52 protein-coding genes and 1 other RNA gene (2 of these 53 cut by a window edge) are annotated in these 56,713 nt (G+C 69.9%); 23 read left to right on the top strand and 30 right to left on the bottom strand.

What is annotated here, in order from left to right; translation table 11 throughout:
- A protein-coding gene (locus tag HDA39_RS03535) for a family 78 glycoside hydrolase catalytic domain (RefSeq protein WP_184793806.1) crosses the window boundary here: on the top strand, positions 1-2,197 show its 3' portion. The gene continues 446 nt to the left of window position 1, outside the view; only the last 2,197 of its 2,643 coding nucleotides appear in the window; its start codon lies beyond the left edge, outside the window; the stop codon is at positions 2,195-2,197.
- Here the strand turns inward: HDA39_RS03535 and trmB are convergent.
- Both trmB and HDA39_RS03525 read right to left on the bottom strand, forming a co-directional pair.
- Entirely contained in the window at positions 2,178-2,894 is a 717-nt protein-coding gene (gene trmB / locus HDA39_RS03530; RefSeq protein ID WP_184805479.1) for a tRNA (guanosine(46)-N7)-methyltransferase TrmB, read from the bottom strand. The two genes, HDA39_RS03535 and trmB, sit on opposite strands and share 20 nt — an antisense overlap.
- A 30-nt stretch (positions 2,895-2,924) precedes the next feature.
- Positions 2,925-3,443 (bottom strand): SigE family RNA polymerase sigma factor, encoded by a 519-nt coding sequence (locus tag HDA39_RS03525; RefSeq protein ID WP_184793805.1) that lies wholly within the window; start codon positions 3,441-3,443, stop codon positions 2,925-2,927.
- Positions 3,444-3,662: 219 nt separating this feature from the next.
- Here HDA39_RS03525 and HDA39_RS03520 point away from each other — a divergent pair, with 219 nt between their 5' ends.
- Entirely contained in the window at positions 3,663-4,592 is a 930-nt protein-coding gene (locus HDA39_RS03520; RefSeq protein ID WP_184793804.1) for a ferritin-like domain-containing protein, read from the top strand.
- Between the two features lie 191 nt (positions 4,593-4,783).
- On the opposite strand, the gene HDA39_RS03515 is transcribed toward HDA39_RS03520, so the two are convergent.
- Positions 4,784-7,768 carry a bifunctional [glutamine synthetase] adenylyltransferase/[glutamine synthetase]-adenylyl-L-tyrosine phosphorylase gene (locus HDA39_RS03515; protein WP_337925609.1) on the bottom strand — a complete coding sequence of 995 codons (2,985 nt, stop codon included), beginning with the start codon at positions 7,766-7,768 and terminating at the stop codon, positions 4,784-4,786.
- A gap of 105 nt (positions 7,769-7,873) precedes the next feature.
- Here HDA39_RS03515 and HDA39_RS03510 point away from each other — a divergent pair, with 105 nt between their 5' ends.
- Positions 7,874-8,332: a hypothetical protein gene (locus HDA39_RS03510; protein ID WP_184793803.1), complete on the top strand. Its 459-nt coding sequence runs from the start codon at positions 7,874-7,876 to the stop codon at positions 8,330-8,332.
- Positions 8,333-8,436: 104 nt separating this feature from the next.
- Positions 8,437-8,820, top strand: coding sequence for a hypothetical protein (locus HDA39_RS03505; RefSeq protein WP_184793802.1), 384 nt, complete (start codon positions 8,437-8,439; stop codon positions 8,818-8,820).
- A gap of 46 nt (positions 8,821-8,866) precedes the next feature.
- Here the strand turns inward: HDA39_RS03505 and HDA39_RS03500 are convergent, their stop codons facing one another.
- Positions 8,867-12,508, bottom strand: coding sequence for an outer membrane protein assembly factor BamB family protein (locus HDA39_RS03500; protein ID WP_184793801.1), 3,642 nt, complete (start codon positions 12,506-12,508; stop codon positions 8,867-8,869).
- A complete protein-coding gene (locus tag HDA39_RS03495; protein ID WP_184793800.1) occupies positions 12,505-13,584 on the bottom strand; it encodes a HupE/UreJ family protein in 1,080 nt (359 codons plus the stop codon). Before HDA39_RS03495 ends, HDA39_RS03500 begins: the two co-directional genes overlap by 4 nt.
- 130 nt (positions 13,585-13,714) lie before the next feature.
- Here HDA39_RS03495 and HDA39_RS03490 point away from each other — a divergent pair, with 130 nt between their 5' ends.
- The gene (locus HDA39_RS03490; RefSeq protein ID WP_184793799.1) at positions 13,715-14,299 is read left to right on the top strand and encodes a peptidylprolyl isomerase; all 585 of its coding nucleotides are present in this window, start codon (positions 13,715-13,717) and stop codon (positions 14,297-14,299) included.
- On the opposite strand, the gene glnA is transcribed toward HDA39_RS03490, so the two are convergent.
- A complete protein-coding gene (gene glnA, locus HDA39_RS03485; protein WP_184793798.1) occupies positions 14,296-15,636 on the bottom strand; it encodes a type I glutamate--ammonia ligase in 1,341 nt (446 codons plus the stop codon). The two genes, HDA39_RS03490 and glnA, sit on opposite strands and share 4 nt — an antisense overlap.
- Positions 15,637-15,774: 138 nt before the next feature.
- Between glnA and HDA39_RS03480 the strand changes: the two genes are divergently transcribed.
- Entirely contained in the window at positions 15,775-16,179 is a 405-nt protein-coding gene (locus HDA39_RS03480; protein ID WP_184793797.1) for a hypothetical protein, read from the top strand.
- Here HDA39_RS03480 and HDA39_RS03475 read toward each other — a convergent pair.
- Together HDA39_RS03475 and HDA39_RS03470 are read right to left on the bottom strand one after the other, a co-directional pair.
- Positions 16,105-17,028 (bottom strand): HTTM domain-containing protein, encoded by a 924-nt coding sequence (locus HDA39_RS03475; protein WP_184793796.1) that lies wholly within the window; start codon positions 17,026-17,028, stop codon positions 16,105-16,107. The two genes, HDA39_RS03480 and HDA39_RS03475, sit on opposite strands and share 75 nt — an antisense overlap.
- Positions 17,025-17,495 carry a hypothetical protein gene (locus HDA39_RS03470; RefSeq protein ID WP_184793795.1) on the bottom strand — a complete coding sequence of 157 codons (471 nt, stop codon included), beginning with the start codon at positions 17,493-17,495 and terminating at the stop codon, positions 17,025-17,027. Before HDA39_RS03470 ends, HDA39_RS03475 begins: the two co-directional genes overlap by 4 nt.
- A gap of 79 nt (positions 17,496-17,574) precedes the next feature.
- Between HDA39_RS03470 and HDA39_RS03465 the strand changes: the two genes are divergently transcribed.
- Entirely contained in the window at positions 17,575-18,201 is a 627-nt protein-coding gene (locus HDA39_RS03465; RefSeq protein ID WP_184793794.1) for a hypothetical protein, read from the top strand.
- A gap of 12 nt (positions 18,202-18,213) precedes the next feature.
- Positions 18,214-18,576 (top strand): nuclear transport factor 2 family protein, encoded by a 363-nt coding sequence (locus HDA39_RS03460; protein ID WP_184793793.1) that lies wholly within the window; start codon positions 18,214-18,216, stop codon positions 18,574-18,576.
- Between the two features lie 25 nt (positions 18,577-18,601).
- Here HDA39_RS03460 and HDA39_RS03455 read toward each other — a convergent pair whose 3' ends face one another.
- Together HDA39_RS03455 and HDA39_RS03450 are read right to left on the bottom strand one after the other, a co-directional pair.
- On the bottom strand, positions 18,602-18,979 hold the full coding sequence (locus tag HDA39_RS03455) for a hypothetical protein (RefSeq protein ID WP_184793792.1): 378 nt from the start codon (positions 18,977-18,979) through the stop codon (positions 18,602-18,604).
- A 45-nt stretch (positions 18,980-19,024) separates the two neighbouring features.
- Positions 19,025-20,185, bottom strand: a complete 1,161-nt coding sequence (locus tag HDA39_RS03450) for a DUF418 domain-containing protein (protein WP_337925608.1) — start codon at positions 20,183-20,185, stop codon at positions 19,025-19,027.
- A 128-nt stretch (positions 20,186-20,313) separates the two neighbouring features.
- Between HDA39_RS03450 and HDA39_RS03445 the strand changes: the two genes are divergently transcribed.
- The 4 genes from HDA39_RS03445 to pdxR all read left to right on the top strand — a co-directional run bounded on the left by HDA39_RS03445 (position 20,314) and on the right by pdxR (position 26,931).
- Positions 20,314-22,086 (top strand): NAD+ synthase, encoded by a 1,773-nt coding sequence (locus tag HDA39_RS03445; RefSeq protein WP_184793791.1) that lies wholly within the window; start codon positions 20,314-20,316, stop codon positions 22,084-22,086.
- A 155-nt stretch (positions 22,087-22,241) separates the two neighbouring features.
- Complete coding sequence (gene panB, locus HDA39_RS44065) at positions 22,242-24,974, top strand: 3-methyl-2-oxobutanoate hydroxymethyltransferase (protein ID WP_420488708.1); 2,733 nt, start codon at positions 22,242-22,244, stop codon at positions 24,972-24,974.
- Between the two features lie 44 nt (positions 24,975-25,018).
- Positions 25,019-25,390, top strand: a complete 372-nt coding sequence (locus HDA39_RS44060) for an HAD family hydrolase (RefSeq protein WP_184793790.1) — start codon at positions 25,019-25,021, stop codon at positions 25,388-25,390.
- 119 nt (positions 25,391-25,509) lie between these two features.
- Complete coding sequence (pdxR, locus tag HDA39_RS03430) at positions 25,510-26,931, top strand: MocR-like pyridoxine biosynthesis transcription factor PdxR (protein WP_184793789.1); 1,422 nt, start codon at positions 25,510-25,512, stop codon at positions 26,929-26,931.
- Here the strand turns inward: pdxR and HDA39_RS03425 are convergent.
- Complete coding sequence (locus tag HDA39_RS03425; RefSeq protein WP_184793788.1) at positions 26,911-27,819, bottom strand: aldo/keto reductase; 909 nt, start codon at positions 27,817-27,819, stop codon at positions 26,911-26,913. The two genes, pdxR and HDA39_RS03425, sit on opposite strands and share 21 nt — an antisense overlap.
- A 130-nt stretch (positions 27,820-27,949) precedes the next feature.
- Here HDA39_RS03425 and HDA39_RS03420 point away from each other — a divergent pair, with 130 nt between their 5' ends.
- Positions 27,950-28,447 carry an NUDIX domain-containing protein gene (locus HDA39_RS03420; protein ID WP_184793787.1) on the top strand — a complete coding sequence of 166 codons (498 nt, stop codon included), beginning with the start codon at positions 27,950-27,952 and terminating at the stop codon, positions 28,445-28,447.
- Positions 28,448-28,462: 15 nt separating this feature from the next.
- Here the strand turns inward: HDA39_RS03420 and HDA39_RS03415 are convergent, their stop codons facing one another.
- A complete protein-coding gene (locus tag HDA39_RS03415; protein WP_184807057.1) occupies positions 28,463-28,639 on the bottom strand; it encodes a hypothetical protein in 177 nt (58 codons plus the stop codon).
- A gap of 63 nt (positions 28,640-28,702) precedes the next feature.
- Positions 28,703-29,449 carry a helical backbone metal receptor gene (locus tag HDA39_RS03410; RefSeq protein ID WP_337925607.1) on the bottom strand — a complete coding sequence of 249 codons (747 nt, stop codon included), beginning with the start codon at positions 29,447-29,449 and terminating at the stop codon, positions 28,703-28,705.
- Between the two features lie 294 nt (positions 29,450-29,743).
- Here HDA39_RS03410 and HDA39_RS03405 point away from each other — a divergent pair, with 294 nt between their 5' ends.
- Positions 29,744-30,403: a histone H1-like repetitive region-containing protein gene (locus tag HDA39_RS03405; RefSeq protein WP_184793786.1), complete on the top strand. Its 660-nt coding sequence runs from the start codon at positions 29,744-29,746 to the stop codon at positions 30,401-30,403.
- A 69-nt stretch (positions 30,404-30,472) separates the two neighbouring features.
- Here the strand turns inward: HDA39_RS03405 and HDA39_RS03400 are convergent, their stop codons facing one another.
- A complete protein-coding gene (locus HDA39_RS03400; RefSeq protein ID WP_184793785.1) occupies positions 30,473-30,664 on the bottom strand; it encodes a hypothetical protein in 192 nt (63 codons plus the stop codon).
- A 55-nt stretch (positions 30,665-30,719) separates the two neighbouring features.
- On the opposite strand from HDA39_RS03400, the gene map reads away from it, so the two are divergent.
- Together map and HDA39_RS03390 are read left to right on the top strand one after the other, a co-directional pair.
- Positions 30,720-31,568 (top strand): type I methionyl aminopeptidase, encoded by an 849-nt coding sequence (gene map / locus HDA39_RS03395; RefSeq protein ID WP_184793784.1) that lies wholly within the window; start codon positions 30,720-30,722, stop codon positions 31,566-31,568.
- 191 nt (positions 31,569-31,759) lie between these two features.
- Positions 31,760-32,134 carry a GNAT family N-acetyltransferase gene (locus tag HDA39_RS03390; RefSeq protein ID WP_184793783.1) on the top strand — a complete coding sequence of 125 codons (375 nt, stop codon included), beginning with the start codon at positions 31,760-31,762 and terminating at the stop codon, positions 32,132-32,134.
- Positions 32,135-32,878: 744 nt separating this feature from the next.
- Here HDA39_RS03390 and HDA39_RS03385 read toward each other — a convergent pair.
- The 7 genes from HDA39_RS03385 to HDA39_RS03355 all read right to left on the bottom strand — a co-directional run bounded on the left by HDA39_RS03385 (position 32,879) and on the right by HDA39_RS03355 (position 41,830).
- A complete protein-coding gene (locus tag HDA39_RS03385; RefSeq protein ID WP_184793782.1) occupies positions 32,879-33,409 on the bottom strand; it encodes a GNAT family N-acetyltransferase in 531 nt (176 codons plus the stop codon).
- Positions 33,410-33,425: 16 nt separating this feature from the next.
- Positions 33,426-34,919: a S10 family peptidase gene (locus tag HDA39_RS03380; RefSeq protein ID WP_184793781.1), complete on the bottom strand. Its 1,494-nt coding sequence runs from the start codon at positions 34,917-34,919 to the stop codon at positions 33,426-33,428.
- Between the two features lie 63 nt (positions 34,920-34,982).
- A complete protein-coding gene (locus HDA39_RS03375; protein WP_184793780.1) occupies positions 34,983-36,563 on the bottom strand; it encodes an alkaline phosphatase D family protein in 1,581 nt (526 codons plus the stop codon).
- A gap of 157 nt (positions 36,564-36,720) precedes the next feature.
- A complete protein-coding gene (locus HDA39_RS03370) occupies positions 36,721-37,473 on the bottom strand; it encodes a ThuA domain-containing protein (RefSeq protein ID WP_184793779.1) in 753 nt (250 codons plus the stop codon).
- 9 nt (positions 37,474-37,482) lie between these two features.
- The gene (locus HDA39_RS03365; RefSeq protein WP_184793778.1) at positions 37,483-39,942 is read right to left on the bottom strand and encodes a PQQ-dependent sugar dehydrogenase; all 2,460 of its coding nucleotides are present in this window, start codon (positions 39,940-39,942) and stop codon (positions 37,483-37,485) included.
- Positions 39,942-40,742 (bottom strand): hypothetical protein, encoded by an 801-nt coding sequence (locus HDA39_RS03360; protein ID WP_184793777.1) that lies wholly within the window; start codon positions 40,740-40,742, stop codon positions 39,942-39,944. The genes HDA39_RS03365 and HDA39_RS03360 overlap by 1 nt, the downstream gene beginning before the upstream one ends.
- The gene (locus HDA39_RS03355) at positions 40,739-41,830 is read right to left on the bottom strand and encodes a hypothetical protein (protein ID WP_184793776.1); all 1,092 of its coding nucleotides are present in this window, start codon (positions 41,828-41,830) and stop codon (positions 40,739-40,741) included. Before HDA39_RS03355 ends, HDA39_RS03360 begins: the two co-directional genes overlap by 4 nt.
- Before the next feature lie 173 nt (positions 41,831-42,003).
- Between HDA39_RS03355 and HDA39_RS03350 the strand changes: the two genes are divergently transcribed.
- From HDA39_RS03350 to HDA39_RS03340, 3 genes are all read left to right on the top strand, one after another.
- Positions 42,004-42,372, top strand: a complete 369-nt coding sequence (locus tag HDA39_RS03350) for a DUF952 domain-containing protein (protein ID WP_184793775.1) — start codon at positions 42,004-42,006, stop codon at positions 42,370-42,372.
- 9 nt (positions 42,373-42,381) lie between these two features.
- Positions 42,382-42,781, top strand: an RNA gene (rnpB, locus tag HDA39_RS03345) — RNase P RNA component class A.
- Between the two features lie 31 nt (positions 42,782-42,812).
- Positions 42,813-43,229 (top strand): hypothetical protein, encoded by a 417-nt coding sequence (locus HDA39_RS03340; protein ID WP_184793774.1) that lies wholly within the window; start codon positions 42,813-42,815, stop codon positions 43,227-43,229.
- A gap of 20 nt (positions 43,230-43,249) precedes the next feature.
- Here the strand turns inward: HDA39_RS03340 and HDA39_RS03335 are convergent, their stop codons facing one another.
- Complete coding sequence (locus HDA39_RS03335; RefSeq protein WP_337925606.1) at positions 43,250-44,374, bottom strand: MFS transporter; 1,125 nt, start codon at positions 44,372-44,374, stop codon at positions 43,250-43,252.
- 55 nt (positions 44,375-44,429) lie between these two features.
- Here HDA39_RS03335 and HDA39_RS03330 point away from each other — a divergent pair, with 55 nt between their 5' ends.
- Positions 44,430-45,170, top strand: a complete 741-nt coding sequence (locus tag HDA39_RS03330) for an AraC family transcriptional regulator (RefSeq protein WP_184793772.1) — start codon at positions 44,430-44,432, stop codon at positions 45,168-45,170.
- 20 nt (positions 45,171-45,190) lie between these two features.
- Positions 45,191-45,844, top strand: coding sequence for a VOC family protein (locus tag HDA39_RS03325; protein WP_184793771.1), 654 nt, complete (start codon positions 45,191-45,193; stop codon positions 45,842-45,844).
- Here the strand turns inward: HDA39_RS03325 and HDA39_RS03320 are convergent.
- Complete coding sequence (locus HDA39_RS03320; RefSeq protein ID WP_184793770.1) at positions 45,837-46,328, bottom strand: GNAT family N-acetyltransferase; 492 nt, start codon at positions 46,326-46,328, stop codon at positions 45,837-45,839. The two genes, HDA39_RS03325 and HDA39_RS03320, sit on opposite strands and share 8 nt — an antisense overlap.
- Positions 46,329-46,380: 52 nt before the next feature.
- On the opposite strand from HDA39_RS03320, the gene HDA39_RS03315 reads away from it, so the two are divergent.
- Entirely contained in the window at positions 46,381-46,941 is a 561-nt protein-coding gene (locus tag HDA39_RS03315) for a TetR/AcrR family transcriptional regulator (RefSeq protein ID WP_184793769.1), read from the top strand.
- Positions 46,942-46,949: 8 nt separating this feature from the next.
- Here the strand turns inward: HDA39_RS03315 and HDA39_RS03310 are convergent, their stop codons facing one another.
- The 5 genes from HDA39_RS03310 to HDA39_RS03290 all read right to left on the bottom strand — a co-directional run bounded on the left by HDA39_RS03310 (position 46,950) and on the right by HDA39_RS03290 (position 53,888).
- Complete coding sequence (locus HDA39_RS03310) at positions 46,950-48,383, bottom strand: RNB domain-containing ribonuclease (RefSeq protein WP_184793768.1); 1,434 nt, start codon at positions 48,381-48,383, stop codon at positions 46,950-46,952.
- A 50-nt stretch (positions 48,384-48,433) separates the two neighbouring features.
- A complete protein-coding gene (locus tag HDA39_RS03305) occupies positions 48,434-49,597 on the bottom strand; it encodes a bifunctional RNase H/acid phosphatase (RefSeq protein WP_184793767.1) in 1,164 nt (387 codons plus the stop codon).
- Positions 49,594-50,307 (bottom strand): zinc ribbon domain-containing protein, encoded by a 714-nt coding sequence (locus HDA39_RS03300; protein WP_202892855.1) that lies wholly within the window; start codon positions 50,305-50,307, stop codon positions 49,594-49,596. Before HDA39_RS03300 ends, HDA39_RS03305 begins: the two co-directional genes overlap by 4 nt.
- Positions 50,308-50,360: 53 nt before the next feature.
- Positions 50,361-51,512, bottom strand: a complete 1,152-nt coding sequence (locus tag HDA39_RS03295) for a Nif3-like dinuclear metal center hexameric protein (protein ID WP_184793766.1) — start codon at positions 51,510-51,512, stop codon at positions 50,361-50,363.
- Between the two features lie 741 nt (positions 51,513-52,253).
- Positions 52,254-53,888: a glycoside hydrolase family 13 protein gene (locus tag HDA39_RS03290; RefSeq protein ID WP_184793765.1), complete on the bottom strand. Its 1,635-nt coding sequence runs from the start codon at positions 53,886-53,888 to the stop codon at positions 52,254-52,256.
- A gap of 95 nt (positions 53,889-53,983) precedes the next feature.
- On the opposite strand from HDA39_RS03290, the gene HDA39_RS03285 reads away from it, so the two are divergent.
- A complete protein-coding gene (locus tag HDA39_RS03285) occupies positions 53,984-55,186 on the top strand; it encodes an ROK family protein (RefSeq protein WP_184793764.1) in 1,203 nt (400 codons plus the stop codon).
- Here HDA39_RS03285 and HDA39_RS03280 read toward each other — a convergent pair.
- Entirely contained in the window at positions 55,183-56,457 is a 1,275-nt protein-coding gene (locus tag HDA39_RS03280; RefSeq protein WP_184793763.1) for an alpha-L-fucosidase, read from the bottom strand. The genes HDA39_RS03285 and HDA39_RS03280 overlap by 4 nt on opposite strands.
- A gap of 56 nt (positions 56,458-56,513) precedes the next feature.
- Positions 56,514-56,713, bottom strand: the 3' end of a protein-coding gene (nagZ, locus tag HDA39_RS03275) for a beta-N-acetylhexosaminidase (protein WP_184793762.1). The gene runs 1,258 nt beyond the window's last position; the window shows 200 of its 1,458 coding nt (coding positions 1,259-1,458); its start codon lies off the right edge, out of view — the gene reads right to left on this strand; its stop codon occupies positions 56,514-56,516.

Below are 56,713 nucleotides of genomic sequence, written 5' to 3'. Positions count from 1 at the left end.
GTTCGACCTGCCCGGCCCGATCGCCAAGGCCCGCCTCTACGTCAGCGGCCTCGCGTACGCCGACCTGCACCTCAACGGCCGACGAGTCGGCGACGCCGTCCTCGACCCCGGCTTCACCGACTACGACAAGACGGTCCTCTACGTCACCCACGACGTCACCGATCTCCTCCAGCCCGGCGACAACGTCCTCGGCGCCGAGCTCGGCCGCGGCTTCTTCGGCCTGACCACACCGAACGTCTGGCGCTGGCACCAGACCCCCTGGACCGCCGACCCTCGCCTGATCGCCCGCCTGGTCGTCGACCACGAGGACGGCACCACCACCGAACTCCACTCCGACGCCACGTGGCAGGCCACCAGCGGCCCGACCGTCTCCGACAGCCTCTTCGCCGGCGAGACCTACGACGCCCGCCTCGCGCAGCCCGGCTGGGACAGCCCTGGCTTCGACGCCTCGACCTGGTCCCCCGCCCTCGAACTCGATCCGCCCAAGGGCCGGCTCCGCGCCCAGCAGCACGAACCGATCCGCGTCGTCGAAGAAGTGGCACCGGTCGAGATCACCACCCCGCGGGCCGGCCTCCAGGTGGTCGACTTCGGCCGCACCACGGCAGGCTGGGTCCAGCTCCGGACCGAGGCTCCGGCCGGTCGCACGATCAGTCTCCAGTACGGCGAGACGCTGGGCGCCGACGGCCAGGTCGTGGCCGAGAGCGACCACGTCGAAGGGCGCTTCCAGCAGGACGAGTACGTTGCCGCAGGCAACGGAGTCGAGACCTGGGCGCCGCGCTTCTCGTACAAGGGTTTCCGCTACGTCCAGGTCACCGGCGCCGACCACGCCGAGCTGACTCTCCAGGTCGTTCACTCCGACGTCCGTCCGGCGGCGCGGTTCAGCTCCGACGTCCAGCTGTACGAGTGGCTCGAGGACGCGATGCGGCAGACGGTGCTGAACAACCTGCACGGCATCCCGACCGACACCCCGATGTTCGAGAAGAACGGCTGGACCGGCGACGCCCAGGTCGGCGCACCGACCATGCTGTCGCTGCTCGACCTGTCCCGGTTCTTCACCAAGTGGCTCGGCGACCTCCGCGACAGCCAGGCCGCCGACGGACAGCTCCCGGTGATCGTGCCGACCGGCGACTGGGGTTTCACCGAGTTGTCCCCGGCGACCGAGTGGTCGACGGTCTACCCCTTCCTGCTGCGGGAGATGCACCGCTGGTACGGCGACACCCGCCTGCTCCGCGAGCACTGGGACGCGGTCGTGCGCTACGTCGAGTGGGAGCTGGGCCGCGTCGAGGACGGGTTGTCGGTCAGCGTCCTCGGCGACTGGCTGCCGCCGGGCTACCCGGACGGACCGGCGCCGGAGGATCGGCGGCTGACCGCGACGGCGTACCTGCACCGCGCGGTCACGGCGGTGATCGAGATCGGCGAGCTGATCGGCGAGACCGGCCCCCTGGATCGGTTGCGCAAGGCAACCGTCGAGCTGGCCGACGGGCTCAACCGCGCGTTCCTCGACCGCGAGGCCGGGATCTACCGGAGCGCGCAGGACCCCGACTACCGCCAGACCTCCAACGCGGTTCCGCTCGCGTTCGGCCTGGTTCCCGACGAGCTGGTCGAGCAGGTCGTCGCCAACCTGGTCAGCGACCTCGAGGCGCGCGACTTCCACCTGAACACCGGCTGCCTCGGCGTCGGCGTACTGCTGCCCGTTCTGGCGCAGTACGGGCATGCAGACGTCGCCGCGAAGGTCGCCCAGCAACGGACGTACCCGAGCTGGGGCTACTGGTACGACGAGGGCGCCGACACCATGTGGGAGCGCTGGGAGGCCGACAGCCGGTCGCGCAACCACTACTTCCAGGGCACCGTCGTGCAGTGGCTGCTGGAGAACGTCACCGGACTCCGCAACGCGGGCAACGGCTGGGAACGGCTCGTCGTCCGTCCGGACGCGCGAGCGGACACGGCCCAGGCCTCGGTGCGGACCGACACCGTTCGCGGCCGGGTGTCCGCGACCTGGCGACAGGTCGGACGCGTGCTGCACGTCGAGGTGCAGGTCCCGGTCGGCAGCACCGCCGAGGTGCACGTGCCGTCGGAGCAGCCGACCGACGTCACCGCCGTACCAGCTCCGTACGCCGGGGAGCCGGTCTGGACGGACGGCTACGCGATCTACACGGTCCCGTCAGGGCACTGGTCGTTCACCAGCCGGACGGCGTGACCTTGGTGCTCTGTGATTTTGTGAGGAGCAGGTCGCGGCACACGCGGCCTTCGACCTGCGCACGCGACTCGAACTTGGTCAGCGGACGCCACGACGGCCGTGGCGCCCAGCTGTCGTACTGGTTGGCGAGCAGCGGCTCGGCCGTGCAGACCTCGAGCATCTCGTCGGCGTAGTCGGCCCAGTCCGTGGCCAGGTGCAACGTCCCGCCGGGCCGCAGCCGGGACGCGACCAGGCTGACGAACGGCGACTTCACCAGTCGCCGCTTGTTGTGCCGCTTCTTCTGCCACGGATCCGGGAAGTAGATCCGTACGCCGTCCAGCGTGTCCGGCGCGACGTGGTCGCGGAGGAAGTCGAGCGCGTCGCCGTGCAGTAGGCGGACGTTGCCCAGGTCGCTCTTCTCGACCGCGAGCATCAGCTGCCCGAGCCCGGCCGGGTAGACCTCGGCGGCCAGGTGGTTGACCCCGGGCGCCGCCTCCGCGAGCTGCGCGGTCGCCTCGCCCATACCCGACCCGATCTCCAGCACCACCGGCGCCGTCCGGCCGAACCAGGCGTCCAGGTCGAGCGTCCCGGCCGGCAACTCCTCCAGCTTGCGACCGAGCTCGGACCAGTGCGTCTCCCACACCCGCTGCTGCCCGACCGTCATCCGCACGCTGCGCCGGACGTGACTGAACACGCCCGGCTGCCGTACCTGATCCATCGTTTCCACCGGTACAACTTACAGCGTCCGTCAGGCGCTCTTGCGGTAGTCGAGCAGCAGCGGATCCCCACGCAACCGGGCCAGCGCCCGGCTGGTCTGGCTCTTGATCGTGCCGACCGCGCACCCGACCTCCTCCGCGGTCTCGGCCTCGCTCAGATCGACCAGGTACCGCAGGACGACGACCGCCCGCATCCGTCCCGGCAGCCGTTCCAGCGCGGCGACCAGCACGGAGTCCCGCTCGATCCGGTCGTAGTAGTCGATCAGCACCGGCCGGGTCGGCAGCTCCTCGGTCGGGAACTCCAGCTTGCCCTTCTTCACCCGCCAGTAGGCGCGACAGGTGTTGACGAGCACCTGCCGCACGTACGCGTACGGGTCCTCGGCGCGGATGGTGTCCCACCGCCGCCAGCACTTGGCCAGCGTGGTCTGCACCAGGTCCTCGGCCAGGCCGTGGTCCTGCGTCAGCAGGTACGCCGTACCCAGCAGTGCGCCGTACCGCTGTGTCACGAACTGCGTGAAGCTCGTGGCACCGTCCCCCGACAGTTCCGCCATGGTGAATCGCCCCCAGCGTGTCCTTTCGAAGAGGTCAGCGTCCCGCGATCGGCTTACACGACGCTTTCACGCTTGCGCGACAGTGAAATCCGCGCCCATCCACGGCCCGGCCCGCTCCGAACCGGTAGTGGTCGGCCGCCGCAGTCCGTCCCCGGCCGGCAGGGAGGCGCCCGGGCGGAGCTCCGTTCGGGTGACATCGAACACCGGGAGTGAAGTCGCATGTTCGACAAACTGTTCGTCCGCAACGCCATCGACCGCAGCGCCGAGAACGGGCTCGACCGCCGCAGGTTCCTGCACTCGGCCGGCGTCGCGGGGCTCGGAGTCGCGGCAGCCGGGGCGCTGACGGCCGGAGCCGCCGGTGAGGCATCGGCAGCCGGCGCGCCCAGCGACGGCGCGGTCCTGAACTTCGCGCTGAACCTGGAGTACCTGGAAGCCGAGTTCTACCTGCGCGCCGTGCACGGCCAGGGCCTGCCGGCCTCGGCGATCGGCGGCAAGGGGACGCCGGGCGCGGTCTCCGGCGGCCGTCAGGTGAACTTCAAGAACAAGGTGATCAAGCAGTTCGCCACCGAGATCGCCTCCGACGAGCTGGCCCACGTCAAGTTCCTGCGCGCCGCGCTGGGCTCGGCCGCGGTGGCCCGCCCGGCGATCGACATCGACGCCGCCTTCACCGCCGCGGCGACCGCGGCCGGCCTGATCAAGCCCGGCCAGAAGTTCGACGCCTACGCAGGAGACGACAACTTCCTGCTGGCCGCCTTCGTCTTCGAGGACGTCGGCGTCACGGCGTACAAGGGCGCCGCTCCGCTGATCAGCAACAAGACCTATCTCGAGGCGGCCGCCGGCATCCTCGCGGTCGAGGCCTACCACGCCGCCAACATCCGGACGACGCTGCTCAACCGCGGCCTGGCCGTGGCCTCGCGGGCGATCTCCGACGCCCGGGACAGCCTGGACGGCAGCACCGATCTGGACCAGGGCCTGAACCGGCTGGACACCGCGAACATCATCCCGACCGACGGCAACGGCATCGCCTACAGCCGCTCGGCCGGCCAGGTGCTGAACGTCGTCTACCTCAACCCGGCGGTCACCACCAAGGGCGGCTTCTTCCCCGCCGGTGTCAACGGCGAGATCCGCCAGAGCGCCAAGAGCAACTAGGGTATGTCTCCGAATCCCTCGCCGTAGCGAGCAGGTGCCCGGTGCGGTAGCTCGGCGTGCTGGAGTGAAGGCCTCGATGTTCTTCCATCGTGGTCTTTGCTCCAGTGCGTCGAGGTGCCGTGCCGGGTGCCGCGCAGTAGGCGAGGGGTTCGGAGACATGCCCTGCCCACCTGACTCCTCTTCTGGGCGGATCACTCGCCCCAGAAGAGGCGGTCGACCACGTTGCGCGCGCGCCGGGTCAGCCGGAGGTAGTCGTCGGAGAAGCGACTGGTCTGGCCCGGCGGGTAACCGCAGATCTGCGCCACGGCGGCCAGATCGCGCGGATCGCGCGGCAGTGAGTCGCTCGGCCGGGCCCGGGTCAGCATGATCGCGTTCCGGATCCGCGACGCCCGTTGCCAGGCGGCCCGCAGTACGTCGGCGTCCCGGCGCTCGAAGAGTCCTTCCTCGACCGCCACCCGCAACGCGCCGAGCGTCCGTGTCGTCCGCAGCCCTTCGACCCGGTGGGCCTCGCGCAACTGCAGCAGCTGGACCGTCCACTCGATGTCGGCCAGACCGCCGCGCCCGAGCTTGGTGTGGGTCGCCGGGTCGGCACCGCGCGGCAGCCGCTCGGCATCGACGCGAGCCTTGATCCGCCGGATCTCCATGACATCCCTGGCCGGTACGCCGTCCGCCGGGTAGCGCAACGGGTCGATCAGGTCGCGGAACGCCTGGCACAGCTCGGGATCGCCGCAGAGCGGATCGGCCCGGAGCAACGCCTGCGCCTCCCAGACCGCCGACCAGCGCGCGTAGTACGACGCGTACGACGCCAGCGTGCGCACGAGCGGACCCTGCCGGCCCTCGGGCCGCAGATCGGCGTCGATCGCGACGGCCGGATCCGCACCCGGTATCGACAGCAGGCGGCGCAGTTCGGTCGCGGCCTGGATGGCGAAGTCGGTGGCCGCCTTTTCCGATGCCCCCGGCAACGGATCGTGGACGAACATCACGTCGGCGTCACTGCCGTAGCCGAGCTCGTGCCCGCCGAACCGGCCCATCGCGACGATCGCCATCCGGGTCGGCTCCTCACCGCCCTTGGCGACCGCCCGCCGGGCGACCTCCAGCGAACTCGTCAGCGTCGCGGCCGCGATCGTGGTCAGCGCCTCGCCGACCTGCTCGACCTCGAGCAGGTGCGACAGGTCAGCGGCCGCGACCCGGAACAGCTCGCGCCGCCGGACCGCCCGGATCGCCGCGACCGCGGCTTCCGGCTTGTCCTGCCGGCGCGCGGCGGCAGACATCTCGGTGAGCAGCGCCTCGGGCTTGCGCGGGACCAGCTCGCGCTCGTCCGCGAGCATCGCTGTCGCCTCGGGTGCACGCTGCAGCAGGTCGACGGCGTACCGGCCGCTGGCGAGCAGGTGTGCGAGGCGTTCGGCGGACGCGCCTTCGTCGCGGAGCTGGCGCAGGTACCAAGGCGTCGAGCCGAGGGCGTCGGAGATCGTCCGGAAGGCGAGCAGCCCGGCGTCCGGATCGGGCGACTCGGCGAACCAGCCGAGCATCGCCGGCAGCAGCGCGCGCTGGATCGACGACCGCCGGGACACGCCCTCGGACAACGCCTCGATGTGCCGCAGCGCGGACGCCGGGTCGGCGTACCCGAGGGCGGTGAGGCGCTGCTTCGCGGCCTCCGGGGTGAGCCGGACCTCCCCGCCGGGGATCCGCGCGACGGCGGCGAGCAGCGGGCGGTAGAAGAGCTTCTCGTGCAGGCGGCGGACCTCGAGCGCGTGCTTCTTCCACACCTTGGTCAGGTCGGTGATCGGGTTCTTGGTGAAGCCGAGCGAGCGGCCGAGCCGGCGCAGGTCGTCCTCGTGCTCGGGGACGGAGTGGGTCCGCCGGAGCCGGTACAGCTGGATCCGGTGCTCCATCGAGCGCAGGAACCGGTACGCGTCGGCCAGTACGGCGCCGTCGGTGCGCCCGACGTACCCGGAACTCGTCAGCTGTTCCAACGCGATCAAAGTCGTCCCGCTGCGCACGGTCTCGTCGCTCCGCCCGTGCACGAGCTGCAGCAGCTGGACGGCGAACTCGACGTCGCGCAGACCGCCGGGACCGAGCTTCAGCTGCCGGTCGACATCGGCGGCCGGGATGTGGTCGACGACCCGGCGGCGCATCGCCTGCACGTCGTCGACGAAGCCCTCCCGGTCGGCCGCGGACCAGACCAGGCCGGCCGTCTGGTCGGCGTACGCCTGACCGAGCTCGGCGTCGCCGGCGATCGGGCGGGCCTTCAGCAGCGCCTGGAACTCCCAGGTCTTGGCCCAGCGCTGGTAGTAGGCGAGATGGCTGTCGAGCGTACGAACCAGTGGGCCGGACTTGCCTTCCGGGCGGAGCGCGGCGTCGACCGGCCAGAGCGTGCCCTCGGCGGTGTGCGCGGAGCAGATCCGCATCGCGGCAGCGGCCAGCTGGGTCGCGGTCTTCAGCGCCGGGGCCTCGTCCTCGCCCTCCAGCGGCTCGGCGACGAACAGCACGTCGACATCGCTGACGTAGTTCAGTTCGCGGCCGCCGCACTTGCCCATGGCAATCACTGCCAGCCGGCAGTCGGCGGCACCGGGGTGCTGGCCGAAGTACTGGTTGCGGGCGATCCGGAGCGCAGTTTCCAAGGCACCACCGGCGAGGTCGGCCAGGACGGCGGCGGTCTCGTCGACGAGCAGTCCCTCGGCGAGGTCGCGGGCGGCGAGGCGGAGCAGGAGACGGCGGTACTCGATGCGCAGCGCATCGACCGGGTTGTCGTCGTCCACGGCCAGGGCGAGCCGGGCGGCGACGTCGTCAGGGGTCGGGTTGTTGCCGGCCAGCGCCGGGTCGGCCAAGTCGTACCAGTGCCGCGGGTGCACGGTGAGATGGCGGCCGAGCGCCTCGCTCGCGCCGAGCACGCAGCACAGGCGACGGCGGAAGTCGTCGTCCATGTCGAGCGTGCGGGCGAAGGCGGACACGTCGTACTCGTGCTGGTCCAGCGCCTCGGCCAGGCCGAGCAGGTGGAGCAGCGCGAGATCGGGATCGGCGGACTCCGACAGCGAGCCGATCAGCTGCTCGGTCGCCATCGGGGTGCGCGCGTCCAGCCGGTCGAGCTGCTGGAGCAGCTTCGAGGCCCGTTGGGGGTCCGCGAACCCCCGCCGTACCAGCTGTCCCTCACTGGACACCTTCCGCGACTCCGCCACCCCCGCAGGTTACCGGCGCAGATCGCGGTTCGGTTGCGGGGTGATCACGGCCACCACTCGGAGTCGCTTGGCAAAAACTGTCCGTGACGGGCATGATGACTGATCATGGTCATGATGACGGGGTCGCTCGCTGTTCGGGGCACGGTGGTCTGGTTGACGCCCCAGCAGGGTGGGCGGGTGTCCGGGCCGCCCGAGCCGGACTACGACTACGACTACACAGCCACCGCGTACCTTCCACCACGCACGGCCGAGGACGGGCAGGTCGGCATCGCGCTGCGCCGCTTCGCCCCCGGCGCCTGGCGCTCGGCGGCCGAGGGCATCCTCGTCCCGGCCCAGGACCACCGGGCCCAGCAGGTGGTCCCCGGCTGCATCGTGGTGGTCACCGAAGGGATCCGCCCGGTCGGTCTGCTGACGGTCGAGGAGGTCGAGATCCTCGCCTCCGACGGCACGACCGCCCCGGAGCCACGCGCGACCACTCCGGCGCCCGCGGCTCTCACCACCCCCTACCGCCATTCCACCGCAGCGGCTCGCTGGACAACTCCCGAGACCGCGGGCGCCAGTTAATTTCCCCCGCTTTTCGCACCATTCAGTGACACGATCGCATGCCAGGATGCTATCGACTCAGCTCGCCGTCACCCGGCGACGTCACTCCGCGAAAGGAATCCACGATGCGCGTCCTCGCCATCCTCGCCCTCGGCACCACCCTCCTTGCCGCCCCGCTCACCGCGCAGGCCGCTCCCGGCACACCCGCCGACGCGGCCCCGCAGGCCGTCGCCGCCGCCTGGCCCTCGTGCGTGAAGGTCGTCCGCACCAAGCTGAACAACGACGGCTGGAACGACTACAAGTGGGTCGTCGACGTGACCAACAAGTGCAGCAGCGGGATCAGCTACAACGTGACGCGCAACGGTTCGTCCGACTACGGCTACCGCGATGTTGCCGCGGGCAAGAGTGGCAGCACCTACACAGGCAAGCTGTCCTTCGGCCACGACGCGTCCAAGCCCGACGGCGTGAAGATGTACTACAAGGGCACGAAGTACACCAAGACCTTCTGATCGCCCGAACGGCCGGCTCCCCGATCCGGGGAGCCGGCCGTTCGGCTCAGTAGGCGAACTGGTCGAGGACGCCGAACTTGTCCGCGGCGCCCCCGTTGGAGGCGACCACGATCCGGCGGCCGATGGTGTGCTCACCACCGGCCGGGAGCTCCAGCTTGAACTTGCTCATCGTGAAGTTGCTCTGCGAGTAGCCGGTGAACGGACCTGACGCCGCGCTGTAGACGAGGCCGTAGGTCTCGTTGTCCGGCGTCGTCCCGCTCTGCCCGATCCACCGTTTCGCGGTCGGGACCTGGCTGAACGGTCCACCGCTCGTGACCACCGGGAACCCCGCGACGGCCGAGCGCGACCCCGCACCGTCGTGGTCCATCGCGTCGCCGGCCCACACCGACAGCGCCGCTCCCGTGCCGTTGGTGAACGTGGTGTCGGCGGTGATGAAGGACTCGTCAGGCGTTGCCGTGAAGGTCGTGACGACCTTGAGGGCAGGGTGCTCAGCTGAAGTCCCCGTGACCTGAACCACTGCCTTTTCCTCGGTGTTCTCAGTGATCTTCACTTCGGTGGAGCGGACCTGCAACTGCTGCCAGGCGTTGCCACCGACGGGCTCGGCGGTGCTGACGTACGGCAGGTTGATCCAGTCGAGCTGGTCCGGCTGCCCGGTCAGAGCGAGGTCGAGCACCTTGCCCGTGGTCGACGGGCTCAGCTGCGGGTCGTTGTAGACCTTGGCGACCGCCATCGCGAGCTTCTTGTTCTCGATCACCACGTCACCCGGTCCGCCCTCGACCAGCCCGCTCGGCAGCCGCTTGCCGATGCTCGCGTCGACGCTCACCGGGCTGACCTGCAGATCGATCCCGGTCGTCTCGCCGGTCCCGGCCGTGATCTCGCGCGCCGCCGTCGCGAAGCCGAGCTGCGCCACCTGGAGGGTGTACGTGCCCGCACCCTCCGGCAGCCCGACGCGGTAGTTGCCGGAGGCATCCGTCGTGGTCCGGCCGATCGCCGTCCCGCCCTTGACCACACTGACCGTGGTGTTGGCGGCCGGTGAACCGTCGGCCTTCAGCGTCACCTTGCCGGACACGACCGGCCACGGCCTGGCCGCCGTACCGCCCGGTGTGAAGGCGTACAGGTTGCCGTCGAAGGCACCCGCGACCACGGTGTTGCCGCTGACGGCCGGGCCCGCCGACACCCAGGTGCCGATGTTCTGCGACCACAGCGGCTGACCCGTCCGCGCGTCCAGGGCGTAGAACCCGCCGCTGTTCGCGCCGACGAAGAGGGTGCTGCCCGACAGCGCCGGCGAAGTGAACGATCCACCTCGGTACTGCGAACCCGGCAGCAGCTGGTCCCAGATCACTGCACCGGTGGTGGCGTTGAGCGCCGTCACCGATCCGCTCGGGAAGGACATGTAGACGGTGTTGCCGCTCAGCGCGGCCGCCGACGGCGTCGCGCCGCTGCTGACCAGCGACGGGTGCGTGCTGGTGTAGCTCCAGAGCACCGCGCCAGTCGCACCGTCGCGCGCGACGAGACCGTTGTTCGACCCGATGAACACCTTGCCGCCGCCCGCGGACGGGATGCCGTCCTGCCAGCCGCCGAGGGTGTCGGTGCCGGTCCACAGCTTCTGGCCGGTCTTCAGGTCGTACGCGATCACGATGCTGCCGTCCTGGTTCCCGACGTACACCCGACCGTCGGCGACCGCGGGAGTCCCGTCGCTCATCGTGTTGCCGGCCATCGGCGAGCCCCAGATCCGTTGCCCGGTCCTGGCGTCCAGCGCGAGCAGGATGCCCGCCGCCGCCTCGCCGAACCGGGTCTGGAACGGGAACAGCACCTTGCCGTCGGCAACCGTCACGCCGTAGTACCCGTAGGTGCGCTGGTTGTTGCCCTCGGGCGCGGCCTCCGGGTCGTTGCGCCACTTCAGCTTGCCGGTCTTCGCGTCCACCGCGAACAGCGTGCCGCGCAGGGTCGGCACGTAGACGAGCCCGTCGGAGACCGCGACGCTGCCGTGCACCGACGACGGGACGTCGTAGCTCCACAGCTTGTTGCCGGTGGCGAGGTTCACGGCGTGCACCTCGCTGTTGCCCTCACCGTTCTCGTCCCGCGTCCCGGCGTACACGACGCCGTCGACGATGGCCGGTGAACCGGTCAGGAAGGTGCCCTTGGTCCGGTACGACCAGGCCAGCCGCTGCCCGGCCGCGATCTGGTCCTGCGCCACCCCACTGTGCGACGCGTCGCCGTGGTGCTGGTTCCAGTTCGCCCCGGCGACCGGCCTGATCGCCTTCTCGTTGGTCAGGGTGAACTTCGACGTGCCCTTCCAGGTCGCCTTGTTCTTGTCGGTCGCCTCCACCTCGAGGGTGTGCTTGCCGATCTTGGTGTTGCCCGGCAGGTCGGCGTACCAGGTGAACTCGCCGGTCGCCTGCAGTTGCTTCCAGTTCTTGTTGTCGAGCCGGTAGCGGACCTTCACCGGCGCGTCGGTGGTGTCGTACGCGTTCACCTGGATGCCCGGGAACTTGTCCAGCGGCACCGACGTGCCCGGCGCCGGCGACACGATCGTCAGGTCCTTCTCGGCGCCGTAGATCCGGAACGGGTTGTCGAAGGACTTGTTGTCCATGTTCACGAACCGGAACCCGCGCGGCGAGTTGTCGATCGTGTACGACGACGAGACGGTCTGGATGTGCTTCGCCGTCTTGGCGAACTGGCTGTTCGGCTCGACGTCGTTGCTGTGCTCGTGACCGACCAGGATCAGCTCGGCCTTGTACTGCTCGAGCACCTTGCCGAACTCGTCGTACACCGACGGCGAACCGAACGGGACGTTCATCGGCTGGTGGGTCAGCACCACCAGGTGCTTGCCACGCTTGACGTTCTGCGCCAGGTCGGCCTTCACCCACTCCAGCTGCTCGGCGAACGGCGCGGCGCCGTTGTTCTCCAGCACCAGGAAGTGCCGGTCGCTGTAGTCGAAGGAGTACCACTCCGGGCCGACGTGCTTGCGGTAGTTGTTGATCCGCGCCGCGTACGTCGCCCCGGCGGCGTACTCGTGGTTGCCGACGGCCGGCCAGACCGGGACCTTCGAGTTCGCCGTACTCGACTTGTAGAACTCGAACTCCGCGTCGGTGGCCGAGTTGGTCAGGTCACCGCTGACCTGGATGAACGCGAGGTTCTGCCGGGTCGTGTTGATCTCGGTGATCTGCTCGGGCAGCTGCGCGTTCACGTGCGGGTCGGCCACGTTGCCGAAGGTGAACCCACCGTCGGCGGACTTCTTGTCCTTGCGCAGACCGAAGTTCACCTCCCGGGTGTCACCGGCGGCGAGCTGACCGAGGCTGCGGAAGAACTTCGGGGTCATGTTGTCGTCGGTGCCCACCGAGTAGCCCGACGGCTGGGTGACGAAGACCAGGTCGACGTCGCGGCGCTCGACGTCGGACGAGAAGGAGTAGTGCCCCTTCTTGTCCGTCACGACGAGCTTCTGACCGTCCGAAACGGTCACCCCGGCCAACGGGGTCTCGTTGTTGTCCTGCCGGTTGTCGTTGTCCCGGTCCTCGAAGACCGTGCCGGAGATGATCGCGGCCGGAGCGTCGACGGCGTCGGCGATCACTCCGGTCAGCGGTACGCCGATGACGAGCGCCGCGAGGCCCCCGGCCAGGCCGTACAGGAGTTTGTGCCACCGGGTGGCAGGGGGACGATCGCTCGACTTGCGCGTCAGGCCGATCATGTGAGGAAGAACCTTTCTACGAACCAGAAGGTGCCGAAGGCGGCGACGACTGCGGTCGCCGAGCGGACGACCGGGACCGAGAGACGGCTCCGGCGGATCAGCAGGACCAGGGGGAACACGGCCAGCAGCAGCAACGCCTGGCCGGTCTCGATGCCGATGTTGAAGCTCAGCAGCGAGACGAGCAGTTCCGGACTGACTTGATCGGTGATCCGCAGCGAGCCGGCGAAGCCGAGCCCGTGCAGAAGACCGAAACCGAAGACCACCGGGAGGCGATGGCGGGTGGAACCCAGCAGGTTCTCGACCGCGACGAACGCGATCGACAGCGCGATCAGCGGCTCGACGACGATCGCGGGCACGGTGATCCCGCCGAGCAGCGTGGAGACCAGCGTGACGCTGTGCGCGACGGTGAACATCGAGGTGACCTGGAGCAGGCTCTTGAAGCTGTTCGCGCCGAGGATCAGCGCGACCACGAAGAGCACGTGGTCGAGCCCGAGCAGGATGTGCTCGACGCCCAGCTTGCCGAACTGCAGGCTGGACGCGGCCATCGTCGAGTCGCCGACGGTGAAGTCGTGATGGCTGCGGTCGAACACGGTCCGGCCGGAGTCGTCGCCGAAGTGGTACTCCACCACGTTGGTGTGGTCGTCCGCGACCGCCTCGGCGTCACCGAACACGGTGTACTGCAGGCGGAACGTGCCCTGGTCGCCGGCGCAGGCGTAGATCAGGCCGAGTTCGGCGTACGGCGTACCGGCGCGACTGCCGACGGACGTGGTGGCGAGCTCGGGCTCGCAGGCGGCGCCGTCGAGGGAGATGACGACCCGGTCGTGCAGGTACGTCTCCAGCGTCGGCTTGGCGGTGTCGAGGGCCTTCGCGCGCCGACCGTCGTCGGTCGCGGGCTCGCCGAGGTCGACGGCGCGGGCCAGTACGGCGTACTCGAGGCTGAGCTGGACGTTCACCTGGCTGCCGTCCTGCGTGACGGTGGCGTAGCCGGCGGAAGCGATCACATGGGCGGACGCGGCGGTGGTGCCGGCCAGAGCGAGGGCAACGAGCAGCCCGAGGAATGTCAGCAGACGACGCATGGGGTGAATCCCACGCGACCGGAGTGGACACTCGATGACCGCTCAGGAAACTATTTGCCGCCAGCGTGGGGATTCGTGTAACTATCTGCGACACTGTCGCGGTACCACACCGAGTGTTACCGTCGTCACTATGCGTCAATGGCAGCGGGTTGTTGCGATCGTCGTTGTGGCCACACTGGTCCTCGCCCTCGAGAGCTGGATCGCCAGCGCTCAGGCACCGTTCTTCAAGCAGTGCTCGTACCTGCGGACGGGAGCGAGCGCGCCGGTCCGGCCGCCGTACTCGCTGACGCCGACGGACGGCCTGGTGAAGGTGACGGTGACGACCAACGTCGGCGCGGTGGAGCTGCGGCTGGACCGCGAGAGCGCGCCGTGCGCGGTGCACGCGTTCGGGCACCTCGCGCTCGGCGGGTTCTACACCGGAGCGCCGTGCGGGCGGCTCACGTCCGTGCTGCTGGAGTGCGGACCGGCCGAGGCCGGCTTCCGGTACCCGGCGGAGCTGACCGGCAAGGAGAGCTACCCGCGCGGGACGGTCGCGATGGTGCCGGTCGCCGCCGGGCAGAACGGCGCGCGCTTCTTCGTCGTGCACCGCGACGCGCAGCTGCCGCCGGCGTACACGGTGGTCGGGACGGTGTTCGCCGGGATCGAGGTGGTCGACAAGATCGCCGCGGGCGGCGGGCGGACCCCGGTGTGGATCACCGGGATCCTCGTCGGTTAGAGCACCGGCAGCAGCTTGTTCAGCTCGAACGGCGTGACCTGCTTGCGGTAGTCCTGCCACTCGACCCGCTTGTTGCGCAGGAAGAAGTCGAAGACGTGCTCGCCGAGCGTCTCGGCGACCAGCTCGCTGTCCTCCATCGCGTGGATCGCCTCGGCCAGGCTGTTCGGCAGCGGCTTGATGCCGAGCGCGCGACGCTCACGGTCGGTCAGCGACCAGATGTCGTCCTCGACCTCCCGCGGCAGCTCGTACCCCTCCTCGATGCCCTTCAGGCCGGCGGCCAGCATCAGCGCGAAGGCCAGGTACGGGTTCGCGGCGGAGTCGAGCGAGCGGAACTCGACCCGGCTCGACTGGCCCTTGTGCGGCTTGTACATCGGCACCCGGACCAGCGCGCTGCGGTTGTTGTGACCCCACGAGATGAACGACGGCGCCTCGTCACCGACGGCGAGCCGCTTGTACGAGTTCACCCACTGGTTGGTCACCGCGGTGATCTCGGCCGCGTGGCGCAGCAGGCCGGCGATGAACGCCCGCCCGGTCTTGGACAGCTGGTACTGCGCGCCGCCCTCGAAGAACGCGTTCCGGTCGCCCTCGAACAGCGACATGTGGGTGTGCATGCCCGAACCGGGCTGGTCGCTCAGCGGCTTGGGCATGAACGAGGCGTAGATGCCCTGGCTGAGCGCGACCTCCTTGACGACCACGCGGAACGTCATGATGTTGTCCGCGGTGGACAGCGCGTCGGCGTACCGCAGGTCGATCTCCTGCTGGCCCGGGCCGCCCTCGTGGTGGCTGAACTCGACCGAGATGCCCATCGACTCCAGCATCGTGATCGCCTCGCGGCGGAAGTCGTTGCCGATCCCCTGCGGGGTGTGGTCGAAGTAGCCCGAGGAGTCGACCGGCTCGGGATAGGTGCCCGGAGCGCCGGTCAGCGACTTGAACAGGTAGAACTCGATCTCGGGGTGGGTGTAGAAGGTGAAGCCGAGGTCGGCCGCCTTCGACAGGGTCCGCTTCAGCACGTGCCGCGGGTCGGCGAACGAGGCCGAGCCGTCCGGCATGTTGATGTCGCAGAACATCCGGGCGGTGCCCATCGTCTCGCCCCGCCAGGGCAGGATCTGGAACGTCGACGGGTCCGGCTTGGCCAGCATGTCCGCCTCGGTGACCCGGGCGAACCCCTCGATCGCGGACCCGTCGAACCCGATCCCCTCCGAGAACGCGCCCTCCAGCTCCGCCGGGGCGACCGCCACCGATTTCAGGAAGCCCAGCACGTCGGTGAACCAGAGCCGCACGAACCGTACGTCGCGCTCCTCGAGCGCGCGCAGCACGAACTCCTGCTGCTTGTCCATCGGCGGTTCCACCTCTCTCGACGTACGGCACGGCACCGGACCTCACACAGTGTGCCCCGGCAGTGTTAAGCAGACGTTACGTGGCGACGGGGACATGGCCGGCCACAGGGCCGGGAGCCATGGCCTAGGGTGCTGCGGGTGCAGACGATTTTCCACGCCGCGCTGATCGTGGCGGCCGTGCTCTGCATCAGCGACCTGCTGCTCAGCACCGGCCGCTTCGTCCGCTCGCTGCAACGCCGCCGCCCGGCCGAGCAGGACGTTCTCGGGCGCCGCTGGCTGCCGATCCCCGAGCTGGGATACGGCATGTTCGCCTTCTGCTGCCCCGGGCTGGTCACGCTCGGACTGACCGACAACGACGGCACGCTGCCGACCAAGCAGATCCTGCTCGCCGCGCTGGTCTTCGGGTACGCCGGTGCGGTGCTCTCCCGCGTCGTCCGGACGCCGGGCCCGGGCGGCCGGCGCTTCCGGCTACGCGCCGGGCTGCTGCTGGGTCTGCCGGCTGTCTTCGGGCTGGTCTTCGGGCTCTCCGGCGTCGCCACCTGAGTCCTTGGTCCGGCGCCGCTGGAACCAGGGCACGATCCGCTCCATCGGGGCGAAGGCCAGCCAGCAGACCACGGTCGGCAGGAAGTGGATCAGCAGGATCGCGGTGTTCGCGACGTGGAAGCCGATGAAGAACAGCGCGCCGAGCAGCTGCCAGCGGCCCTTCAGCCAGAGCACCAGCGGTGACAGCAGCTCACCGATGAACCCGACCCACTGCATCACGTGCAGCATCCACGGGTGGTGCAGCAGCCACTCGCCGACCGGGTGAGGCCGGCGCACGATCGCCCAGGTCAGGATGGCGCTGCCCGGCCAGGTCAGCGCCCAGCCCGCGCTGCGGAGCTTGGCGACCGCGGACAGGAAGTACGTCGCGATCACGCTGATCTGGACGCACCGGACCGCCCAGCCGGCCGCTTCCGAGGTGGTCTGGTCGGCGTACACGGAGCCCTTGCGGTTCTTGTTCGGCGCGACGGTCGGGAGCACCCACAGCGCGATGACGAGCGCGAGGTGGTCGTGGTCGACCTTGCGGTCGCTCATCCCGATCAGCACCCACCAGGTGAACGCCGGCGCGACCACCCAGCCCGCGAGCCGCGGCAGCCGGTTGGAGGCGCCGATCAGGCAGAACACGATCAGTACGACGTACAGGGTGGTCGTGTTGGCGACCGACGGCTTCGGGAGGTCGAACAGGCGGGCCAGGTAGAGCGGTTGGTAGAGGCCTGGGTGCTCGCCCTTGAGCCGGGTGTCGCGGACGAACGCGTGCATGTCGAGGATGACGAACAGGTACAGGATCGTCCGCAACCACGCGACGCGGGCGAGTGCGATCTTGGGCGTGAACCAGTTGGCGATCCTGGTCATCGGCGCACCTGCCAGGTCGCCATGACCTCAGCCTTCGGCGGCCCGTCCACGCGCCCTTCCACCAGCTGGGTCGTGTCCCGGATCAGCTCCAGCTTCACGTACTTCGGCTCGTCCGGGTGCTTGCGGGCCCACCCGTCCGCCACCTGCTGCAGCAACGAGGGATCCTTGACGATCTCCCCCGTCCGCGCCTCGATCTCCGCCCGCGCCACCCCCGCACCCTCGATGTTCAGCGGCACGTCCACCGAGGTCCCCGCATCGGTCTCGGCCTGGATCCGGGTGAAGGTGATCGACGCGTCGTCCGGCACCGTCATCGCGTACTGCGACATCGGCCCGAACGGCCACATGTCGTCCGACATCCGCACCGACCCGTTCACCAGCAGCACGACCCCCACCACCGCGACCACCACCCTGACCGTCTTCCCCACCCGGCCCAGCCGCAGCCCCGCACCCGTCGTCACGTCCGTCATTACACACCACCACCAGTTCGCCCCAGCACCCCCAACATCTCAGCTCCATCTCGACCCCTCAACCAGCCAGAGTTGTCCCATGCGCCTCACCGCCCTGCTCGCCGCCGCCGTCCTCCTCACCACCGCGTGCGGCACCGAACCGGCCGCCACCGCCCCCGCAGCTGACTCCACCAGCACTCCGCCCTCCCCTCCCCCGACGCCGGAGCTGACCCGGCCGGTCTTCCCAACCAAGCTGCCGTCCCGGCCCGCGCTCCCCGACAGCGCCTACCAGCAGCTGACGGTTCACCGGCTGACCGATCCGGACACCTCGCTACGAGCGCCCGCGCCTGGCTTCGCCCAGGTGGTCTTCGCGTGCGACTACGAGGAGTGGAGCCCGCAGGAGCAGCGGAACGCCATCGAGCGGATGCCGGCGAACGACAGTCGCGGTGACTACCTGGACGCCAGGACGGCGACCCGGACCACGGAGGCGTTGGGCAGTCACCGGGATCCGCAGGCGGCGGACTACTTCGCGCGGAGCTTCACCAAGGACTCGTGGCCGACGCGCAAGCTGGTCAGCACGTACGACGTGGCGCGCGGCAATCTGACCCGGGCCAACGTGGTCGCGGCGCGGAACTTCTACGCCGACGGCTGCTCGGCCAAGTACGTGGCGCCGCTGCTGACCGGAGTACGGGTCAGCGTCTACGCGCCGTGGACCTGGAAGCTCTGAGAAGATCGCGCCATGGCGACGATTCAGGAAGTGGCGGAGGCGTTCTCGCGGCACCGCTTCTCGGAGGTGTATCCGTTCCTGCACCCGGAGGTGACCTGGACCCTGGTGGGGGCGGCGAAGCTGGTGGGGCAGGAGCAGGTGGTGCAGGCGTGTGAGAACGCGCTGGCGGAGCTGGCGCGGTCGACGACGCAGTTCCTGCGGTTCAAGACGATCGCGAACGCGGACTCCGTCGCGGTGCACTCGGTGGCCCGGTACGTCGACGCGAAGTGGCAGTCGTCGTTCGTGTCGTCGTGCGACCTGTACGAGTTCACCCAGGGGCACCTCACCTCGATCACGTCGTACACGGCGGAAGTCGATCCCGACACGATCGCCTGACAGCGGGGGCGGCGGCTCCTGGTGATCAGCCGTCCAGACGCGTGAGGTGCAACGCCACCGGGCTCGTCGTACCGATCCACACCAGTTGCGCCTGCGCGTCGAACGTCGTCACCGGCCGCAGCCCCGGCACTCCCTCGAACGTCCCCTCGATCGTCCGCGGCAGCAGGTGCTCGAGCACCTCGGCGAGCTCCGGCCCGTCCTGCCACTCGAGCCGGGCCGTCGACGGGTTCGTCTGCCACAGATCCGCCCAGCTCGCGGCGTCCTCACCGAACAACCGGGTCCGCAGGACGTCGGCGACCAGCCCGAGCAGCGTCGCCGCGGGCGTGGCGACCAGGTTGAGCAGGTGCCGTTCGTCGTCGGACAGGTCCGGCAGCGTCGGCTGGTCGGCAAGGCTGAGGTTCACGTCGTACTCCACGCAGGTGGTTCCGGATGGTCTGCGGATCGTCGGTCACCGCCGGACCGCCGGACGACTCGACACGCCGGTGCGGTACGTGATCCTGCGAATCAGCAGCTCGAACGGGCCGCGATAGTTCGCCCGCCGCATCCGGTCCGCGAGGAACACCGTCAGCATCCAGGCCCCCGCCGCGAGCAGTGCTGTCGTTGCCACCGTCAACGTGTCCGACAGGTCGAGCAGGTACGGCGTGAAGACCACCGTCCAGATCACCGACTGCATCAGGTAGCAGGTCAGCGATCGTTGCCCCGTCGCCGCGATCGCCTCGGTCACGCGCCCCCGCCGGATCCGCGTGGCGATCAGCACGATCAGCGCGGCGTACCCGAACCCGCCGATCGTCCCGCTCACGTCGTGCAGCGGCCCGACCAGACTGAGCGTGTCCCCCGTCGGCCGGTCGATCACGCGGGACAGGGTCAGCGCGACCGGCTGGGCTCCGAGTACGGCGATCGTGACGCCCGCGACGGCCGTGGCCTTGAGCAACCGAAGGTGCTCGGCCGGGCGCTCCAGGATCCGGCGCCGGCCGGCCCACAGCCCGACCAGGAACGGCGTCGCGAACCCGATCGGTCCGAGGAACGCGATCAGCGGCGTCACCTTGAGCCGCTCGACGACCTGCGTCCCGAAGTCCGGCGGCAGCATCGACACGTCCGGCGGGTCGGCGTTGATCGACAGCGACGTGTCGCTCGGCAACGCGGTCAGCGCGAGGAAGAGAACGGCGACGATCAGCAGCCAGCGGTCCTTCCAGCGGATCGCCCAGACGCCGAGGAACAGCAGGACGCCGTACGCGCCGAGGATGTCGCCGACGTACAGCAAGGTCGCGTGCAGCAGGCCGAGGACGACGAGCACCAGGCTGCGCCGCCAGAGCAGGAACCGGGTCGCCCAGGCGGTCCCGGTCCGCCGGCGGACGATCTGCGCCACGCCGTACCCGAACAGCAGGCCGAACATCGGGAACGCCCGCCCGTCGACGAAAGTCGCGATCAGCCAGGTGGCGGCGCGGTCGATCGCCGATCCGTCCTGGGGGTAGCCGCCGAGCACCGACGGGCCGCGCAGGAAGTAGTGCGAGTTGGCCAGGGCGATGAACAGCAGCATGAAGCCGCGGGCCAGGTCGGGGCCCAGCGCGCGCTCGGTGACAGCGGTCGGTCCTTGCTCGGTGGTGGTCACGATTTCAGTGAATCGTCAGCGGCCCGGACGGTCGTCGGCGAAAAGTATTTCGGGGCCCAACCTTGGTCGCTGGTCAAGACTTGGCCGAGTCGCTTCGGGGCGCCGCGCGGACCCAGTAAGGTGCACAGGTGCCTCAGCTCCGGCTTGCTCTCGCTCAGCTCGACGTGACGGTCGGCGACCTCGACGCCAACGCGGACAAGATCGTCACCTGGACCCGCGGCGCGGTCGAGCGCGGCGCCCACGTGGTCGCCTTTCCCGAGCTCGTGCTGACCGGTTACCCGGTCGAGGACCTGGCCCTGCGCGGCTCGTTCGTCGACGCGTCGCAGTCCAAGGTCCAGACGCTCGCGCGGCGGCTGGCCGACGAGGGCCTCGGCGACGTCGTGGTGGTCTGCGGGTACCTCGACCGCGCGGCCGGTACGGCGATGGGCGTCGACCGGCTCGGCCGGCCGAAGGGCTCGCCGACGAACTCGGCCGCGGTGATCCACCAGGGCCGCGTCGTCACCAGCGCGGTCAAGCACCACCTGCCGAACTACGGCGTCTTCGACGAGTTCCGGCACTTCGTGCCCGGCAACACGTTGCAGGTGGTCCGGATCCACGGCATCGACGTCGCACTGGTGATCTGCGAGGACCTGTGGCAGGACGGCGGCCCGGTCGCGGTCACCCGCGCCGCGGGTGCGGGGCTGCTGCTGGTGGTCAACTCCTCGCCGTACGAGGCGAACAAGGACGACGTCCGCGGCGAGCTGGTCGCGCGCCGGGCCCGCGAGGCCGGCTGCGCGCTGGCCTACGTGAACCTGGTCGGCGGCCAGGACGAGCTGGTCTTCGACGGCGACTCGCTGATCGCCGATGCCGAGGGCAACGTGTTCGCGCGGGCACCGCAGTTCGAGCAGGGCTCGATGATCGTCGACCTCGACCTGCCGGCCGCGACCGCGATCCCGGTCGCCGGGCACGAGGGCATCGAGATCGTGCACACCGTGCTGCAGGAGGAGCCGCTGCCGGCGTACGAGCCGATGGCGGCCGCGATCGCGCCGCGGCTGCCGGACGAGGCCGAGATGTACGGCGCGGTCGTGCTCGGGCTGCGCGACTACGTGCGCAAGAACGGGTTCAAGTCGGTGCTGCTCGGGCTGTCCGGCGGGATCGACTCCTCGCTGGTCGCCGCGATCGCCTGCGACGCGGTCGGTCCGGAGAACGTCTTCGGCATCTCCAACCCGAGCATCTACTCCAGCGACCACTCCCGCGACGACGCCGCCGAGCTGGCCGCGCGGACCGGGCTGAACTACCGGGTGATCCCGATCCAGCCGATGGTGCAGCCGTTCCTGGAGACGCTCGGGCTGAACGGGCTGGCCGAGGAGAACCTGCAGGCGCGGGTCCGCGCGGTGATCTGGATGGGCCTGTCGAACGCCGACGGCCACCTGGTACTTGCCTGTGGCAACAAGTCGGAGCTGTCGGTCGGGTACTCGACGATCTACGGCGACGCGGTCGGCGGGTTCGCGCCGCTGAAGGACGTGCCGAAGACGGTGGTCTGGCGGCTGGCCAAGTGGCGCAACGCCGACGCCGCCGCGCAGGGCAAGCAGCCGCCGATCCCGGAGAACGCGATCGCCAAGCCGCCGTCGGCCGAGCTGCGGCCCGGGCAGGTCGACACCGACTCGCTGCCGCCGTACGACCTGCTCGACGACATGCTCGACGACTACGTCGAGCAGGACCGCGGCAGCGCCGAGCTGGTCGCCGCCGGGTTCGACCCGGAGCTGGTCAGCAAGGTGGTCCAGCTGGTCGACAAGGCGGAGTACAAGCGCAGGCAGTATCCTCCGGGTCCCAAGATCACCCACAAGGCGTTCGGCCGCGACCGGCGGCTCCCGATCACGAACGCGTGGCGTGAGGACGCCAGAAAGGCTGCCGACAACTGAGTGGATCGTGGCGGAACCGCCCTTCTTCCGACGCTCCCTGGGACAGCCCGTTCGACGAGCAGCCCGGGCGGTCCGGCGTGCCCGCGGACGCTGTGAGCGACGCCTCATCGACAGCCGGTGGCGCTCACCCTCCGCAACGGTGGGACGATGAGGGCATGGTTGACAACTTCATGTCGGCCGGTACCAACGGCGACGCCGACGACGAGCTGCCGGCGCCGTACGGGACCGGACCGAAGAACCGGACAACCGAGGAGCACCACCGCTCGGACTACGGCTACGCCGACGACGCAGGCGACAGCTGGCGCGACCGCTCGACCCTCGAGGGCCTCGACCCGTCCCCGTCGCTGCCGAACGCACCCCGCACGTACGAGCGCGGCCCGGTGCCGCAGCAGCCGTACGTCCCCAAGTCGCCCTTCCTCCCCGCCGAGGACCACGGCTACCCGAGCCAGTACGCCGAGCCCCAACGCCAGTACGACGACCGCCGCCCGAGCCCGTACGACAACACTCGCGAGAACGTCCGCCCGCTGCCGCCGGAGCCCTCGGGGCGCGAGAACGGGCGGGGGTTTCCGCCGGAGCCTGGGCGCGACGCCGGCCGGGATGCGGGCCGTGAGCTTGGGCGTGAGCCCGGGCGCCTGCTGCCGCCGGACGTGGGGCGCGAGCCGGGGCGCCTGCTGCCGCCGGACGGGCGTGACAACGGCCGGCCTTTCCCGGCAGAGGCGGGGCGAGAGCCCGGGCGTCTGCTGCCGCCGGAGGGGCGCGAACCGGCGCGGGAGATCGCGCAGGAGTCCGCGCGGTACGAGGACTCGCCGTTCGCGCCGTCGGCGTACCAGGAGCGGCCGCCGGCTCCGCCTCAGCCGGGGCGGCAGCAGAGTCCGTTCGCGCCGCAGCAGGGTGAGCCGCCGCGTCGTGCGCCTGAACCTCCTGCGAACCGCCAGGGACCGCCGCCGCAGCAGGGGACTCCCCCGCAGCGTCCGGCTGGACCTCCGCCGGGCAACGGCTCCAACGGCCTGACCCAGCACAGCAACGGCACGCCGGGCAACGGCTGGAGCGGCAGCGCTCCGACGCCTCCGCCCCCGCCGCCGTCGAACGGGCTCACCAACCGCCCGTCCCCCAACACCCCGCCGCCCGCCCCGAGCAACGGCAGCGCGAACGGCAACGGCCAGCCCGCGCCCAACCCGCTCGGCTCCAGCAACGGCACCTCGCTGGGCACGAGCAACGGCCTGGGCTCGGGGACCAGCAACGGCCTAGGCCCCGGTACCGGCAACGGCCTGGGGTCCAGCACCGGCAACGGTCTGGGCTCCGGGACCGGCAACGGCTCCGGCAACGGCCTGAGTAACGGCGGCACGCTGAGTAACAGCAACGGGCAGAGCAACGGCGGGCACGCCAACGCCGCTGGCAACGGGTACCCGGCGCAGCAGTCCACCGGCCTCCAGCCCGCCATCCAGGCGTCCATTCCGACGCCTCCCCCGCCGGGCGCCCAGCAGCGCCCGCCGGCCAACCGCCCGCCGTCGCCCCAGCCTCCGGCCGCCCAGCAGAACGCAGCGGTCAACGGTTACCCGACCGACCCGAGTGCGGAGTACGAGAGCAACCACCCGGAGACCCGTCCGGAGCAGCCCCGGCCGGAAGGCCGTCCGGAGATGCGCACCGAGGGCCGCCCGGTCGGCGCCCGCCGCCGTGCCGACGTACAGCAGGACGCCCCGAGCCAGGTGAAGGCCGAAGCAGCCATCTCCCACCGAGCCCGCCGCGCCCAGCCCGGCGGCGACCCCTCGGCACCCCACGACACGTCCGGCCCACAAGGTCTGCCAGGCTCGTCCGGCCACCCCGGCTTGCCCGGCACCGGCACATCCGGCCAACCAGGCACCCCTGGCTTGTCCAGCACATCCGGCTTACCCGGGACGTCCGGCCAGCCCGGCACTCCCGGCCAGCTGAGCACCCACGGCCAGTCCGGCGCCCACGGCCAACCCGGAGCGCCCCGCCCAACCCAGCAAACCGCCGCAGGCGACCCCACCAACTCCATCTCGTCCGACCCCTCCCGCTCCGGCGTCCTCAACGCCCCCGGCGCGACCGGCGCCCCGGCCGACGGCAGTAAGCGGCCGCGCAAGTACCGCATCCACCACCTACGCGACATGAAGAACCGCGGCGAGAAGTGGGCGATGCTCACGGCGTACGACCAGTACACCGCCGAGATCTTCGACGACGCCGGGATCCCCGTGCTGCTGGTGGGCGACTCGGCCGCCAACAACGTCTACGGCTACGAGTCGACCCTCCGCGTCACCGTCGACGAGCTCATCCCGCTGGCCCGCGCGGTAGCGACAGCGGCCCAGCGCGCGCTCGTCGTCGCCGATCTCCCGTTCGGTTCGTACCAGGCCTCTCCCGAGCAGGCGTTCCACACGGCCGTCCGGTTCATGAAGGAGGCCGGCGTCGCCGCGGTGAAGCTCGAAGGCGGCCGCACCGTCGTACCGGCGGTCGAGAAGCTCACCCAGGCAGGCATCCCGGTGATGGCCCACATCGGTTTCACCCCGCAGAGCGAGCACACCATCGGCGGCTACCGGGTCCAGGGCCGAGGCGACCAGGCAGCCGGCCTGATCGACGACGCCGCGGCCCTCGCCGAAGCCGGCGCGTTCTCGGTGGTGCTCGAGATGGTCCCCGGCGACGTCGCCGCCGAGATCACCAAGCGCGTCCCGATCCCGACGATCGGCATCGGCGCCGGGCGCGACACCGACGCCCAGGTCCTCGTCTGGCAGGACATGGCCGGCCTCCGCTCCGGTCCGATGCCCCGCTTCGTCAAGCAGTACGCCGACCTGCGCGGCATCCTCACCACCGCCGCCACGACGTACGCCGCCGAAGTCACCAACGGCACCTTCCCCGCCGACGAACACACCTTCTAGCCGCCGCTGATCGACACGCTGTTCTTCGACGGCGACAACACGCTGTGGAACTTCGACCAGGTGATGCGCAGGTCCTTGCACGCAACCCTGGCGAAGCTCCACGGTCAAGGCCGGGGCTGGACGAGCTGTTCGACGTCGTGCTGTTCGCGCAGGACCTCGGCGTCGCCAAGCCCGATCTCGCGGCGTACGAAATAGCGGCGGAGAAGGTGGATCGGACGCCGGGTGCGATGATCGGGGACTCGCTACCGAACGACGTGACCGGCCCGCAAGCCGCAGGCTGGACAGGCATTTGGCTCAAACCGGAGCGCCTTCCCGTGCCCGCCGCCCGGGCACCGGCCGGATGCCGTTCTCACGACCCTGCGCGAGCTTCCCAAGGTGCTGGCTGCGCGCTGAGCGTACTGGTGCGCACGCGGTAGTCGACGATCTCGCGCAGGGTGTTCCCGCCCTCGGCTGACGACCTTCGACATGTGGTCGAATGCGACACGGGCTGAAGGTCGATTCCGGGGGTCGGCCGGTGAACCACTTGGGAGGCGCCATGACGGTGCAGTGGAAGGGCGACGGTCCTGGGCTGCTCCTGCAGCTCGACCGCGGGACGCCGCGGCAGCTCGGGCACCAGTTGCAGGAGAAGCTCCGGACGGCGATCCGCACCGGCGCGCTGCGCCCCGGCGAACGGCTGCCGTCCTCCCGCGGCCTCGCCGACCAGCTCGGCATCTCGCGCGGCCTCGTCGTCGACACCTACGCCCAGCTGTACGCCGAGGGCTACCTGGTCAGCGAGGTCGGCTCCGGCACGCGCGTCGCCGAGCGCGCGGAAGCCACCGCGCCGGCCCGTACGACGCCCGTCGACCACCCGTCGCCACGCTTCGACGTCGACTTCGAGTACGGCATCCCCGACCTCGCCTCCGCGCCGGTCCGCGACTGGGTCTGGGCGCTCGGCGACGCGGCCCGGCTCGCGCCCGCGACGCTGATGGGCGACGAACCCGACCGCGGCGACCCACGGCTGCGCGAGGTCCTCGCGGCCTACCACCGCCGTGTCCGCGCGGGAGCGTCCGTCGCGGAACGCACGATCGTGACGACCGGCTTCCGGCACGCGCTCACACTTGTCCTCGCCACGCTCGCGCAGCACGGCGTCGATTGCGTCGGTCTCGAGAGCCCCGGCCCGCGCGACCACGACCGGATCGCCGAGCGCTTCGGTCTGCGGTCGGTTCCGGTCCCGGTCGACGAGGAGGGCGTCGAGGTCGCCGCGCTGAGCGCGAGCGGCGCGCGGGCCGTCGTACTGACTCCCGCGCATCAGTGCCCGACCGGTGTCGCGCTCAGTCCGGGACGCCGGCAGGAGCTGGTGGCGTGGGCCGAGCAGGTGGACGGGTTCGTGATCGAGGACGAGTACGACTCGGAGTTCCGGTACGACCGGCAACCGGTCGGATCCCTGCAGGGCTTGGCTCCTGAGCGGGTGATCGCGCTCGGCTCGGTGAGCAAGACGCTCGCGCCGGGCATCCGGATCGGCTGGATCTTCGCTCCGCCGACGATCGTCGACGGCCTCGTCGAGACCAAGGCGCTGACCAGCCGTGGAGCACCCGCGCTGGACCAGCTGGCGCTGGCCCGGTTGATGGAGTCGGGTCGCTACGACCGGCATCTGCGCCGGATGCGCACGACGTACCAGGTACGCCGGGACGCGCTCATCGACGCGGTCAACGAGCACCTTCCCGCGCTGCGGCTGACCGGCCTCGCGGCCGGCTGTCACGCCGTACTCCGGCTGCCGTCCGGAGCGGATGAGGCGGCCGTCGTCGCGGCGGCCGCGCAACGTTCGGTGGCCGTGCGCGGTCTGGGCGACTACCGGATGGACGACGTCGGCGCGGCCGAGCCCGGGCTGGTGATGGGCTTCGGCAACGTCAACGAGTCGGCGATCCGCCGCGGGGTTCGCGTGCTGGCCGACGTGATCTCAGATCCACGGCAGGGCTGACCGTTCGGTCCAGTACTCCGCGGGAGTCTGCGTGAACTCGGCGAGCGGCTCGACGTCCGTCGCCGCGAGATTGCTCGCGAGTTGCTCAGCGGTCGTCGCGCCGCTGAGCACGATGTCGGCCCACGAGTTGGCCAGCGCGGCACCGAGCGCCAGCGAGTCGGGAGCGACGTGATGCTGGGCGGCGAACGCCGTGAACGGCGTCGTACCGGCCTTCGCCGTCAGCCGTCCGTTGGCGACCGCTTCCTTGACGACGACGAACCACCCGGCGTCGTGAGCCTCGGCGAGCGCCGGCCCGACCGACCGTTCGAGCACGTTCCAGGTCGACTGGACCGCCGTGAACGGACCGTCGAGCTTCAGCGCCGCGCGCAGGGTCTCGGCCTGGTGCGGACCACTCGTCGACAGACCGACCCGTACGCCGGTCGCCGCCAGCTCACCTAGCCGGTCGAGCAGTTTCGTGTCGGCCAGCGCGGGACTGTCCTGCGTCAGGCTGTGCACGAGGTAGAAGTCCGGCGCGCCGCCAAGAGCCTCCAGGGTCTCCGGCCACTGGCGTTCGAAGGTCGCGAGCGAGTGGTCCTTGATCTCGTGCTGGTCGGCGTCCGAGCGCCAGTCGGCGACGTACGTGTAGCCCCATTTCGACCCGACCGTCAGCTGCGCCCGGCGCTTCGGGTCGGCGGCAAGCCACTCGCCGAGGAACGCTTCCGCCAGTCCGTACGAGCGCGCCGCGTCGAAGTACCGGACTCCGGACTGCCAGGCCTGGTCGAGCAGTTCGTGCGTACGACGGCGCAGGTCCTCGACCTCGCGGCCCGGCGGCAGGTCCTCGTCGTGCCCGAGGTTGATGTAGCCGGGACGTCCCAGAGCGGCCAGACCCAGACCGATGCGCGCTGTCATACGGCGATCGTCTCACCGCGCTCCAACCACCGGCGCGTGTGGATCCCGTCGCTCGTGCCCGCCAGTTGCTGACGGCGACGCGCCGGGGAAGCGGTCGAAGGACGGGACAGGTCGTCTAGCGTTTTGAGATGTGACAGATTCCCGGTTGCCACCACCAGGCACCGTCGTCCGGCGGACGACGGCCCGCGTCCTGCCCGTCCGCCCGGACGGGAAGGTGCTGCTGCTGCACGGCTGGGACCCGCTGAAACCCGGTACGCCGTACTGGTTCACGATCGGCGGCGGCGTCGAGGCGGGCGAGACCGTTGTGCAGGCAGGGCTGCGGGAACTGCGCGAGGAGGTCGGCATCCTGCTGCCGACCGACGCGCTCGGCGAACCGGTCGCGACCAACACGATCGAGTTCGAGTGGGGCGGCTGCCCGATCATCCAGCACCAGACGTTCTTCGCGGTCGGTGTCGACACGGTCGAGGTGTCGTTCGCCAACCAGGAGGCGCTCGAGCTGGAGACGATCAGCGACCACGGCTGGTGGCACCCCGACGAGCTGGAGGCGACCGGTCAGGCCGCGCACGTCACGATCCCAGGGCTGCTGCGGGTCGCGGTCGAGGCGATCACGCTGCGGCAGGCGTCCTGATGCTGGCCGCGGGCCTCAGCGCTCGCGGGCCTGCTTCAGGACCTTCTTCTTGACCTTCTTGTCCACCACGTAGTGCCGCAGGTCGAGGCGCTCCGCGCAGCCGGCATCAGCCAGCCGCTTGAGGACCACCGGGCACTTCTTGCACCTCGGCTTGTCCTTGCAGCACTTCTTCTTCGCGGTCATCTCCGGCACGTTAGGAGGATAGGTGAGCCTGACCTAACCGTCTACCTGAGACGGCAACGACCGTGGCGCAGGTCACGCCAGCTGTCCGCTGAGCACCGCCCGCGCCTCGACCAGCGAAGGCCCGTACCAGGTCAGATGGCGCCCGGAAACGCACTTCGCCGGCCGGTCGAATACCTCCGGACCGTCGTCGGGAGAAAAGGCGTACGGCTCGTCCGGCAGCACCACCACGTCGTACGGCGGTAACGCGCCGAGCTCGAACCGCGGATAACGTTCGGGCGATTCCGTCAGCACGTTGTCGATCCCGAGCCGTCGCAGAACATCACCCGCGAACGTGTCCCGGCCGAGTGCCATCCACGGCTTTCGCCAGATCGGAATGACGGCCCGCCGGCGCGGTCCGTCGTACGGCGTGCGCCACACCTCGCGTGCTTCGCCGAGCCACGACGGTGTGCCGCCGGTGATCGCCGAGAGCATTCGTTCGAGTGAAGTCAGTGACTCCTCGACCGTCGTTGGTGTGGTCACCCACACCGCGATTCCGTGCGCGCGCAACGCGTCGAGATCGACGGCGCGATTCTCTTCGGCGTTCGCGACGACGACGTCGGGACGCAACGCCACGATGCGTTCGACATCGGGATTCTTGGTGCCGCGAACGCGTGTCACGTCGAGGTCGTGCGGATGGCTGCACCAGTCCGTCGCGCCGGTCAGCAAAGGCCGGTGCGTGTGCGCGATCGACTCCGTCAACGACGGCACGATGCTGACCACCGACGTGAGGTTCGCCGGGAGTTCGACGGGGTGGTGAAGGTCGTCGTACAGGGTTCGCACCGCACCGGATCCGATCGTTCGCAGAGACGTTGCCGAGGACAACACTGTCCGAAAACGTGCCGAAGTGGCCAGTTGGCGCGCGTGTCGCCAACATTTCTTCGGCGCCTTCCGGCATGCTCAAGGGTCACCGAAAACCCTTCTGCACAAGGATTTTCGGCATTACCGCCCGAATTGCCGGCGCGGATGCCTTGACCTGTGGGCGAAACAGGTGCTTTACGTGGGCACCAAGTGTTGTCATCATCAGGACGACGAGGAATCCACCGTGGTTTTCCTCAGCCGCACCAAGGAGGCAGAGTGCCAGCCAAGAAGGCAGCCGCAGGGAAGGCGACAGCCAAAAAGGCTTCTCCCGCCAAGAAGACTGTCGCCAAGAAGGCCCCAGCCGCGAAGACAACGACCGCGCGCAAGGTCACGGCAGCGAAGAAGACAGTGACGAAGAAGGTGAGTGCGGCCAAGAAGGCGGTCTCCAAGGCACCCGCCAAGAAGACCGCCACGAAGAAGACCACGGCGGTGAAGAAGACGACGGCCGCGAAGAAGACCACGGCGAAGAAGGCTCCCGCCAAGAAGGTCGTCGCGAAGAAGACCGTCGCCAAGAAGGCGCCGGCGAAGAAGGTCGCCGCCAAAAAGGTAACGACGGCCAAGAAGGCCCCGGCCAAGAAGACGACGGCGAAGAAGACCGTGGCGAAGAAGGCTCCCGCCAAGAAGGTCGCCGCGAAGAAGACCGTCGCCAAGAAGGCACCGGCTCGCAAGGTCGCGGCCAAGAAGGCCCCGGCGAAGAAGGCTCCGGCCCGCAAGGTCGCCGCCAAGAAGGCCCCGGCCAAGGTCGCCGCGAAGAAGGCGCCGGCGCGTAAGGTCGCCGCGAAGAAGGCTCCCGCGAAGAAGGCCCCGGCCCGCAAGACCGTGGCCAAGCGGACGACCGCGCGCAAGGCGCCGGCCCGCAAGGCGACGTCGCGTTAGTCGCCGTACGAACGATCGAGGGGCACCACCTGTGCGGTGGTGCCCCTCGGCACGTTCAGCGGGTGCTGTTCAGTCGTCGTTCCACTTCGGGTCGTTGTCCCAGGACTCGTTGCGTTCCTTGGCGATCTCGTAGGCCCGCGCGGCTTCCTCCCGCGAGCTGTACGGACCGAGCCGGTCGGCGGACTTCGCACCCTGGTAGGGCTCGACCTCGCCGGTCTTCGTGTTGTAGTACCACTCGTTGCTGTGATCGTCGTCGGCCATCGCAGCGGACCACCTTCCCGGTGAAGTTGTCGCAACTAACTAGAATGATCCCACCATGTCGATTCTCACTCCCGGCATCATCTCGCCGCGCCGCCCTGTTCCCGCCTCCGTTCCGCGCCCGGAGTACGTGGACAAGCCCGCGCCGACGCCGCACGAGGGCTCCTACGTCACGTCCCCCGAACTGGTCGAGAAGATGCGCGTCGCGAGCCAACTCGCCGCGCGGGCGCTGCAGGCCGTCGGCGCTGCCGCGAAGCCCGGAGTGACCACCGACGAGCTCGACGTGGTCGGCCACGAGTACCTGGTGGAACGCGACGCGTACCCGTCGACGCTCGGCTACCGCAACTACCCGAAGTCCCTGTGCACCTCGGTCAACGAGGTGATCTGCCACGGCATCCCCGACGACCGTCCGCTGGAGAACGGCGACATCGTCAACGTCGACATCACCGCGTTCCTCGACGGCGTGCACGGCGACACCAACGCGACGTTCCTGGTCGGCGACGTCGACGAGGAGAGCCGGCTGCTGGTCGAGCGCACGCACGAGGCCCTCCTGCGCGGGATCAAGGCCGTGAAGCCCGGCCGCCAGGTCAGCATCATCGGCCGCGTGATCGAGTCGTACGCCAAGCGCTTCGGGTACGGCGTCGTCCGCGACTTCACCGGCCACGGCATCGCGACGTCGTTCCACTCCGGCCTGATCATCCCGCACTACGACGACGAGCGGTTCGACGACGTGATCGAGCCCGGCATGACGTTCACCATCGAGCCGATGCTCACCCTGGGCAGCTACGACTACGACCTGTGGGACGACGGCTGGACCGCCAGCACCAAGGACAAGTCCCGCACCGCGCAGTTCGAGCACACCCTGCTCGTCACGGACACCGGCGCCGAGATCCTCACGCTGCCATGAACATCCCTGGCCCTGGCGATCCACAACCGTCTGCGGGACCTGGCAATGCACGCCCGTCAGCGGGGCCTGGCAATGACCGAGGCCTTGGCCGGCGCGGCGCTCACGAAGAGGCCGCACGCCCGTCGCCGAGGCTCGGCGCCCCGCAGCCCACTCCCGGGTCAGGGTCCGGCAGCGCGCCCGCCGTGCTGGTGATGCGCTACGACCGCGCGCACCTGAACGGCGTACTCGCGATCTGTGCCGCCGAGGACTGGCCGAGTTTCCCCGGCGACCCGGAGCGCGCGCACGTCGTACTGACTGCTCCCGGCGTCACCAGCGTCGTCGCCGTGGAGAACAACGAAGTCCTCGGCTTCGCCTACCTCCAAAGCGACGGCCACATCCAAGCCCACCTGTCCCTGATGGCCGTGGCAACACCCCACCGCCGCCGAGGCATCGGCCAAGCCCTGCTCGAGTACGCCGCCCCGCTCACCGGCGCCCTCCGCATCGACCTGGTCACCGACACCGCCCAAGACTTCTACGCCTCCTTCCAGCACCACACCTACAACGGCTTCCGCATCTACCCCGGCTAACCCAGCGCCGCGGACCGCCCAACGCACGCGGGCACCCCGACGACTGGCCCTTTGTTCGACGACTGCTCCGTTGTTGGACGACTGCCGCGTTGTACCGCGCCAGTCATCCAACAAGGAACCAGTCACCCGACAGACAGACCAGCGCAGCCGAATCACCGCCCACAGACCGGCGCACACTGATCGCCGTACAAGGGCCGCCACATGCAGGCGAGTGCAGGCGGGCCGACGCAAGCAGGTGGGCAGGCGCAGGTGGGCAGGTGCAGGTGGGCAGGTGCAGGTGGGCAGGTGCAGGTGGGCAGGTGCAGGTGCAGGTGGGCAGGTGCAGGTGCAGGTGGGCAGGTGCAGGTGCAGGTGGGCAGGTGCAGGTGCAGGTGGGCAGGTGCAGGTGCGGGTGGGCAGGTGGGCGGATGCGGGTGGGCAGGCGCAAACAGGCAGGCCGCCGCAGGCTCCGTCGCAAGCGGGCGTTCAGGCGGGTGGGCCAGCCCTCACCCGTTGGTGTTCACAGTCCCCACGGAAAGCGGCCGGCGGAGTGCTGAGGTCGGTGGACTCGGTGGAGCGGTCTGCGTCGAGGGCGGCTTCGGCTGAGGCTTGGGGGCGGTGGGTGTGCGCGGTCGAGGCTGCTGGTGAGGTGGCCAGGGAGCGTGCGGTCACCGGGTTCGCTGGCGCGTCAGGTGAGTTGGGGGGCGGTGGGTGTGCGCGGTCGAGGCTGCTGGTGAGGTGGCCAGGTGCGCGCGGGCGGGTGCATCAGCTGGGTCGGAAGCCGAGGCGTTGGTACAGGGCGATGGCGGGGGTGTTGTTGTCTTGGACGCGGAGGGCCAGTGGGGCATCAGGTGTCAAGCAGGTGGTGAGCAAAGCCTGGGCGAGGCCTTGGCGGCGGTGGGTGGGGTGGGTGAAGACTTCGATGAGGAAGGGGCAGTCGGGGGCGTCGTCCCATGGGCCGCGTTCTACGACTAGAGCGGCGCCGACGATCGGCTGGAGGTCGACCGCGAGAAACCCGCGATGGTCCGGCACGGCGTTCGTCGTGTCTGATCGACTGTCTGTCTGGTCGATCGCGACGCGGCTCGCTGCGAGATCCAGTACGCCGTACTCGCCGGCGTACGTGCGGCGGATGTCTTCGATTGCTTCCGGTTCGGTGGCGCAGGCTACGCCTGGTGGGTAGGAGGCGAAGTACGTGCGGCCAAGGGGCTCGATGTCTTCGGGGGTTGGTGCGCGCAGGGCGATCCCGGCCGGCGGAGGGCTGGGGTCGGCCGGGGCGGGTGGGCGGATGAGGAGCATCAGGGGCCCGGGGTGATCAGCGGTTCGAGGCTGCTTGGACGAAGGCTGCGAGGTCTTGGGACTGTTGCAGGCGCGATGGCTCGTGGACGTACATCATGTGGCCGGCGGGGTAGTAGAAGAGCTCGATGTTGTCGCGGAGTTCGGTGGGGATGCGGAGGCGGGCGACGGTGTGTTCGGTGGCGAAGTACGGCGTGGCGCAGTCGTAGCGGCCGGAGGCGATGTGGACCTTCAGGTGGGGGTTGGCGCGCATCGCCTCGGCGAGCTGGTCGGCGACCGTGACGTGGTTGTTCTCGAACTCCTTGAACGACCAGTCCTTGGCGGCGTCGGTGCTGATGATCTCGTACGGGAGGTCGTTCAGGTACTCCAGCTCGGCGCGGACGTAGTGGTTCAGCGCGGCCGTGTACGGGCCCATGATCGCGCGCATCGACGGGTCGTCCGTGGAGATTTCGCCGGCGGAGTCCGCGTCCCAGCCGGTGAAGCGGGCGTCCAGCCGGCCGACCACCTGGCGCCGCGCACGCAGCAGCTCGGCGAAGAAGCGGGTGTGCTCGATCCGTAGGTCCACGCGGTCCAGGTAGTCCGCCGACAGTCCGGTCAGCGCCGACAGTCGTTCGATCACTTCCGATCGGTAGTCCGCGGGCAGTCGGTTGCCCTGGGCAAGCGCATTCGGGTACCGCCCGGCGGCGTACCGCTCCGCGTCGGCGAGCACCTCCGCGAGCTCCCGGTCCGGGATCAGCCCGTGGTAGTGCGCGGCCGCGGCGTACGACGGCAGGAACAGCGTGTACGGCAGGTCGTTGCCGGGCGTGAAGTCCAGCGTCCCGAACTCGAGCACGGCCGAGATCAGCATCACGCCGTTGAAGTACATGCCGTGCCGGTTCTGCAGATGCGCGACCAGGCCGGCCGCGCGGGTCGTCCCGTAGGACTCGCCGGCCAGGAACTTCGGCGACATCCAGCGGCCGTTGCGGGACGTCCACAGCCGGATCACCTCGCCGACCGACTCCAGGTCGGGCGTGAACCCGTGGTACTCCCCCGGCTTCTCGCCCTCGACGGCGCGCGAGTACCCGGTCGAGACCGGGTCGATGAAGACCAGGTCGCTCACCTGCAGCAGGGTCTCCGCGTTGTCCACCAGCCCGTACGGCGGTGGCGCGAGCTCCCCGACGTCGCCCGACACCACGCGCCGCGGCCCGAGCAGCCCGAGGTGCAGCCAGATGCTCGACGATCCCGGCCCACCGTTGAACGCGAACGTCACCGGCCGCGACCCCGCGTCCGCGTCGTCCAGCGTGTACGACGTCAGGAACACCTCGGCCTTCGGCACGTGCCCGTCGAACTTGCCCTCGGTCAGCACCTCCCGCCGCAGCACGATCCGCCCCGTGGTCGCCGTGTACTTCAGCGTCCGCTCCCCCACGGTCAGCTCGTGCCGTGTGGTCGTCAGGTCGTCGACCGGCTTGGTCGCGCCCGCCGTGGGCGCGACCTCGTCGCCGGTCGCCTCGGGTCCCCGCTCGTCTGTCGCCATGCCCGGAACACTAACAAAACAAGGCAACCCGCCGTCGTCGAATATCCACAGCCCGCGAGCGACCTAGACCTTCACAGCCCCCGGTCGCCCGTCCTCCACCACGAACGACGCGTAGGTGTACTTCGGCGCGTCCGACCGGCTCACCGTCGTCACCATCCGCAGGTCCGTGCGGAACTCGTCCCGCGAGACCGAGCACCGCACATACCCGCGCCGGTCCCCGTCGAAGAACTTGATGTGCGGGTTGTACTTGATCATCGGCCCGTAGTACGGCCCGTACACCTCGCCGTCGCCGTTGCTGGTCAGCGACGTCCCGACGAACTCGGTCGCCACCACCGGTGTGCCCGGCTTGTCGAAGTTCTCGTGGATGTCGTTGACGAAGCTCGAGTGCCAGTCGCCGGTCACCACCACCGGGTTCCGCGTGTCCGCCCGTCGCCAGGCCTCGATCAGCCGCTGCCGCGCTGCCGGGAAGCCGTCCCAGGCGTCGTGCCAGAGCAGGTCGCCGGCCGCGCCGTCGTGGTCGAGCCGGCCGACCATCACGTTGCTGGCCAGCACGTCCCACTGCGCCCGGGAGCGCTTCAGGCCGTCGTACAGCCACTTCTCCTGGTTCTTGCCGAGCATGGTGATCGACGGGTCGTAGCCGCCGGTGCACGCGTCCGCCTCGCCCCAGCCGCACGGCGGCACGCTGCGGTACTGCCGACCGTCGACCACGTCGAACTGCGCGAGGTCACCCCACTGCAGCCGCCGGTAGATCCGCGGGCCCTCGCCAGCGGGCCGGGCCGGACGCCGTACGGGCTGGTGCTCGTACCAGGCCTGGTACGCCGCCGTGCGCAGCGCCGTGATGTCTCCCTCGTACTGCGACTGCGTGTTGGCGTAGTCGTTCTGCACCTCGTGGTCGTCCCAGGTCACCATCCACGGGAACCGCGCGTGCGCCCGCTGCAGGTCCGGGTCGCTCTTGTAGAGCGCGTACTGCATCCGCCACCGGTCGACGTCGCGCGGAGCCTCCTGCAGTACGGCGGGCACCGGCGTCTTCCGGTAGCCGCCATCAGCCGGGATGCCGCCCTCGTACACGTAGTCGCCGAGGTGCAGCACCAGGTCCAGGTCCTCCTCGGCCAGGTGCCGCAGCGCCGAGTAGTACCCGCTCGACCACTCCTGGCAGGAGGCGAACGCGAAGTTCATCGAGGCATGCCGACCGGTCCGTACCGGCGCTGTCCGGGTCCGCCCGACCGGCGACACGTCGGAGCGGTACTTGAATCGGTAGAACCACTCGCGGTCCGGCGCGAGCCCCTCGACCTCCACGTGCACGGAGTGCGCCAGCTCCGGCAGCGCCCACGTCTGCCCCTGCCGTACGACGCGCCGGAAGCCGGCGTCGAGCGCGATCTGCCACTGCACCGGCACCTTGCGGTTCGGCATGCCACCGCCCGGCACGAACCGGTCAGGCACCAGCCGGGTCCACAGCACGACCCCACTGGTCGTCGGGTCACCACTGGCCACGCCGAGCCTGAACGGGTAGTCACCTCCCCCGGGCCTCGGGGTCGCCTCGGCAGGGCCGACCGGCAGCTGCGCGAGCGCGGCCAGACCGGCGACACCTCCAACGGCTCCCAGGAAACGACGACGGTCCAGCGCATCACCTACGGGCGGAGTCATCTCCCGGACGCTAGTGCGAACAGGTGACCAGCGGCCGACCAGCGCGTGTCGGGACGGTGTGCCGGCGCCCGCCAAACGAGCGCCGGCACACCCCAGCTAACTCAAACTGAAGTGGTCCACGTCGAACAGCGACCCCGACCCACCACTGAAGGTCAGGTCACCGTTGTCGATGTACCCCGGCGGCGTACTGGATGCCGCCCAGCAGATGCCGCCGGAACGCCTGGTCGGCGTACGACTCGATGGTGTGGCCGAACCCGGTGTAGAACGACCTGCCCGAGCCCTGCGCGTGGTACCAGGCGATCGGGTGGTCGCCCATGTTGCCGCCGCTGTAGGTGGACTCGTCCAGGTTGATCAGCACCCGCACGTTCGGCCGCGGGTTGGTCCGGTAGTTGTACAGCTCGTCGGTCCGCACCCAGGTGGTCCCCAGGTGCGAGGTCGACGCGTGGGTCCGGTCCTCGACCCGTGCGGTGACCTGCTGGATCGCCGGGTGGCTGTGGAACCACGCACCGACCAGCTGCCCGTACCAGGGCCAGTCGTACTCGGTGTCAGCCGCCGCATGCACTCCGACGTACCCGCCCCCGCCGTTGATGTAGCCCTCGAACGCCGTCTGCTGTGCGGCGTTCAGGACGTCGCCGGTCGTGCTCAGGAACACCACAGCCTTGTACGCCGCCAGCTGCGCCGCCGTGAAGACCGCACTGTCCTCGGTAGCCGTCACAGTGAACCCGTTGGCCGCACCGAGGTCCCGGATCGCCTGGATGCCGGCCGGGATCGAGTCGTGCCGGAAACCGGCCGTCTTGCTGAACACCAGCACCTGGTACGGCGCCGCAGAGGCCGTCTGCCAGGGCAGCAGCCCGCCGACCACAAGCGCTCCTCCGGTCAGCAGTGCCGTACGTCGCGTGAATGTAGTCATGACAGCTCCCTAGGAAGAGACGGTGAAGGTGTCCGTCGTACCGGTCGAGCCCGAGGTCGCCAGGGTGAACGCGTCCAGGTCGAACAGGTTCCCGTTGCCCGTGACGCCCTTGAAGACCAGGAACAGCGTCGTCGTGCCGGCCGGCTTGTTGGTCAGGTTGGCCGAGACGTTGGTGAACGTGTCCCAGCTGCCCGTGTTGGCCACCGGCACGGTCGCCATCAGCTGACCGGTCGCGGACCCGGCCCGCACCTCGATCGTCCCGCCGGGTCCACCGGACGACACCCGTGCGCTGAACGACGTCGCCGTGCTCAGCGCGTACGGCGTGAACGAGACCCAGTCGTTGGTGTCGACGTACCCGACCGTCCGGCCGCCCTCGGCCGCGGCGTGGGTCGCGAACTCGATCCCCGACATCGCGCTGAAGTGCTCGCCCTGGCGGTGCCTCGGCTGGAGCTTACGCACGCTGTGCGAGGTGATCCCGCCGTTGTCGGTGTACTCCGCGTCGAAGACCCCGAAGATGTTCGCGGCCGGATCGTGCTCACCGTCGGCCGGTACGGCGATCGAGCCGCTGCAGCCGTTCTTCGAGGTGATCTGGTGCTGGTGGTCGTCGTGCCCGAGCAGGTAGGTCACCTTCACCCGGCTGCAGTCGATCGTCCCGTCCTCCGGATCGCTGACGGTGACCTGGAACGGGACGGTGTCGCCGAACGAGAACGGCTGCCCGTCCGCCGGCGCCTGCAGCGTCACCGTCGGCGCGGTGTTGCCGACGCTGATCTGCACGTTGGCCGAACCGGTCAGCCCGGTCGGGTCCGTCACGGTCAGCGTCGCCGTGAACGTGCCCGCGGTGTTGTAGGTGTACGACGGGTTGGCCTGCGTCGAGCTGCCGCCGTCGCCGAAGGTCCACCGGTACGACAACGCACCGCCCTCGGGGTCCGAGCTGCCCGCCGACGAGAACGCCACGGTCAGCGGCCGGCCACCCGAGGTGGGAGTCGCCGCGGCCTTGGCGATCGGGTTGCGGTTGGTGCTGCCCTTGTACTCGATCCGCCACAACGCCTGGTTGTTCGCGCCGGTGCCGTAGTCGAGCACGTACAGCGCGCCGTCCGGCCCGAACGCCATGTCCATCACCTGCGTGCCGGTCCACGGGAACGCACCGATGTCACCGACGCCACCAGTGCCGGTCACCTCGATCGCCTTGATCCACTTGCGGCCGAGCTCCCCGGCGAAGTAGCGGCCGTTCAGCGACGCCGGAAACTTGACCGGCGAGGTGTTGCCGGCGTCGTACCGGTAGACCGGACCGCCCATCGGCGACTCGGAGCCGCCGCCGAACTCCGGCGGCGTTCCGGCATCACCGCCGTACTTGATCCAGGACGGCTTGGCCGGCGGCAGTTTGGTCTGGCCGGTGTTGCGGAACGAATTGTTGGTGGGACCACCGGCGCAGTCGAACTTGGCACCCGACGGACCGCTCGGGAACTGCCAGTCGTTGTAGGTCTCGTTCGTGGCGTTGGTGCCGGTGCAGTACGGCCAGCCGTAGTTGCCGGGGGCCATGATCCGGTCGAACTCGACCTGGCCGTTCGGCCCGCGGTTCGGGTCGGTGACGCCGGCGTCCGGGCCGTAGTCGCCGAGGTAGACGATGCCGGTCGGTTTGTCGACACTCATCCGGAACGGGTTGCGGAAGCCCATCGCGTAGATCTCGGGCTTGGTCTGCGCGGTGCCCGGCGCGAACAGGTTGCCGGACGGGATCGTGTACGTGCCGTCGGCCTGCGGCTTGATCCGCAGCAGCTTGCCGCGCAGGTCGTTGGTGTTGCCCGACGTCCGCTGCGCGTCGAACTGCGGGTTGCGGCTGGTCCGCTCGTCGATCGGCGTGTAGCTGTCGGACTGGAACGGGTTGCTGTCGTCGCCGGTGGTCAGGTAGAGGTTGCCGGCGGCATTGAAATCGAGATCGCCGCCGACGTGGCAGCACTGGCCGCGGTCGTTCGGGACCCGGAGCACGATCTTCTCGCTGGCCAGGTCGAGCGTGTTGTCGGTCTTCAGCACGAAGCGCGACAGGTGCAGCTCCCCCTTCCACCGGTCCCAGTCGGCCTGCGTGCCGTCGGTCGGCGCGTCCCCGTCCGGCGTCGACAGCCTCGGCGAAAAGTACAGCCAGACGAAGCGGTTGGTCGCAAACCCTGGATCGACGGCGACGCCCTGGAGTCCTTCCTCGTCGTGGGTGTAGACGTTCAACCGGCCGGCCAGCGTCGTCGTACCGTTGACATCGGTGATCCGGACGGCGCCGTCGCGGGCGGTGTGGATGACCGACCGGTTGGGCATCACGGCGAGCGACATCGCCTCGCCGAGCTCGTTGGCACCACTGGCCAGCGACACCTGCTGGTAGTCGGCGGCCGGGATGGTCGACCCTGCCTCGGCCGCGGGGGCGCTGACGCCCAGGGCTCCGATCAGAGCCGCCGTGATCAGCACGGCGATTCGGCTTCTTCTCATCACGCGACTCCTTCGATCAGGTCGAACTGTTCCCACGGGCCGATCGCGTCTCGGTTCGCGATCAGCGGCGTACCGGTCCCGGCGGTGACGTACTTGCCGTTGGCCCGTGCTTTCAGGGCGACGGCTCCGTTGCCTTTGGCAAGACCGATCGTTGCCTTGTCGTAGCGTCGTGCGGTCGTTGCCGGGGTTCCGGACAGCGACTGGAACGGCTGCACGGTCGCGCCGGTCTTCTCCACCAAGTAGGTCCGACCCTGCTGGGCGGGGATCGTGAAGGTCGCGTTGGACTGGGCAGCCACCACAACGGCCCTCGTCTGACCGTCCAGGACCGTGACACTCTGCCCTGGCCAAGGACTCCGTACGGCGAGTTGCTGCGCGGCCCCGGAGCTGATCGCGACCGTCGTCGGCGAGCCGTTGGTGATCTGGACGTGCACCTTCGACTTGTGGCCGATGGCAACCGTTCCCTCACCGGTCCAGTCGGCCGGCCAGGCGGGCGCGATCCTGAGCAGGCCGTCGTAGTCCGTCGCGAGTGACTCCGGGACGGTGATGGCCAGGACGCCGGACTGCTCGACGTACGGCTCGAACGCCGGCTGGGTGGACAGACCGATCATGGTGGTGCCGTTGGCATCCTGCGCGGGCGTGAGCAGCTGCGTCTGCGTCGCCGTGTCGGTCCGCAGCAGCGCCTGGATCTTCGGGATCGCCGCGGTGAGCTGCCCGATCAGCGCGGTGTCGACGCCGAGGAACTGCGCCGCTCCCTTGATCAACGGGTAGTGCGCCGTCAGGAACGCCCGGTCGTCGGTCATCCGGTGTGCTCCCAGACCCACAGGCCGATCTCGGCGCCGGTGGTGACGGTCAAGGAGTTGTACCAGTCGCGCTTGTCCTGCGAGAACGTGAACAGGTCAGCGACCCCGGCCTGCGATCCCGGCAGCACCCCGCGGCTCTGCGCCGCGGCGGAGTACAGGTAGATGGTCCGCAGGTTCTCGACGTAGTCGCCGGTGCCGTCGGCCGAGCTGATCTTGATCAGGCCGGCCTTCTGCCAGTAGTCGTGCCACCACTGCAGATGCGCTGAGCGCACCTCGGAGGCCGGCCGCGTCGCAGCGCCGTTCAGTACGGCGTTGGTGGTGGCGATCGAGTCGCCGCCGGTCCAGGTCGGTGCCGCGACGACGACCCGGAACGAGCCGTCGGCGTTGGGCTGGAAGGCGACCTGGCCGGTCAGCGGATCGGGGATCGAGGCAACGACGTTGCGGCCGCCCGCGGTGATCCCGGCCAGCGAGCCGAAGGTCCGGCCCGACGCTCCCGCACCGGAGTTGTCGACCCAGGTTTCGGCCAGGGCGGCAACGGGACCGGAGGCCCGGGCGGTCGGCGTACGGGGTGACCAGAGTTTGACCTGTGCGGTCTGGGTGGCGTTGGGATCGGCGCCGGTCACGTCGACGACGAGTTGCTGGGTGTCGGCGCGGACGAACGCGGTCAGCGTCATGCCGCCGCCGGACTGGCGCAGCATTCCGTCGTACAGGTCGAGGCGGCCGGTGAAGTCGGCCGCGCCGGTCATCCGGGACAGGCCGGGGATGACCACGTGGCCGAGTGACTTGCGGCCCGGGAACGTGTCGGTGCGGTTGAGTTGCGCGGTGAAACCACCGGCCGCCCAGACCGCGGCCCCGAGGGCGCCGTTGCCCAGCGGGAGCGATTCGGTCGGCAGCGGATTGGCCCGGCCGAGCACGATGCCGGAGCGCCGGACCAGGTTCGGGGTGTCGACGACGAAAGACCCGTTCTGCCAGGCGGTGGTGCCGGGAGCGGCGACGGCGGGAGGAGGCCCGCTGCTCGCGATCAGCCCGGCAAGGAGGGCTATCGCCGGAAGGATTTTGGGCAGGCGGGATCGCAGGAGGGTGTTCATCGGATCTCTCCTGGAGATGGAGCGGACCCCTGGCCTGGGGGCGGAGAGGACCAGCGGTAGACATCGGATCTTTCTGGCTTCACGCTCCGCTGTCAATCCCTTACCGGTTCCGGAACCTGCGACACCCTCGACCGGTTCGCGGCGGTACGCCGTACGGTCGCTAATCTCTGGGCATGGCGAGGATCCTGCACATCGCGTTCCCCGACGAGTGGGCGGCCGCCCAGGCCGCGGGCGCGTACCGGATGTCGACCCGCGGAACGTCGCTGGACGACGGCGCGACCTTCATCCACGCGTCCCGGTTCGAACAGGTCGGCGCGACCGCGAACCGCTTCTACGCCGACGTCTCGCAGCCCTTGCTGCTCTTGGTGATCGACACCGAGCGACTCGTCTCGGCGCTGTGCGACGAGGACCTGGACGGCAGCGGTACGACGTTCCCGCACCTCTACGGACCGCTGAACCTGGACGCCGTGGTCGACGTACTGGCTTATGAGCGTGGTGCGGACGGCCGCTGGCCCGAAGTGTCGCCGCAGGCCGTATCCTGATCGGCGGAACGGGTCGGTCGGGTGATCGCGTCGCGCACTCCGGTGCGCGCCGAGGAAAGTCCGGACTCCACAGGGCAGCGTGGTGGGTAACGCCCACCCGGGGAAACCCGCGGGACAGTGCCACAGAGAACAGACCGCCAGCGGCCTGGACGAACCCCGTGGTTCGTTCAGGTGCGGGTGAGGGTGAAACGGTGGTGTAAGAGACCACCAGCTCGGCAGGTGACTGCGGAGGCTAGGTAAACCCCACGTGGAGCAAGGCCAAGAAGGACGCCGGGCAACCGGCGTTCGCGCGAGCGTTCGAGGGCTGCCCGCCCGAGCTCGCGGGTAGGCCGCTGGAGACTGCCGGCAACGGCAGCCGTAGATGGATGATCACCGACTACAGAATCCGGCTTACAGACCGGCCCGTTCCACTGCCCCCTGTGCTCGACGTGAGGAACCCTGTGAACAAGCTGACCCGCGCCCTGATCGCCGTCCCCGCCACCACTTTGCTGGTGATGGGCCTGACCACGATCGAGGCGTTCGCCGCCGACGGCAAGCCGAGCGGTGCGCCGCCGGAGGGCTCGACGGGGGTCTGGTGCGTCTCCGTCACCGGCGCCAAGGCGTGCTTCGCCGCGTACGGCGACCGCGTCTGGGTCAAGGACACCAAGGCCAACGGCGCGCCTGCGGCCGGGACCATCTACGACACCGAGTCGTCGGTGAACTGGAGCCGTGAGTGCTTCAACCGCCGCGGCGAGGACGGCGGCTGGGTGATGTGCAACTTCGACGTCCCCGAAGGCAACGCAGGCCTGCTCTGGGCCGCGAACAACCCGTTCGTCGGCAGCGAGGCCAGCACGAAGATCTGGACCACGATCCTCTGATCGGCCGCGGCCCCGCCGGATCAGCTGATCGGGCGGGGCTCGGCGAGACGCCCGGCCAGCAGTCCGGCGACCGCGGGAAGCACGATCAGTACGGCGAGCACCGTCTGCAGTGACGTGCTCCTCGCGAGTGCGCCGAGTGCGGGCGCGAGCAGCCCGCCGGCGCTGACGGCGAGGCCGAGCGTGACGCCACTCGCCGTACCGACTCGGCTCGGCAGGTAGTCCTGGCCGAGCGTGATGTGCAGCGAGAACGGCACGGACAGGGCGATCGCGGTCAATACGACGAATGCGAGCATCGTCGGGCCGGGGACGAAGGTCAGGCCGGCGAGCCCGGCGGCCGCGGTGGCATACGCGATCCGCATCACCGGCAGCCGACCCCAGCGGTTGGCGAGCCGGCCGCCGAGCAGGGTGCCGACGACTCCGCCGCCGAAGAGCACGATCAGGACTGCGGAGCTGCCGGTCGCGGACAGGTCCAGTCGCTGGCCGATGTAGAGGCCGACGAACGTGGTCAGCCCGACGTACACGATCGAGCGCAGCACGATGATCGTGGTGAGCTGCGCGAAGGATCGCCAGTCGTCGGCACCTTCTCGGCGGGTGGCCTTCGGCGCTGTGCCCTTGCGCAGCAGGGGAAGCGTGATCAGCACGCCGACGACCGCGGGGATCATCAGCGCGGGCGTTGCTTCGAGGCCGCCCGCATGCAGCAGCGGTACGACGAGCACCGGCGCGAGCGCGAAGCCGACGATGCCGCCGAGGGAGAACCAGCTCATGCCGACGTGGCCGCCGCCGGTGACTGCGCGCGCCGTACGGGCTGCTTGGGGGTGGTACGCCGCGACGCCGACGCCGGTCAGCGCGATCACGAGGAGCGTGAGGGCGTAGTCCTCGGTGAGGCCGATCAGCGCCGTACCGGCGCCGGTGCCGAGCATGCTGACCGGCAGCAGCCACGGCATCGACCAGCGGTCGGTGAGCAGGCCGAACAGTGGTTGGACCACCGACGACAGCAGGGTCGCGGCGAGCACGAAGCCGGAGACCGCGACGTAGTCGTAGCCGCGCTCGGCGACCAGGAACGGGACCAAGACCGGGACGATGCCCTGGTAGAGGTCGACGCTGCCGTGGCCGGTCGAGAGCAGGACGGTGGGGAGTCTCTTCACGCCTGCCAGCCTCGTCCGGCGCGGGGTTGTCCGGCTTCCGATAATCTGCCCATTGATGTCGAAAAGCCGCCACCAGCCGATCGCGCCGACCGTCCTGCGCCGCCTCGATGCCGGCGCGGGCATCGACGCGCACCGGCACGACGACCACCAGATCGCGTACGCCGCCCGCGGGGTGCTCGCCGTCGCCACCGACCAGGGCCACTGGATCGCGCCTGCGGACCGGGCGATCTGGGTGCCGGCGGGGACCGTGCACCAGCACCGGGCCTACGGGCGGACGGATCTCTACCTGGTCGGGCTGACCGAGAATCCGCTCTCGCTGTCCTCACCCGCGGTGCTTGCCGTCGGCCCGCTTCTTCGCGAGCTGATCATCGCCTGCACCGACGCCGAGCTGCCGTCGGCCGAGCACACCCGCTTGCGGGCCGTCCTTCTCGACCAGTTGCGGCACACCGCGCAGCAGCCCTTGAAGTTGCCCAAAGCAACCGATCCGCGGCTGGCCGCGGTCTGCGACGCGCTCGCCGCCGACCCAGCCTCTCCGCAAACCTTGGCCACCCTCGGTGCTTCGGTCGGCGCCGGCGAACGCACGTTGTCCCGGCTCTTCCGCGCCGAGTTCGCGATGACGTTCCCCCAGTGGCGCACCCAGCTGCGCCTGCACCACGCGCTCATCCTGCTGGCCGAAGGCCACCCCGTCACGTCGGTCGCACTGCGCTGCGGCTGGTCGACCCCGAGCGCGTTCATCGACACCTTCCGCCGGACCTTCGGCCACACTCCCGGCCAGCACCTTGACAGGTCTCGGTAAACGTTTGCCAAGATGCGGTCATGATCTACGAGCTGAACCACGTAGGCGGCCCCGTCCAAGACCTCGACGCCAGCTTGACCTTCTACACCGACCTCGGCGCCCAGATCGTCGACACCCTGTTCATGGAGGGCCCGAAGGTCACCCGGGTCCACCTCCAACTGGGCACCGGCCTGATTGAGCTCCTGCACAACCAGAACGCCGCGCCCGACGCGACGTACGGCCTCAACCACGTCGGCTTCATGACCGACGACCTCGACGGCGACTACGCCCGGCTGATCGCCGCCGGGTACGCCGAACTCACCCCACCCAAGGTCGCCGGCAGCGGCCAAGGCCGCCTGGCCTTCCTCTCCGACCCCAACGGCAACCGGGTCGAGCTCCTCCAGCGCACCGAGGAGTTCCGGGTCCCACCCATCACCACCACTCCCCTCCGCCGCCTGGCCCACATCGCCCTGGACGCCCCCGACCTGGACGCCGCCACCACCTTCTACGGCGACCACCTCGGCCTACCCCAGGACGGCAACACCTTCCGCCTCCGAGAAGACACCCTCAAGCTCTCCCCCACCTGGCCGGCCTCCACCACCCCGGTCAACCACCTGGCCCTCGAGGTCACCACCCCAGGCCCCGACCAACAGGACCCCGACGGCAACCGCCTGACCTTCCTGCCGATCAGGTGAGGTCGAGTTCGTAGTACTGGCTCAGGAGGCCTTCGCCGAAGAGGGTGTGGGGTTCGGAGCCGGTGAGGGTGAAGCCTCGTTTGAGGTAGATGGAGCGGGCCGCCTCCAGAGGGTCGTTCGTCCACAGGACCATGCGTTTGTAGCCGGCTTCGCGGGCGAAGGTGAGGCAGGTGTCGACTAGTTGGCCGCCCAGGCCGTGGCCTCGGGCGGCTGGGGTCAGGAGGAGCAGGCGGAGTTTGGCGGTGGACTCGTCGGGGCCCTGCACGCAGAAGACGCAGCCGGCGCGTTCGCCGTCGATCTCGGCGATCCAGGCGGTTTCGCGGGCCGGCTCGTGCGCCTCGGCGTAGTCGGCGACGATGCGGGCGACCAGGGCCTCGAAGGGCAGGCCCCAGCCGTACTCGGCGGCGTACAGCTCGCCGTGGGCCTGGACCACCCAGCCGAGATCGCCGGGCTGGTCGGCGGGACGGATCACTGCTGCGGACATCTGCACCACCCGATCTACTGACACGACTGTTTCAGTAGGCGATACTAGCCGCGTGCCGACGACGAAGCCAGCCCCTTCCGCGCGGGAGCAGGAACTGCTCGAGCGCGCCTACAGCTACTCGCTCACCCACGGCCTCGCCGACCTCTCGCTGCGCCCGCTGGCGACCGCGATCGGGTCGAGCCCTCGCGTGCTGCTGTTCCTGTTCGGCAGCAAGGACGGCCTGATCCGCGCGCTGCTCGCGAGGGCACGCAGCGACGAGCTGGCCCTGCTCGAACAACTCCGGTACGACGAACAGCCCGGCCTCGACGTCATCGGCCGCGAACTGTGGACCTGGCTGTCCGCCCCCGAGCGCCGTCCGTTGATGAACCTCTGGGTCGAGGCCTACGGCCGTTCGCTGGTCTCCCCCGACGGCCCGTGGGGCGACTACGCGCGCAGTACCGTCGACGACTGGCTCGAGTTGCTCGAGGCATCACAACCCGATGCCGCGAGCAACCACGCCCGCGCGCGGCGGACCGCCGTACTGGCACTGCTCCGGGGCGCGCTGCTCGACCTGCTCGCCACCGGCGACCTCGACCGCACCACGCGCGCGGTCGAGCAGCACCTGACCCGCTAGACCCGTTCTCAGGCCAGCTCGAACGCGATCGTCCGCTTGGTGATGTCGGCCTCGACGAGCTTGACCTGCACCGGCTGTCCCAGCGGCAGCGGCGAGGAGCTCTTGACCTTCCCCTCGACGGCAAGCGTCGACAAGGTGACGACCCCGCGATTCGGATCGCGTTCGTCGACGTCGACGACCACCCCGTCGAACGTCTGACCGACCTGGTCGTGGACCAGCCCGGCCTCGACCATCGAGACGATCGCGCGCTCGTACGCGTGCGCCTTGCGGTCGCACTCCTCCATGATCTTCGGGATCTCGTCCATCGACTCCCGCACCCAGTCCGGCACCGGCGCGTCGGCGCACAGCGCGACGCAGATCTCGCCGGTCCAGCGGTCGACCAGCCGGCGCAGCGGCGCGGTGACGTGCGCGTACTCCGACTTCATCGCCGCGTGCTCGGGCCGCTCCGGAACCCCGCCGGAGAAGGAGGTGTAGCCCGCGCCGCGGAACAGAACGGTGCACGCGGCAAGCATCGCCGCGTGCGCGGGCACCAACGGGTCGAGCCCGTGGATGAACTCCGCGTACGACGTACCGACCGGCCACTCGATCCCGAGCGCCTTCGCGGTGTTCTCCAGCTTGCGGCGCAGGTCGTCGTGCGACTCCGGCAGCGTCCGCAGGATCCCGATCTCGCCGTACATCATCAGGTGCGCGGCGGCCATCCCGGTCAGCAGGGAGATCTGCGCGTTCCACCCCTCGACCGGCAGCGGCGCGCGGAACTCCAGCGTCCACTGGCCGTCGTGCGTGACGACCTCTTGGTCGGGGATCGGCAGGTTGACGCCGCCGCGTTCGAGCTCGCGCTGCTCGCGGAGCTTGCCGACCTCGCGCAGCAGCTGCAGCGACTCCGACGCCGTCCCGGCATCGAGATCCTTCTGCACGCCCGCGTAGTTGAGCTTCGCGCGCGACTTCACCAACGCACGTTCGCAGACGACGTCGGTGCCCTCGCCGGACGCGTCGACGGTGATCGTCCACAGCAGCGCGGGCCGTACGGCGTCCGGAAGCAGCGACGCGGCGCCCTCGGACAGCTCCGGCGGGTGCAGCGGCGTGCGCTTGTCCGGCGCGTACAGCGTCTCGCCGCGCTTGCGCGCCTCGATGTCGATCGGGTCGCCCGGCTGGACGAACGCCGCGACGTCCGCGATCGCGTAGTGCACGGTGTAGCCGTCGCCGGCGCGTTCGATGTGCAGGGCCTGGTCGAGGTCCATCGAGTCCGGCGGGTCGATGGTGACGAACTCGAGGTCGGTCCGGTCCAGGTCGGGCAGCCGTGGGTTGTCCTTCGCCGCCAGCGCCGCCGCGACCACCTCGGGCGGGAACTCGGCCGGCACCTCGAGCTCCCGGCGGATCGTCTGCAGCGAGGCCCTGAGCACCTCGGGCACGTCCTCGGCGAAATGCACCTTCTGCAACGGCACTCGACCACTCCGTCCTCGCTAGCCCGGCCGCGACGGTGCGGCCGGGAGCTTCAGACTAGCGGCGGGACGACGTTGAAGCTGCGCAACGAGGCCAGGCCGTCGGCGTACCAGTTGATCTCGGTCACCGTCGCGGGCTTCAGCTCCATCCGGAACAGCGACGCCATCGGCGCCTGCAGCACGCCGCGCACCATCAGCTTGATCGGCGTCACGTGGGTGACCACGACGACGGTCTTGCCCGGGTACGACGTCAGGACGGCGTCCCGCGCGGTCCGCGCCCGCCGCGCGCACGCGTCGAACGACTCGCCGCCGGGCGGCGCGACCGTGGTCGAACCGAGCCAGGCGTTCAGCGCGTCCGGCCACTTCTCCTGCACCTCGGCGAACGTGTGCCCGTCCCAGTCGCCGAACGAGCACTCGACCCACGCGTCCCGCACCTCGACGTCGAGCCCGAGCCGCTCGGCCACCGCGGCCGCGGTCTGCCGGGTCCGCAGCATGGGGGAAGAAATCACCGCGTCGATCGGCCCGAGCCCGGCTGCGCCGTCGGCCGAGGCCTCGCCGCCTGCCGGCCCGGCGATGTACTGCGCCGCGGCCTCGGCCTGCCGGCGGCCGATCTCGCTCAGCCCCGGGTCGTCCCCGCCGGACCCCGAGAACCGCTTGTCCACCGTGTGCGCCGTCTCGCCGTGCCGCAGCAGGATCAGCCGCGTCGGCGCCTCGGCCGGAACGCCACCCCAGCCGGCCATCGCCTTGCCGAGCTCCGACACCTCGGTCACCACCGGCGCGGCCGAGCTCTCGGCCGGCTTCAGCGGGACCGGCTTGCCGTCGAGCGCCATGTTCGCGAGCGCGTCGGCGGCGGCGTTCTGCGCCCGCGGGACCCAGGTCCACTCGGTCCCGAACGGCGCCAGCGACTGTGCCTTGATCGCCAGCGGCTTCATGTCCGGGTGCTTGACCTTCCAGCGCCCGGCCATCTGCTCGACCACCAGCTTGGAGTCCATCCGGACCTCGATCGAGGCGTCCGGCGCGTACTCCGCGGCCAGTTCCAGCCCGGCGATCAGACCGCTGTACTCCGCGACGTTGTTGGTCGCGACCCCGATCGTCACCCCGGCCTGCGCGATCACCGCGCCGGTGGCCGGGTCCCGCACCAGCGCGCCGTACGACGCCGGCCCCGGGTTGCCCCGGGACCCACCGTCAGCCTCGACGATGACGTGCGTGTAGGTCATACCGCGCTCTCCGCCGTCCGAACCAGGATCCGGCCGCACTCCTCGCAGCGCTGTACGACGTCCGCCGCGGCCGCCTTGAGCTTGCTCAGGTCCGACGGCGCCAGCTCCATCCGGCAGCCCATGCAGCGCTTGCCGACCAGCGGCGCGGCGCCGATCCCGCCGTTGCGCTCGCGCAGCTTCTGGTACGTCGTGACGAGGTCGTCGGGCAGTTCGGCGGCGACGGTCGACCGCTGGTCGCCCAGCGTCGCGCGCTGCTCGTCGAGCTCCTTGAGCGCGGCGTCGCGCGTGCCCTCCAGCTCGGCCTGACGGCCGGCGAACGCCTCGGCCCGGCCCTGCAGCTCCGCCTGGACGACCTCGGCCGCCTCGAGCTTCTCCATCACCTCGAGCTCGGCGTCCTCCAGGTCGGAGATCCGGCGGTCGAGCGAACCGATCTCGTGCTGCAGGTTCTCCAGGTCCTTCGGCGAGGTGACCTGGCCGGAGTCGATCCGCTGCTGGTTGCGGTTCTTGCGCTGCCGGACCTGGTCGACGTCGCTGTCGGCCTTCTTCTGCTCGCGCCGCAGATCCGACACCTCGGTGTCGGCGCCGACCAGTTCGCGGTCGACGACCGACTTCTCGGCCCCCAGGTCGACCAGCGCCTGGTGCTCGGGCAGGGCCTTGCGCTTGGTCGCGACCACATCCAGCTGCAGGTCGAGATCCTGCAGGTCCAGCAACCGGCGTTGGACAGCGGGCTCGGCGTTCAGGGTCGGCTCCTTAGATCATGCGTTCAGTTGTCAGCATCCGCGGGCTGGAGGCGAAGGTCCCAGGCATCCGTGCGGAGCGTCGAGATGTGAGTGTCCACGGTACTGCCCTGCTCTGCCAACCCCGCGGTCAGGAGTCGTTCGGCGTCGGCCAGCCACGGCCACTCGCTGGCCCAGTGCGCGACGTCGACCAGCGCCGGGCCATCGGCGTACGCGCGGGCCTCGGTCGCGGGGTGGTGCCGGAGGTCGGCCGTGACGTACGCGTCGACGTCGGCCGCGCGGACCCGGTCGAGCTCGGAGTCGCCCGCTCCACCACAGACCGCGACGGTCTTGATGCTTCGGTCGAGATCACCCGAGACCCGTACGCCGTGCTCGGTCCTCGGCAGTCCTCGCCCGACTCTCGCCGCGAACTCACGCAGCGACAGCGCCTCGTCGAGCGTCCCGATCCGGCCACCGCCTCGCTGGCTCGGGGTCGACGCCAGCTCCAGTACGTCGTACGCGGGCTCCTCGTACGAGTGCGTCGAACGCATCGCCTCGACCACTGCCCGCCGCCGGTGGCGCGGGAGGATCATCTCGACGCGGGACTCCTCGACGACCTCGATCGCGCCGACCTCGCCGATCGTCGGGTTGGCCCCGCGCTGCGGCCGGAAGGTGCCTTCCCCGGTGGTCGACCAGGCCGCGCGGTCGTAGTCGCCGATCCGCCCGGCGCCCGCCGCGGCGAGCGCGTCGATCATCGCCTGCGTCTCGTCGACCGGCACGTAGACGACCAGCTTGTCCATCGCCTCGGACGGCATCGCCTTCAGCGGCCGGGTGTCTTGCAGACTGAGTGCTCTGGCCAGCGCGTCACTGACCCCAGGATTCGCGTTGTCCGCATTGGTGTGACAGACGATCAGCGCCGTCCCACTCCGGATCAGGTCGTGCACGACCCGCCCCTTCGGGGTCGTCGTGGCGACGCTGTTCACTCCCCGCAGCAGCAACGGATGATGACTGACGATCAGGTCGAACCCACCGTCGATCGCCTCGTCCACCACCGCCCGCATCGGATCGACGGCGAACAACACCTTCCCCACCGGCTGCTCCGGATCCCCCGTCACCAACCCCACGGCGTCCCAACTCTCCGCCCACGCCGGGTCGTACAACCGATCCAGTACCGCCTTCACATCACCAAGCGTCGCCACGCCCCCATCCTGCCGCACCCTGCCCGCACCACCCGCCAGGCAGGCCCCGGCCAGCGCTTCCCCGGACCTGCACCACTCACTAACCCCGACCACCAGGCCCCTGCTCCGCTCAACTCCGTCGCCAACACGCCCATCGAGACGGATTAGAAGGTGATGCACGTCCGCCCACACCGCACCCACCCGGCACGCGCACCGACCGCAACACCTAGCGTCCGACGTGCACCACTGACCAAGGTCCGCTGCCGAACGCTCAATCCACCCTTCGGCCGGTCCACAGGACGGGGTTGATCAGTGGTGCACGTCGCCGGTGTGTCGCCCTGGCCGGCTACCGCATCGCGCAAGCTCGCATCCGCAGTTCACCTGGCGCCGGGCGCGCACCGCGACACCCGACGCGCACCACCGAGTGGCGACGCCATACCGGTTTTCAAGACCAGCGCAATCGGCTCGGCAGCCCGGGCAGGCGGGCGGGCAACAATCCCGGCGCCGGGCGAGGCGAGGATGCGGCGATGCGTGCTGCCGCACCGAGTTCTCCCCACCCCCAAGGGGTTGGGGTGGGGAGAGGAGAGGTACCGCCATCGGCCGAGGTCGACCGGTCCTTCGGATCACGGCCGGCCGGCGGAGCAGGCTCACGTGAGCTGAGTGGCAGACAAGAGCGCCCGGGCCGCGGAACCGGTTCTCGGAGGTGGCGGGTGGTGCTCACCAGCCCACCAAAGCGATGGGCTGGTGAGGGTCGCTGCTCCTTCAGATCAGCCAGGCCGTGGTGTCCGCGGGGAGCTTTTCGCCTTCCAGTGGGGCGCTGGAGAGGACGACCGCTCCTTCGGGGAGTTCGATGGGGGCGGCGCCGAAGTTGGTGATGGACTGCCAGCCGCCGGGGCGGCGGAAGTGGAGGGCCCACTCGACGCCCTCGACCCATTCGAGGCCTTCGCCGGTTTGCAGGCCCCGGCGTACGGCGAGGGCCTTGCGGTACAGGCTGAGGGTCGAGTCGGGGTCGCCCTCCTGCGCCTCGACCGAGTACCCGCCGAACCACTTGGGCTGGAGCAGGTGCGAGCCGCCGGAGCCGAAGCCGAAGGACAGGCCGCCGACGGTCCAGGGCAGCGGGACGCGGCAGCCGTCGCGGCCCTTCTCGGCACCCTTGGAACGGAAGTACGCCGGGTCCTGCAGGTTCGCCGCCGGCAGCTCGCCGACCTCCTGCAGTCCGAGCTCCTCACCTTGGTACAGGTACGCCGAACCGGGCAGCGCCAGCATCAGCAGTACGGCGGCCCGCGCGCGGCGCAGGCCCTGCTCGACGTCGACGGTCGGCTCGGTGCCGTTGCTCAGCAGCCACGCCTTGCCGTCCTGCCAGGCTCCGTCAGGATCCTTGGGCAGCCCGTACCGCGTGGCGTGCCGGACGACGTCGTGGTTGGAGAACACCCACGTCGAGGACGACCCGTTCTGGTCGGCCAGCGCGAGGTTCTCCTTGATCACCTGGCGGAACCTGTCGAAGTCCCAGTCGGCCTGCAGCAGGTCGAAGTTGAACGCCTGGCCGAGCCCAGCGGCACTCGCGTACCGCGCGCGACGCGCGGCCGGTACGAACGCCTCGGCGACCGCCGACCGCGGCGGGTCGTACTCGTTCAGGACCTTGCGCCACTCGACGTAGATGTCATGCACGTCGTCGCGGTCCCACAGCGGGTGCACGCCGTTGGACTCCGACTGCCGGGGCAGCGTGGTCTTCGACGGCAGCGGCTCGGTCAGGTCCTTCTTCAGCGCGTGCGCGACGTCGACGCGGAACCCGTCGACCCCGCGGTCGGACCAGAACCGCAGCGTCTTCAGGAAGTCCTCGCGGACCTCGTCGTTGTCCCAGTTGAGGTCGGGCTGCTCGGCGGCGAACAGGTGCAGGTACCACTGGCCGTCGTGGATCTGCGCCCACGCCGACCCACCGAAGACCGAGTCCCAGTCCGACGGCGGCTGGTCGCCGTCGCCCTCGCGGAAGATGTACCGGTCGCGCTCGGGCGAGTGCTTCGGCGCGGCCAGCGCCTCCTTGAACCACTCGTGCCGGTCGGAGCTGTGGTTCGGCACGATGTCGACGATCAGCTTGATGCCGTGCTCGTGCAGCGTGCCGACCAGCTCGTCGAAGTCGGCGAGCGTGCCGAGCCGCGGGTCGACGTCGCGGTAGTCGTCCACGTCGTACCCGCCGTCGGCCAGGGCCGAGGGGTAGAACGGGCTCAGCCAGACCGCGTCGATACCGAGCGACGTCAGGTACGGCACCCGGCTGATGATCCCCTGCAGGTCGCCGATGCCGTCACCGTCGGAGTCGGCGAAGCTGCGCGGGTAGACCTGGTAGACGACCGCCTGCCGCCACCAGTCGGCAGCGCTCGTCTCCTGCGCGTGAGTAGTCAAGACAGAGCCTCACTCTGAGTGTGCGGTTTATATAGACTTTAAATTTAGAATCTGTAGTATTGTGAACACGGTACTGCGAGGAGGTCAAGAGGGATATGCCGAAGACATCTGCGGCCACTCCACCGCTGCTGCGGCGGGTGAACGCGAGCAAGCTACTCGGCGTGCTCTCGACCGCGGGAGTGATGACCGGAACCGGCCTGATCGAGGCGACCGGGCTCACCCGCGCGACCGTTCACGCGGTCTGCAACGACCTGATCGGCATGGGCTGGGTGCTCGAGCTCGACCCGGTCCGCGACGACACCAGCGTCGGCCGGCCGTCGCGGCGGTTCGAGTTCAACAGCGGCGCCGGGTTCGTGCTGGGTATCGACGTCGGTGCGGCGAAGACGACCGTCGTGGTGGCCAACCTGCGCGGCGAGACGCTGGCCAAGGCGGGGCGTTCGTTCGCCGCGGTGAAGGAGCCGGGCGAGCGGACCGACCTGGTCGACGAGGCCGTGGTCGACGCGATGCTGGCCGCGGAGGTGACCGACGACGAGGTGATCGCGGCCGGTGTCGGCGTCGCGGCGCCGGTCGACCGGAGCGGGAGCATCCTGGCCGACGACGAGTTCTGGCGGCGGTTCGACGCCGGGCTGACCGCGCGGTTGTCGAAGCTGCACGGCTGGCCGGCCTTGCTGGAGAACGACGCGAATCTGGCCGTGCTCGGCGAGCACTGGCGCGGTGAGGCGCAGGGGGTCGACGACCTCGTCGTACTGCTGGCCGGTGAGCGGTTCGGGTCGGGCCTGATGGACTCGGGGCGGCTGCTGCACGGGAGTCGCGGCGGGGCCGGCGAGATGGTGTATCTCAAGCTCGTCGAGGGAGTCGGCGACACGCACGGGATCGCGCGGATCGCGCGGGAGGGTGGAGCGGCGGCGATCGCGGACCCGGCGGTGCAGACCGTACTGCGGGAGCTCGCGGGCGGTGAGCCGGTGACGGCGGAGATGGTGTTCGCGGCCGCGGCGCAGGGCGATCAGGTGGCGATCGACGTACTGGACGTTGTCGGGCAGCGGACGGCGCGGGTCGTGGCGACGCTGGGGATCCTGTTCAATCCCGAGCTGGTGGTGATCGGCGGTGCGGTCGCGGAGGCGGCGAAGGCCTTGCTGCCGTCGATCGAGGAGCTGCTGGCGACCTTCACCAGTACGCCGCCGAAGGTCGCGGTGTCATCGCTCGGCGACACGATCGTGTCCGTGGGTGCGGTCCGGCACGCGCTGAACTACGTCGAGCAGAACGCGCTGGACCTGACCCTCACCGCTCGCCGTTTCTAGTCTCTGGTGTGATGCTCGGCCAGATCCAGCTCGCCTTCCAGCTCGAGCTCGACGACCGTACAGTCGCGATCCAGTGCGGTATCCGAGTCGACGTACAGATACGTCCACCCCGCGGCGCCCTCGATCCCGCCGCCCTGGCGATCGATCCGCAGCTCCACGTCCGAGCCCACGATCGTTGCCTTGAGCACCTTGTTGCGGAGGCCGCGGACGACGAAGTACTCGTTCGGCCGGTCGAAGGCGAACAGGTAGACCTTGCGCCGATCGGCCGAGACCGTGGACGCGCCGTAGAAGGCGCCGTTGGGCAGGCCCCGAGTGGTGCCGAAGACGGCGCGTTCGTGACGCCGGATCCAGTCCCCCAGCTCCCGCAAGCGGGACACCTGCTCCTCGGGGATGCTGCCGTCCTCGCGCGGACCGACGTCGAGCAGCAGGTTGCCGCCCCCGCCGATCGTCTCCGCGAACAGCCGGATCAGCTGCCGCACCGACTTGTAGTGATGGTCGTCGTGCTGGAAGCCCCACGAATCGTTGATCGTGACGCACAGCTCCCACGGCCCGGCCGGCGGCACGATCGGTACGCCCTGCTCCGGCGTCGCGTAGTCGCCGAACCCGCCGCGCATCCGCCCGTTCACCACCGTCTCCGGCAGCTTCGCGACGATCAGGTCGCGCACCTCGTCCATCCGCCACTGCTCCGGATCGCGCTCCCAGTCCCCGTCGAACCACAGCAGATCCGGCGCGAACCGGTCCATGATCTCCGTCAGCTGCGTCCGGTGGAACGTGAGGAACCGCTCCCACGCCGCGGGGTCCTCCTCACCAGCAGCCGGTACGGCGTACGGATTGCCGCGCTCGTCGGCCGGCATCCCGGCCGGGCGCACCGACGCGTAGTCCGGGTGCGTCCAGTCGAGATGGCTGAAGTAGAGCCCCACGCGCAGCCCGTGCGCGCGCAGCGCGTCGACGTACTCGCTGACGATGTCGCGCCGCGCCGGCGTCGCTTTCACCGTCGACAGGTCGTTCGCCGCGGTGTCGTAGAGCGCGACGCCGTCATGGTGCTTCGACGTCAGGACGGCGTACCGCGCACCGGCCGCCTCGAACAGCCCGGCCCACGCCTCCGCGTCGAACTTCGACGCGGTGAAGCCGTCGAGCTGCTTCAGGTAGTCCTCGTGGCTGATCTCGCCGGTGAAGAACGACCAGGACTCGGCGATCCCGTTCACCGCGTAGATGCCGTAGTGCAGGAAGATGCCGAGCTTGGCCTGCTCGAACCAGGGCTGGATCGCCATCGCGGACTCCTCAGGTCGGGTCAGCGATAGGATATAGGATCCTACGCCTCAGTGATTCAAGGCAGCCGGGTCAGGACCTGCGTCACCGCCTCCAGAACCACCAGGTTCCGCCCGTACGTGACCGCCGTCGGCACGTTCGCCGGCACCAGCGCGCGATCCTCCGGGATCCCCGTGCAGAGCACGAACACGTCGCCCTCGTGACTCTCGATCAAGTGCTGGAGCGCGGACCGCATCCACGGCGTCCGCACCGCGTCCT

It is taken from the genome of Kribbella italica (genome assembly GCF_014205135.1).
GTDB classification, from domain to species: domain Bacteria; phylum Actinomycetota; class Actinomycetes; order Propionibacteriales; family Kribbellaceae; genus Kribbella; species Kribbella italica.
This window is presented reverse-complemented; position numbering and strand designations above follow the sequence as displayed.

Bases quoted from the DNA above. Each gene is read 5' to 3' on its own strand.
- panB (WP_420488708.1), top strand. From the start codon at position 22,242: ATGGTTGACAACTTCATGTCGGCCGGTACCAACGGCGACGCCGACGAC.
- HDA39_RS03505 (WP_184793802.1), top strand. From the start codon at position 8,437: ATGCGCGTCCTCGCCATCCTCGCCCTCGGCACCACCCTCCTTGCCGCC.
- HDA39_RS03500 (WP_184793801.1), bottom strand. From the start codon at position 12,508: ATGATCGGCCTGACGCGCAAGTCGAGCGATCGTCCCCCTGCCACCCGG.
- trmB (WP_184805479.1), bottom strand. From the start codon at position 2,894: ATGGATCAGGTACGGCAGCCGGGCGTGTTCAGTCACGTCCGGCGCAGC.
- HDA39_RS03375 (WP_184793780.1), bottom strand. From the start codon at position 36,563: ATGACTCCGCCCGTAGGTGATGCGCTGGACCGTCGTCGTTTCCTGGGA.
- HDA39_RS03490 (WP_184793799.1), top strand. From the start codon at position 13,715: ATGCGTCAATGGCAGCGGGTTGTTGCGATCGTCGTTGTGGCCACACTG.
- HDA39_RS03495 (WP_184793800.1), bottom strand. From the start codon at position 13,584: ATGCGTCGTCTGCTGACATTCCTCGGGCTGCTCGTTGCCCTCGCTCTG.
- HDA39_RS03520 (WP_184793804.1), top strand. From the start codon at position 3,663: ATGTTCGACAAACTGTTCGTCCGCAACGCCATCGACCGCAGCGCCGAG.
- HDA39_RS03525 (WP_184793805.1), bottom strand. From the start codon at position 3,443: ATGGCGGAACTGTCGGGGGACGGTGCCACGAGCTTCACGCAGTTCGTG.
- HDA39_RS03325 (WP_184793771.1), top strand. From the start codon at position 45,191: ATGATCTACGAGCTGAACCACGTAGGCGGCCCCGTCCAAGACCTCGAC.
- HDA39_RS03285 (WP_184793764.1), top strand. From the start codon at position 53,984: ATGCCGAAGACATCTGCGGCCACTCCACCGCTGCTGCGGCGGGTGAAC.
- HDA39_RS03355 (WP_184793776.1), bottom strand. From the start codon at position 41,830: ATGAACACCCTCCTGCGATCCCGCCTGCCCAAAATCCTTCCGGCGATA.
- HDA39_RS03280 (WP_184793763.1), bottom strand. From the start codon at position 56,457: ATGGCGATCCAGCCCTGGTTCGAGCAGGCCAAGCTCGGCATCTTCCTG.
- HDA39_RS03425 (WP_184793788.1), bottom strand. From the start codon at position 27,819: ATGACAGCGCGCATCGGTCTGGGTCTGGCCGCTCTGGGACGTCCCGGC.
- HDA39_RS03385 (WP_184793782.1), bottom strand. From the start codon at position 33,409: ATGCTCCTCATCCGCCCACCCGCCCCGGCCGACCCCAGCCCTCCGCCG.
- HDA39_RS03365 (WP_184793778.1), bottom strand. From the start codon at position 39,942: ATGAGAAGAAGCCGAATCGCCGTGCTGATCACGGCGGCTCTGATCGGA.
- HDA39_RS03380 (WP_184793781.1), bottom strand. From the start codon at position 34,919: ATGGCGACAGACGAGCGGGGACCCGAGGCGACCGGCGACGAGGTCGCG.
- HDA39_RS03460 (WP_184793793.1), top strand. From the start codon at position 18,214: ATGGCGACGATTCAGGAAGTGGCGGAGGCGTTCTCGCGGCACCGCTTC.
- pdxR (WP_184793789.1), top strand. From the start codon at position 25,510: ATGACGGTGCAGTGGAAGGGCGACGGTCCTGGGCTGCTCCTGCAGCTC.
- HDA39_RS03350 (WP_184793775.1), top strand. From the start codon at position 42,004: ATGGCGAGGATCCTGCACATCGCGTTCCCCGACGAGTGGGCGGCCGCC.
- HDA39_RS03510 (WP_184793803.1), top strand. From the start codon at position 7,874: ATGGTCATGATGACGGGGTCGCTCGCTGTTCGGGGCACGGTGGTCTGG.
- HDA39_RS03475 (WP_184793796.1), bottom strand. From the start codon at position 17,028: ATGACCAGGATCGCCAACTGGTTCACGCCCAAGATCGCACTCGCCCGC.
- HDA39_RS03470 (WP_184793795.1), bottom strand. From the start codon at position 17,495: ATGACGGACGTGACGACGGGTGCGGGGCTGCGGCTGGGCCGGGTGGGG.
- HDA39_RS03390 (WP_184793783.1), top strand. From the start codon at position 31,760: ATGCGCTACGACCGCGCGCACCTGAACGGCGTACTCGCGATCTGTGCC.
- HDA39_RS03465 (WP_184793794.1), top strand. From the start codon at position 17,575: ATGCGCCTCACCGCCCTGCTCGCCGCCGCCGTCCTCCTCACCACCGCG.
- HDA39_RS03330 (WP_184793772.1), top strand. From the start codon at position 44,430: ATGTCGAAAAGCCGCCACCAGCCGATCGCGCCGACCGTCCTGCGCCGC.
- HDA39_RS03360 (WP_184793777.1), bottom strand. From the start codon at position 40,742: ATGACCGACGACCGGGCGTTCCTGACGGCGCACTACCCGTTGATCAAG.
- HDA39_RS03305 (WP_184793767.1), bottom strand. From the start codon at position 49,597: ATGACCTACACGCACGTCATCGTCGAGGCTGACGGTGGGTCCCGGGGC.
- HDA39_RS03320 (WP_184793770.1), bottom strand. From the start codon at position 46,328: ATGTCCGCAGCAGTGATCCGTCCCGCCGACCAGCCCGGCGATCTCGGC.
- map (WP_184793784.1), top strand. From the start codon at position 30,720: ATGTCGATTCTCACTCCCGGCATCATCTCGCCGCGCCGCCCTGTTCCC.
- HDA39_RS03400 (WP_184793785.1), bottom strand. From the start codon at position 30,664: ATGGCCGACGACGATCACAGCAACGAGTGGTACTACAACACGAAGACC.
- glnA (WP_184793798.1), bottom strand. From the start codon at position 15,636: ATGGACAAGCAGCAGGAGTTCGTGCTGCGCGCGCTCGAGGAGCGCGAC.
- HDA39_RS03370 (WP_184793779.1), bottom strand. From the start codon at position 37,473: ATGACTACATTCACGCGACGTACGGCACTGCTGACCGGAGGAGCGCTT.